The 49764-nt window shown below is 44.9% G+C and carries 57 protein-coding genes and 1 other annotated feature; of the genes, 51 read left to right on the forward strand and 6 right to left on the reverse strand.

Annotation, left to right across the window (positions count from 1 at the left end):
• Positions 1-230: 230 nt before the first annotated feature.
• The 17 genes from H6A32_RS12775 to H6A32_RS16490 all read left to right on the forward strand — a co-directional run bounded on the left by H6A32_RS12775 (position 231) and on the right by H6A32_RS16490 (position 14272).
• Positions 231-1403, forward strand: a complete 1173-nt coding sequence (locus H6A32_RS12775; protein WP_243424927.1) for a 4-hydroxybutyrate dehydrogenase — start codon at positions 231-233, stop codon at positions 1401-1403.
• A gap of 150 nt (positions 1404-1553) precedes the next feature.
• Positions 1554-2192: a hypothetical protein gene (locus tag H6A32_RS12780; protein WP_204864493.1), complete on the forward strand. Its 639-nt coding sequence runs from the start codon at positions 1554-1556 to the stop codon at positions 2190-2192.
• Positions 2193-2481: 289 nt separating this feature from the next.
• A complete protein-coding gene (locus H6A32_RS12785) occupies positions 2482-5427 on the forward strand; it encodes a DUF3427 domain-containing protein (RefSeq protein ID WP_204864494.1) in 2946 nt (981 codons plus the stop codon).
• Between the two features lie 16 nt (positions 5428-5443).
• Positions 5444-5833, forward strand: coding sequence for a (deoxy)nucleoside triphosphate pyrophosphohydrolase (locus H6A32_RS12790; RefSeq protein ID WP_204864495.1), 390 nt, complete (start codon positions 5444-5446; stop codon positions 5831-5833).
• 412 nt (positions 5834-6245) lie between these two features.
• A complete protein-coding gene (locus H6A32_RS16935; RefSeq protein WP_204864496.1) occupies positions 6246-7109 on the forward strand; it encodes an AAA family ATPase in 864 nt (287 codons plus the stop codon).
• A gap of 77 nt (positions 7110-7186) precedes the next feature.
• Positions 7187-7309 carry a hypothetical protein gene (locus H6A32_RS16730; protein WP_275532776.1) on the forward strand — a complete coding sequence of 41 codons (123 nt, stop codon included), beginning with the start codon at positions 7187-7189 and terminating at the stop codon, positions 7307-7309.
• Between the two features lie 49 nt (positions 7310-7358).
• A complete protein-coding gene (locus tag H6A32_RS12800) occupies positions 7359-7985 on the forward strand; it encodes a hypothetical protein (protein WP_204864497.1) in 627 nt (208 codons plus the stop codon).
• A 231-nt stretch (positions 7986-8216) separates the two neighbouring features.
• The gene (locus H6A32_RS12805; protein ID WP_204864498.1) at positions 8217-9329 is read left to right on the forward strand and encodes a helix-turn-helix transcriptional regulator; all 1113 of its coding nucleotides are present in this window, start codon (positions 8217-8219) and stop codon (positions 9327-9329) included.
• Positions 9330-9389: 60 nt separating this feature from the next.
• A complete protein-coding gene (locus tag H6A32_RS12810; RefSeq protein WP_191435137.1) occupies positions 9390-10157 on the forward strand; it encodes a toll/interleukin-1 receptor domain-containing protein in 768 nt (255 codons plus the stop codon).
• Between the two features lie 24 nt (positions 10158-10181).
• Complete coding sequence (locus H6A32_RS12815) at positions 10182-10601, forward strand: hypothetical protein (RefSeq protein ID WP_182466535.1); 420 nt, start codon at positions 10182-10184, stop codon at positions 10599-10601.
• Between the two features lie 113 nt (positions 10602-10714).
• Positions 10715-10963 (forward strand): type II toxin-antitoxin system prevent-host-death family antitoxin, encoded by a 249-nt coding sequence (locus tag H6A32_RS12820; protein WP_087168949.1) that lies wholly within the window; start codon positions 10715-10717, stop codon positions 10961-10963.
• A gap of 1 nt (position 10964) precedes the next feature.
• On the forward strand, positions 10965-11267 hold the full coding sequence (locus tag H6A32_RS12825) for a type II toxin-antitoxin system RelE/ParE family toxin (protein WP_087168950.1): 303 nt from the start codon (positions 10965-10967) through the stop codon (positions 11265-11267).
• Positions 11268-11351: 84 nt separating this feature from the next.
• Positions 11352-11669: a hypothetical protein gene (locus H6A32_RS12830; protein WP_204864499.1), complete on the forward strand. Its 318-nt coding sequence runs from the start codon at positions 11352-11354 to the stop codon at positions 11667-11669.
• 61 nt (positions 11670-11730) lie between these two features.
• A complete protein-coding gene (locus H6A32_RS12835; RefSeq protein WP_118636674.1) occupies positions 11731-12480 on the forward strand; it encodes an 8-oxo-dGTP diphosphatase in 750 nt (249 codons plus the stop codon).
• Between the two features lie 148 nt (positions 12481-12628).
• Complete coding sequence (locus tag H6A32_RS16940) at positions 12629-12787, forward strand: DUF2935 domain-containing protein (protein ID WP_330680252.1); 159 nt, start codon at positions 12629-12631, stop codon at positions 12785-12787.
• 24 nt (positions 12788-12811) lie between these two features.
• Positions 12812-13531, forward strand: a complete 720-nt coding sequence (locus H6A32_RS12840) for a DUF2935 domain-containing protein (RefSeq protein WP_346342284.1) — start codon at positions 12812-12814, stop codon at positions 13529-13531.
• A 3-nt stretch (positions 13532-13534) separates the two neighbouring features.
• Complete coding sequence (locus H6A32_RS16490; protein WP_243424928.1) at positions 13535-14272, forward strand: hypothetical protein; 738 nt, start codon at positions 13535-13537, stop codon at positions 14270-14272.
• 28 nt (positions 14273-14300) lie between these two features.
• Here the strand turns inward: H6A32_RS16490 and H6A32_RS12850 are convergent, their stop codons facing one another.
• From H6A32_RS12850 to thiS, 4 genes are all read right to left on the reverse strand, one after another.
• Positions 14301-14888, reverse strand: coding sequence for a thiamine phosphate synthase (locus H6A32_RS12850; RefSeq protein WP_191427593.1), 588 nt, complete (start codon positions 14886-14888; stop codon positions 14301-14303).
• A gap of 104 nt (positions 14889-14992) precedes the next feature.
• Complete coding sequence (locus tag H6A32_RS12855; protein WP_087252156.1) at positions 14993-15772, reverse strand: thiazole synthase; 780 nt, start codon at positions 15770-15772, stop codon at positions 14993-14995.
• Between the two features lie 41 nt (positions 15773-15813).
• The gene (gene thiF, locus H6A32_RS12860) at positions 15814-16458 is read right to left on the reverse strand and encodes a sulfur carrier protein ThiS adenylyltransferase ThiF (RefSeq protein WP_087168954.1); all 645 of its coding nucleotides are present in this window, start codon (positions 16456-16458) and stop codon (positions 15814-15816) included.
• Position 16459: 1 nt separating this feature from the next.
• Positions 16460-16657: a sulfur carrier protein ThiS gene (thiS, locus tag H6A32_RS12865; RefSeq protein ID WP_118636672.1), complete on the reverse strand. Its 198-nt coding sequence runs from the start codon at positions 16655-16657 to the stop codon at positions 16460-16462.
• 370 nt (positions 16658-17027) lie between these two features.
• On the opposite strand from thiS, the gene H6A32_RS12870 reads away from it, so the two are divergent.
• From H6A32_RS12870 to H6A32_RS12930, 13 genes are all read left to right on the forward strand, one after another.
• Positions 17028-17630 carry an aminoglycoside 6-adenylyltransferase gene (locus H6A32_RS12870; protein ID WP_118636671.1) on the forward strand — a complete coding sequence of 201 codons (603 nt, stop codon included), beginning with the start codon at positions 17028-17030 and terminating at the stop codon, positions 17628-17630.
• A 99-nt stretch (positions 17631-17729) separates the two neighbouring features.
• The gene (locus H6A32_RS12875) at positions 17730-18398 is read left to right on the forward strand and encodes a helix-turn-helix domain-containing protein (RefSeq protein ID WP_207738758.1); all 669 of its coding nucleotides are present in this window, start codon (positions 17730-17732) and stop codon (positions 18396-18398) included.
• A 165-nt stretch (positions 18399-18563) separates the two neighbouring features.
• Positions 18564-18826 (forward strand) — a binding site (T-box leader).
• Positions 18827-18965: 139 nt separating this feature from the next.
• On the forward strand, positions 18966-20672 hold the full coding sequence (locus tag H6A32_RS12880; RefSeq protein WP_138374106.1) for a carbon starvation CstA family protein: 1707 nt from the start codon (positions 18966-18968) through the stop codon (positions 20670-20672).
• Positions 20673-20822: 150 nt separating this feature from the next.
• Entirely contained in the window at positions 20823-22094 is a 1272-nt protein-coding gene (locus H6A32_RS12885; RefSeq protein ID WP_204864500.1) for a beta-galactosidase, read from the forward strand.
• Positions 22095-22158: 64 nt separating this feature from the next.
• The gene (locus H6A32_RS12890) at positions 22159-22452 is read left to right on the forward strand and encodes a hypothetical protein (protein WP_204864501.1); all 294 of its coding nucleotides are present in this window, start codon (positions 22159-22161) and stop codon (positions 22450-22452) included.
• A gap of 114 nt (positions 22453-22566) precedes the next feature.
• Positions 22567-23541 (forward strand): porphobilinogen synthase, encoded by a 975-nt coding sequence (gene hemB / locus H6A32_RS12895; protein WP_087169014.1) that lies wholly within the window; start codon positions 22567-22569, stop codon positions 23539-23541.
• A 148-nt stretch (positions 23542-23689) separates the two neighbouring features.
• Positions 23690-24202, forward strand: a complete 513-nt coding sequence (locus H6A32_RS12900) for a ferritin (protein WP_087168959.1) — start codon at positions 23690-23692, stop codon at positions 24200-24202.
• A gap of 259 nt (positions 24203-24461) precedes the next feature.
• Positions 24462-25529, forward strand: coding sequence for a PD-(D/E)XK nuclease family transposase (locus H6A32_RS12905; protein WP_087168960.1), 1068 nt, complete (start codon positions 24462-24464; stop codon positions 25527-25529).
• 101 nt (positions 25530-25630) lie between these two features.
• Positions 25631-26386, forward strand: a complete 756-nt coding sequence (locus H6A32_RS12910) for an SAM-dependent methyltransferase (protein WP_204864502.1) — start codon at positions 25631-25633, stop codon at positions 26384-26386.
• Positions 26387-26426: 40 nt separating this feature from the next.
• Complete coding sequence (locus H6A32_RS12915; RefSeq protein WP_191427596.1) at positions 26427-27188, forward strand: EFR1 family ferrodoxin; 762 nt, start codon at positions 26427-26429, stop codon at positions 27186-27188.
• Between the two features lie 12 nt (positions 27189-27200).
• Positions 27201-27677 (forward strand): YaiI/YqxD family protein, encoded by a 477-nt coding sequence (locus tag H6A32_RS12920; protein ID WP_138374103.1) that lies wholly within the window; start codon positions 27201-27203, stop codon positions 27675-27677.
• Positions 27678-27690: 13 nt separating this feature from the next.
• Positions 27691-28260 carry a hypothetical protein gene (locus H6A32_RS12925; RefSeq protein ID WP_087168964.1) on the forward strand — a complete coding sequence of 190 codons (570 nt, stop codon included), beginning with the start codon at positions 27691-27693 and terminating at the stop codon, positions 28258-28260.
• Positions 28261-28394: 134 nt separating this feature from the next.
• A complete protein-coding gene (locus tag H6A32_RS12930; RefSeq protein ID WP_087168965.1) occupies positions 28395-28712 on the forward strand; it encodes a DUF6442 family protein in 318 nt (105 codons plus the stop codon).
• A gap of 82 nt (positions 28713-28794) precedes the next feature.
• On the opposite strand, the gene H6A32_RS12935 is transcribed toward H6A32_RS12930, so the two are convergent.
• Positions 28795-29670 (reverse strand): MerR family transcriptional regulator, encoded by an 876-nt coding sequence (locus H6A32_RS12935; protein ID WP_204864503.1) that lies wholly within the window; start codon positions 29668-29670, stop codon positions 28795-28797.
• A 177-nt stretch (positions 29671-29847) separates the two neighbouring features.
• Here H6A32_RS12935 and H6A32_RS12940 point away from each other — a divergent pair, with 177 nt between their 5' ends.
• The 21 genes from H6A32_RS12940 (at position 29848) to H6A32_RS13040 (ending at position 49278) form a co-directional block, all read left to right on the forward strand.
• Entirely contained in the window at positions 29848-30135 is a 288-nt protein-coding gene (locus tag H6A32_RS12940; RefSeq protein WP_204864504.1) for a hypothetical protein, read from the forward strand.
• Between the two features lie 24 nt (positions 30136-30159).
• Positions 30160-30750, forward strand: coding sequence for an SOS response-associated peptidase (locus tag H6A32_RS12945; RefSeq protein WP_204864505.1), 591 nt, complete (start codon positions 30160-30162; stop codon positions 30748-30750).
• A 19-nt stretch (positions 30751-30769) separates the two neighbouring features.
• On the forward strand, positions 30770-31441 hold the full coding sequence (locus H6A32_RS12950) for a PHP domain-containing protein (protein ID WP_204864506.1): 672 nt from the start codon (positions 30770-30772) through the stop codon (positions 31439-31441).
• Positions 31442-31549: 108 nt separating this feature from the next.
• Entirely contained in the window at positions 31550-32311 is a 762-nt protein-coding gene (locus tag H6A32_RS12955; protein ID WP_204864507.1) for a nucleoside phosphorylase, read from the forward strand.
• Between the two features lie 38 nt (positions 32312-32349).
• Positions 32350-33333 carry a J domain-containing protein gene (locus tag H6A32_RS12960; RefSeq protein WP_204864508.1) on the forward strand — a complete coding sequence of 328 codons (984 nt, stop codon included), beginning with the start codon at positions 32350-32352 and terminating at the stop codon, positions 33331-33333.
• A 174-nt stretch (positions 33334-33507) separates the two neighbouring features.
• Positions 33508-34194, forward strand: coding sequence for an APH(3') family aminoglycoside O-phosphotransferase (locus tag H6A32_RS12965; protein ID WP_204864509.1), 687 nt, complete (start codon positions 33508-33510; stop codon positions 34192-34194).
• Positions 34195-34230: 36 nt separating this feature from the next.
• On the forward strand, positions 34231-35022 hold the full coding sequence (locus tag H6A32_RS12970) for a tyrosine-protein phosphatase (RefSeq protein WP_204864510.1): 792 nt from the start codon (positions 34231-34233) through the stop codon (positions 35020-35022).
• A gap of 21 nt (positions 35023-35043) precedes the next feature.
• On the forward strand, positions 35044-36156 hold the full coding sequence (locus H6A32_RS12975) for an alkaline phosphatase family protein (protein WP_204864511.1): 1113 nt from the start codon (positions 35044-35046) through the stop codon (positions 36154-36156).
• A 213-nt stretch (positions 36157-36369) separates the two neighbouring features.
• Positions 36370-36957, forward strand: a complete 588-nt coding sequence (locus tag H6A32_RS12980; RefSeq protein WP_204864512.1) for a type IV toxin-antitoxin system AbiEi family antitoxin domain-containing protein — start codon at positions 36370-36372, stop codon at positions 36955-36957.
• A gap of 138 nt (positions 36958-37095) precedes the next feature.
• Positions 37096-37362, forward strand: a complete 267-nt coding sequence (locus tag H6A32_RS12985) for a class I SAM-dependent methyltransferase (protein ID WP_204864513.1) — start codon at positions 37096-37098, stop codon at positions 37360-37362.
• A complete protein-coding gene (locus tag H6A32_RS12990; protein ID WP_204864514.1) occupies positions 37359-37568 on the forward strand; it encodes a hypothetical protein in 210 nt (69 codons plus the stop codon). The genes H6A32_RS12985 and H6A32_RS12990 overlap by 4 nt, the downstream gene beginning before the upstream one ends.
• Positions 37569-37609: 41 nt before the next feature.
• Positions 37610-38302, forward strand: coding sequence for a Type 1 glutamine amidotransferase-like domain-containing protein (locus tag H6A32_RS12995; protein WP_191427873.1), 693 nt, complete (start codon positions 37610-37612; stop codon positions 38300-38302).
• Positions 38303-38350: 48 nt separating this feature from the next.
• On the forward strand, positions 38351-38797 hold the full coding sequence (locus H6A32_RS13000; RefSeq protein ID WP_204864515.1) for an NUDIX hydrolase: 447 nt from the start codon (positions 38351-38353) through the stop codon (positions 38795-38797).
• A complete protein-coding gene (locus tag H6A32_RS13005; protein WP_138374029.1) occupies positions 38790-39734 on the forward strand; it encodes an AraC family transcriptional regulator in 945 nt (314 codons plus the stop codon). Before H6A32_RS13000 ends, H6A32_RS13005 begins: the two co-directional genes overlap by 8 nt.
• A 2-nt stretch (positions 39735-39736) precedes the next feature.
• Positions 39737-40273: a hypothetical protein gene (locus H6A32_RS13010; RefSeq protein ID WP_204864516.1), complete on the forward strand. Its 537-nt coding sequence runs from the start codon at positions 39737-39739 to the stop codon at positions 40271-40273.
• 277 nt (positions 40274-40550) lie between these two features.
• Positions 40551-41864, forward strand: a complete 1314-nt coding sequence (locus H6A32_RS13015; protein ID WP_118636644.1) for an ABC transporter substrate-binding protein — start codon at positions 40551-40553, stop codon at positions 41862-41864.
• A gap of 88 nt (positions 41865-41952) precedes the next feature.
• Positions 41953-42852 carry a carbohydrate ABC transporter permease gene (locus tag H6A32_RS13020; protein WP_330677512.1) on the forward strand — a complete coding sequence of 300 codons (900 nt, stop codon included), beginning with the start codon at positions 41953-41955 and terminating at the stop codon, positions 42850-42852.
• A 16-nt stretch (positions 42853-42868) separates the two neighbouring features.
• The gene (locus H6A32_RS13025) at positions 42869-43675 is read left to right on the forward strand and encodes a carbohydrate ABC transporter permease (protein WP_118636643.1); all 807 of its coding nucleotides are present in this window, start codon (positions 42869-42871) and stop codon (positions 43673-43675) included.
• Positions 43676-43768: 93 nt separating this feature from the next.
• A complete protein-coding gene (locus H6A32_RS13030; RefSeq protein ID WP_204864517.1) occupies positions 43769-46813 on the forward strand; it encodes a glycoside hydrolase family 2 TIM barrel-domain containing protein in 3045 nt (1014 codons plus the stop codon).
• A 15-nt stretch (positions 46814-46828) separates the two neighbouring features.
• A complete protein-coding gene (locus tag H6A32_RS13035) occupies positions 46829-48841 on the forward strand; it encodes a beta-galactosidase (protein WP_204864518.1) in 2013 nt (670 codons plus the stop codon).
• 80 nt (positions 48842-48921) lie between these two features.
• Positions 48922-49278: a molecular chaperone Hsp90 gene (locus H6A32_RS13040; protein WP_204864519.1), complete on the forward strand. Its 357-nt coding sequence runs from the start codon at positions 48922-48924 to the stop codon at positions 49276-49278.
• Positions 49279-49487: 209 nt separating this feature from the next.
• Here the strand turns inward: H6A32_RS13040 and H6A32_RS13045 are convergent.
• On the reverse strand, positions 49488-49764 hold a 277-nt coding region (locus tag H6A32_RS13045), incomplete at its 5' end, for a transposase (RefSeq protein WP_204864520.1).

Below are 49764 nucleotides of genomic sequence, written 5' to 3' on the forward strand. Positions count from 1 at the left end.
TTTCGTCAATTCCATTATACCAAACGGGACAGGTTTATGCCTTTTTTATTGGCTGAAATATTGAATTTTCAAGGTTCAACACACCGTATTGGTGTGGGAAGTTTTAGTTAATAATTGTATTTTTCTGATAGAGAAAAGGACGGAGAGTATGTTAAAGAAGCTGTCTGTGTAGCTGACCGTGTTTTGTGATAAAATGAGAATATATCAAAAATAGATTAAAAGATGACCAGATGAAACGGGAATCAGGGATTGCCGGACTGGACTATTTGGAAGGAGAGCAGAGGATGAAATTATTTCAGGAAATTACGGAAGTATACAAATATCAAAAAGCGAGTGAATTTATAAAGGAGTTTCAGATTGGAGAAGGAGACTTTGTTTTTACGAGTCAGTCAGTATTTGAGACTTATTTTCAAGAACTTCGATCAAGCGGTGCTGTTGTACATTTTAAAAGCGAATACGGACAGGGCGAACCTACAGATCTGATGGTGGATGCTCTGTTAAAAGATTTCAGAAGAACGGATTGTAAAAGGGTTATTGCGATCGGCGGCGGAGCAGTGATTGATATGGCAAAGATCCTGGTGCTGGATGGAGAGGCAAAAGCTGCGGAATATTATCAAAGGAAGGTGCCGGTCAGAAAGATACGGACCTTGGTTGCTGTGCCGACGACCTGTGGGGCTGGTGCGGAGGTGTCAAATGTATCTATTGCGGAGATGACAGCTCTTCAGACAAAGCTGGGACTGGCCGGTGAGGAGATGTATCCGGATCAGGCGGTGCTTATTCCGGAACTTCTCGGGAAACTGCCATGGCACTTTTTTGTAACGAGTGCGATTGATGCCCTGATCCATGCTATCGAGTCCTATGTATCGCCGAAAAGTACATTGTATACACGGATGTTTGCAAAAGAGGCTATGCAGATTTTTCTCAAGGGCTTCCGTATGTTGGAAGAGAAAGGACCAGACAGCAGAGAGGAATTGTTTGAAGACTTTCTGATAGCCAGTGATCTTGCAGGCATTTCCTTTGCCATTGCCGGAACAGGAACAGTGCATGCTATGTCCTATCCGCTTAGCGGAACTTACCATGTGACACACGGAGAGGCCAATTATCAGTTCCTGACAGCGGTATTCCAGGCATATCAGGAAACAGATCCAGATGGAGGAATCTTGGAGCTGAATACATTTCTGGCGGAAATTTTTTCGTGTGAACCTGATATGGTTTACAAGGAGATTGAAAAATTGCTGGATGGCCTGGTCCGGAGGACACCGCTTCACGAATACGGCATGAAAGAAGAAGAAATCCGAAGTTTTGCCGAGAGTGTGGAGAAATCACAGCAGCGTTTACTGGGACAGAGCTATGTGAAATTCGGGGCTGACGATCTGGAGAAGATTTATCGAAAACTTTATTAGGATGGTAAGAAACAAATAGAAAAAGTATAGGATATGGAGCTTTTAAAAACATTAAGAAATAATTACAGATCTCTTCCTTGAGGGCCGAATCGTGCCATGCTAGTATGAAGTAAATTTGAGGATAATGGCATGAGAAAGGAGAGGTATTCTATGAAAATAAAAAAATTCATGACTCCCGAGATGTATGTGGAACGTGTGGAAGGTTCGGAGGAATGGTATCTGGGAGTTGCCTTTGAGGAAGATGTATGCGATCTGTTTGATGCGGAAATGATGGAGAAAGAAGGGAAAGAATTTCCGGGTAATTGCCCTTATTTTTTTCATTATCCTGACGGGGCAGTGTACCATCCCTTCCCCAAAAAGAAACATGTCTATTATGAAAATCCGGTTTGGGACAAAGATCGTTTTGGAATTCTGGCGGTAGATTTTTCTTTGAGGAAAATTCTAATCTACACTTATATTCCCGGGGCAAAGCCGGAGATCCTGCATTCCATGGATCTGGATGAAGTGGAGGACTGTTATAATCTGAAACTGGAGATGACTCCGTGGATATTGGGAAGGCAGACGCATAACGAATATGAGGCAATCTGGCCGGTAAAAAAGAAGTTTCCGATCGGGGACAACGAAAGCATGATCTGCAGGGACGGCAATGTGCTGTTTCTTTCGCGGTGGGTGGAAGATCCGGTTTATCATGAATATGTAGTGACGATAGATATGGAGACCGGGGAAGAACTTTGCGTAGAAAAGGGAAATCTCTATCTGATGCCGGATGGAAGTTTGTGGAATATATAAAATATGCGGGAAGTCGCATGGAGAGAAAAATGGCAGGTAATCGTAACGGTTATCTGCTGTTTTTACCACGCAACGCTTTCAGCTTTTCCATAAAAATAGACTTGCCTATAGCTGTTTGGTAAAATTAAGCATCACAGATCAATCTATCAAATCATATCTGAATAAAGCTCCAGTTACCTACAGTATACAATTCAGCGATCAATTTGTCATGAGAATTTCCAATTGAATTCGCCGTGTGTTATACTAAAATTATATCACAAAGATCAAAACAGAATTTACGAGGTCACAAATGAAAATCAACCAGACAGAGTTACTTTTACAAGGCTATACGACCGCTTTCCTGGATGCGGGCAATCATTCCAATCTTGCATATCGCCCGGAATTTGTTTCCAATAATCCGAAGCTTGGGAAAAAGGTGCTGGTTTCTATTGAGCGAGAACTGTCAGAATGTGATGAATTTCAGATCAGTGTTGCCTTTGTTACAAAGAGTGGGATCACACCATTGCTTCAAACGCTGGAAGAGCTGGAGAAAAAGGGAATTCCCGGGAAATTTCTCACGACGGACTATCTGATGTTTAGTGAACCGGAAGCCTTGAAAAAGTTGGCGGAACTGAAAAATATAGAATTGAAGATGTTTCGTATTAAATCCCAGAGCAAGGGATTCCACACCAAGGGATACATCTTCAAAAAAGAAGAGATTTACCGGATGATTATCGGTAGTTCCAATATGACGTTGAGCGCGATTACGAGAAGCAAGGAGTGGAATACCAAGATTGTTTCGACAATCAATGGGGAATATACACGAGAAGTACTTGAGGAATTCCAGGATTTGTGGAATGACCCGCAGTCGCAGTCTTATGATGAGTTTATTTCGGATTATACAGAGAAATATATGAAGAATAAACTTATCAGAGAACAAAAACAGCAGGCGTTAAAAGAGCAGATTGTGGAGCTGGATCAATATACATTACAGCCCAACAAGATGCAGGCTGTGTTCGTAGAACATGTCATGGAAATGTGGCATAGAGGAATCAAGAGAGCCTTGCTTTTGAGTGCAACGGGAACCGGAAAGACTTATGCCTCTGCGTTTGCTCTGAGGGAAATGAATCCGCGAAGAGTATTATTTTTGGTACACAGGGAACAGATCGCAAAGCAGACGATCAAAAGCTACAGGAAAGTGTTTGGAAATTCCAGAACATACGGGCTCTTATCAGGTTCGCGAAAGGAACTGGATGCAGAGTTTCTGTTTGCTACCATGCAGATGATGTCAAAAGAGGAGATTTATACCAAATTTGAACCGCAGGAATTTGATGTCATTATTCTGGACGAGTGTCACCATGCCGGGGCAGAAAGCTATCAACGGATTTTGCGATATTTTGAGCCAAAGTTCTGGCTTGGAATGACGGCCAGCCCGGATACAAATCAGTACGATGTGTACTCGATTTTTGATCACAATATTGCATATGAAATTCGTTTGCAGCAGGCTTTGGAAGAAGACTTGTTATGTCCATTCCACTACTTTGGAATTACGGATCTGGAAGTGGATGGAGAAGTATTTGACGACAACACGGGAATCCGTAATTTTGCAAAACTGGTATCGGACGATCGGGTGAATTATGTCATCGAAAAAGCAGAGTACTATGGATATAGCGGCGACCGTGTCAGAGGACTTGTATTTTGTAGCCGAAAGGATGAGGCGAAGGAATTGTCCCGAAAATTCAATCGGCGGGGATATCGGACGGAGGTTTTGACGGGTGAAGACAGTCAGGACAGGCGAGAGCAGGTGATCCACGGACTGACAGATGATGTGGATGAGTCGCAGCAGATTGATTATATTTTTACTGTCGATATTTTTAATGAAGGGGTGGATGTGCCGGAAATTAACCAGGTTATCATGCTGAGACCAACGGAGTCGCCGGTTGTCTTTATTCAGCAATTAGGCAGGGGACTGAGAAAAAGCGAAGGAAAAGAGTATGTGGTGATCCTGGACTTTATCGGAAATTATATGAATAATTTTATGATTCCGATTGCGCTGTCCGGTGACCGAAGCTACAATAAAGACGTAATGCGGCGTTATGTACAGGAAGGAACACGTGTCATCCCGGGAAGTTCTACCATTCATTTTGATGCGATTTCCAGAAAGCGGATTTATGCCTCGATTGATGCCGCCCGGACGAATGACGTGAAGCTTTTAAAGGAATCCTATCAGGCGCTGAAATATAAACTGGGGCGAATTCCGACAATTCGGGAGTTTAAAGAATACGGTTCCATTGACATTACCAAGATATTCGATAAGTTTGGATCTTACTATCAATTTTTGAAGAAATATGAAAAAGACTATCAGGTGGAACTGACAGAAAAAGAGCAGAAGGTCGTGGAATATTTTTCGAGAAAAATAGTTTTGTACAAGCGGGTCCATGAGCTGATCCTTTTGAAAAATCTGATCCGAGAGCAGAACCGGATTCTTAAATATTATGATCGCGTACTTAGAAAAGAATATCAGCTTCCATTATCGGACGAGGTGGAACGATCGGTAGTCCGCAATTTGACCAATCAGTTTCCAAAAGAAGCAGAGCGTGAAAAATATTCAGATTGTGTTTTGATTGAAAAACTGGAAAATGGTGATTATCGGCTTTCGGATTCTTTCAATCAGGATCTGCAAAATCCAGTATTTCGGGAAATGATCCAGGAACTGATTGATTTTGGAATTGACCGATATGAGGAGAATTATGCGCAGCCGTATAAAGATACAAATTTCCAGTTATATCAGAAATATACGTACGAAGATGTGTGCAGACTTTTAAATTGGGAGCGAAATTTGAATGCCCAGAATATTGGTGGATATTATTATGATGCTTCCACAAAGACATTGCCGGTATTCATTAATTACGAAAAAGCGGAAGATGCGATTGCATACGAGGACCGTTTTGTCTCCGAAAATACGTTAATTGCCTTGTCAAAGCATCCAAGAAAGGTGACATCCATGGACGCGGTACATATTTACAAGGTGGGAGAATGCGAGAAGGACAATCGGATTTTTCTGTTCGTAAGAAAGAATAAAGATGACAACGAAGCAAAGGAATTTTACTTTTTGGGTGAAATATTTGCGGAGGGCCAGCCAAAAGCAATTCATATGGATTCTACCAATGACGATGCCTTTGAAATTTTGTATCGTCTTGATGTGCCGGTACGCAGTGATATTTATGACTATATCGTAAATTCAGGTGAACTATAAAGAAAGCAGGATGACAATGAAAACAATAAAAGTAGTAGCTGCCATCATCAAAGATGGTGAAAAGATATTTGCAACTCAGAGAGGATACGGTGAATTTAAAGATGGATGGGAGTTCCCGGGAGGAAAGATCGAGCTGGGCGAAACGCCGCAGGAAGCGTTGAAACGAGAAATCCGGGAAGAACTGGAAACGGAGATTGAAGTCGGGGAATGGATTGATACAGTCGAGTACGATTATCCGGATTTTCATTTGTCAATGGACTGTTTTCTCTGTACCATCAAAAGCGGAGACTTGGTTTTGAAAGAGCATGAAGCCGCAAAATGGCTGTCGAAGGATACGCTTTACAGTGTGGAGTGGCTTCCGGCAGACGTTGAACTGATTGGAAAAATCGAACGGCTTTTGAAATAAAACGGAAAGGCAGAAATCTGTTGCAGGCTGTACCGTTTTCGAACAGTAGGGAGGGAGTGGTAATTCAGTGACTAAATCAGATTTTGAAAAATTCTTCAAAAAGGGGAATCCATTAATACAGAATTCAAATCCTGGGTAAAGGCGTCCGGATTGAAGGTATGATTGTGCTTTGTGGAAAGGGTAGATATGCTAAATATGTAGCAAGTGAAAGGCTTCTCTAGGTAATTTAATGAGTTTTCAATGAGTTTCTAATGCGTTTTAATGCGTTTCACACGCATTAAAACGCATTAAAAATTTGTAGAAAAGTGCGTAAAGGTATATCCATTAGCGCTGGTGCCATATATACTTAAACCAGGAAAATAAATAGTACATTTTATTTCAAAGCAGGTTTAGATAAGGTGGTGTCTGGAATATGAGAAATGTAATACATATTTATGGAGCTTCAGGATCTGGAACAAGTACACTAGGCAGAAAAATCAGTGAAGAATTGGGATATAAATTTATGGATACAGATGATTACTTCTGGGTACCTACCAATCCACAATATAGCACCAAAAGAAGCCGAGAAGAGCGGCTTGCATTGATGAAAAAAGATATTACAGAAAATGAAAATGTAGTCATTTCCGGTTCGTTAGTGGACTGGGGAGATGAATTAATTCCAATGTTTACATTAGTTGTGCGGCTTGTTACGGATACAGAAACAAGGATTGAAAGATTAAAGAATCGAGAAAAGCAAAGGTTTGGAAAGCGTATAATGCCAGGCGGTGATATGTATACACATCATATGGAATTTATTCAATGGGCACAAGAGTATGATACCGGAAGTGTAGATATGAGAAGTAAGGCCAAACACGATGAATGGGAGAAATTATTACTCTGTAAACAGATTGTTTTGGATGGAGGAGCGGACTTGGAAGAAAACTTTAAAGCGGTACAAGCAGAAATTCATTCTGTTATTGGAAGAACAGTGACTGTGACGATTGACAGACCATTGGGAAGCTATCACCCGGAACATAAGGATATGTATTATCCGATAAATTACGGCTATGTAGAAGGTATCATGTCGCCGGATGGAGAAGAACAAGATGCTTATATATTAGGTGTGGATGGAGCTATCGACAAATTTACAGGTAAGATTATCGCAGTTGTTCATAGAAAGGATGATGCGGAAGAAAAATGGGTTGTTGTACCTGAAAATATGGCTTTTACAAAAGAGGAAATCAGGCAGCAAATTTATTTTCAAGAGCAGTATTTTGATAGTGAGATTGTGATGTAAAGATTGGCAATATTAAAAATGGAAAGAGGATAGAAAGATAATAACAGAAATTTCCTATATGCCAGAATTGTTTGTAAATGAAAGGTTTTGAAAGAAGAAACGAAAAGGAGCCAAAAAAAGAGCCGAAAGAAGGTTCAGAAAGTTATAAAAGAGTTGCAGAAAGAAGGCTTGCTTGTGAGAGAAGGAACAAGAAGTTATGAATTTAGATCATAATTAATTTAAAATCTTGCAGACTAATGAGGACAGAAAATGAAGTGGGAATTTGAAGAAGAGTTAAAGAAATATGGATATTCAAAGGAATGTATAGATCAAGTAGATTCTATTTCGGAAGGAATTATTCTTGAAATAGGGAGAACACTGAAACCGGACAAAGAAGCTTGTTTTAATAGACTTGAAAGATACCGGATATGTCTGGAAGCTTTGTATGAATTAAATGCTAAGAAAAAAGAAATAGAAAAAACAGACGAGGTGGTTCCCGAACCATCTGTACTTATCCGATGTTTGAATAAAATAAGAAATATTATAATGGATGAACGAAAATGGGAAAGGAAAATGAATGAGGAAGTAGAACAAATAAAACAAAAACATCCTTTAGTATTTCCTATAATAGTTTCTATTCTGACTTCCATACTTTTAGGATTGCTCACCAATTGTATATGGGAAGGAATTCAACAAAGTGAAACGGAAATCAGTATAAGAAAGATGCAACAGGAACTTGATTCATTGATTTCGGATCAAACAAATATGCATTTGATAATAGATCCGGATGAACCGGACCGTTTTAAAGTTTATATATATGACGAAAATATAGAAAAATTTGTAGGGTATATTGAAAAAGACGACTTAGAAAAACTTTTTGACGATAGTGTTGATTAAAATGAAACAGTTTGGATATTCGAGATGTTTGGGTAAAAGCGATTGGCTAAAGCATACGGTAAATCACTAGCATGGTACTAATGGTTTATCGTATGTTTTTTTGTCTCTTTGATATTGAAAGTGCAGTAGCGCACGCTTGAATAATAAAATCAGAAATGTAAAAACGTAAAAAAAATATTGACATAAACAATGAAAAAGAGAATACTAGAATCATACAAGGAGGAAGAAGACATGTATGATATCGGAGATCTGTTTGACAAACAAAGCACGGTTGGCGCCAGGCTGGAGGCCGTACTTGAGGAAAGAGGATACACAAAAGTAAAATTCTGCAGTACAGCAAAGATCTCTCGTCCGACCCTGGATAAACTATTATCAGGTAGTATCACGAGCCGGACGAATTATGAAAAGCATATGACGAAAGTCCTCGAAACTTTGAACATGACTCCGGACATGCTGATAGGAAGGATCCAAACTCAAAGGATTCAAACTCAAAGAGTTCATAATCAGGTGAGGACTTTGAGAAACCAGATGAGAATGAAGGAAAAGGAGCTGGCAGAATATATTGGGGTGCCGATAGAGCGGATTAGAGAGATTGAGGCAGGAGAAGAGGCAACACTGGCGGAGCTTCGCGATATTGCGGTTGTTCTGGATACCAGTGTCAGAAATATTCTGGGAAAAAATTATTTCCCATTACAAAATACATTCTGGGGCCATGTTGGAATCCGACCGTTGGAATCAGATAGATTCCTCTGGTATCCAATCACAGCTGACACAAGAGAACTCATCTGGAAAGAAATGGAAGAAAAGTATCAGGTCATTCCATGCATGAATAACAAAGTGCTGCTGTTAAATATGGATAAAATCGCAGAAATTGTTTTACTGGACGATGCAAGTGATCAACCTTCATTTGCAAACTGGGATCCGCAAGTGGATTGTGGGGGAACCCCTCTTGTATTTTATGAAGCACTGGATGATTATTTAATGTATCAAGAAATGGGAGAGGAGCCGCCCAAAGATATCATATCCGAAAAACTGCAGATCTGCCTGGAAAACTTTCGGAAGAAATGGGGAGACGATGAAATTTATTATCGTGATGAACTTCAGATCTATTGCCCGAACGGAAAGGTAAAGCAAAGAGATATCTGTTTAGGTGAAAATGAAAATATAAGCACTAATATTTTTCATATTTATGCCTTTGGAGGAGATGTGGTCGATGAAAAATTTTTCTATGGTGAGGACTTAAATGGAGCAGAGTGCTTTTTTAATATTGAAAACATTTCTATGATCGAAGTCCCTCTTGTAAAAATGGAGGAGGCATTGGAGCAATCGATAGAAATGTCATAGTAGACCAAAAAACAGTAAGACCCATAGCAAATAATAAATAATCGGAGGAAGTTACGCGAGATGAAAAAGATATTTATTAGTTACAGTTCCAGAAATCAAAGACTTGTCGAAGCTTTTACAAAGTTCCTTCAACTTGGAATGGGGATGAATAAGAGTGATATTTTCTGCACAGCTTACCCGGATATGCTGGAAACCGGATACAGTTTTATTGAAAAAATCCGGAAAAATCTGCAGGAATGTGAAACAGTTATTTCTATTATTACAGAAGAATATTTAGAAAGTGCATTCTGTCTTGTGGAAATGGGTGCAGCATGGGCAATGAGCAAGCATTACTTTCCTCTGGTAACAGTGCCATATGACCGATTAAATAAAACTCCGCTTATGGGAATGCAGATGCGCAAATTGATCAGCATAGACGATTTAAGTGTGATTTATGATGAGTTGCATCGGTGTGGTGTGCTGGTGGAATATCAGACAGCGGACTTTCATAAGCAGGCGAAAGATTATGTCAAACAGGCGAAAAAGATAGTGGAGGGCGGCTATCAGATAGAGAAAGACGAAGAAGGTTATTACGAAACAGAGATTTCTTGCGTGAGAAAAGTAGCCCAGAAACAGTTTCGATGCTATGGAATCAAAGGACATATTGCGGATCCGCCGGACGGAGAGAATGCAAAAAGCGACTGGCTTTTTTACAGGATAGACCAATTTCCGTCTTTGGAGGCAGGGGATCGGGTCAGATTTAAAACATCAAAATCAAAAATCAATGTTTTTCCTGATTTAGGACGTGCCAGAAATATTTATCCGGATGATTTGACGAAACTGGATTAGCAGACAGTATTGGAGGGAACCTCAATGATATTCAAAGTACAGAAAATAGAGGAAGATATAGAGTTTGGCTGTGAAGAGCGGATGGATGATGAGCCTGTTATGGCGGTCGTGACATTGCTGGATGAAGCGGGAGAAGAAAAGAGAGTCAAGATGCCGGATCAGCTTTTGTATGATCGTGAAATCAATGAGGGAGATCAGGTGATCTTTGATGAAAATGGAAAACTGCAGAAGCGGATTCGAGGTGACTGGACTGAAAGATGCAAGAAAGCGAATGTGAATACAGAGGAATTTGTCTCAAAAATGGAAGCCCTGAAAGCGGGAAAGAAAGTAAATTGGATCTGTCCTTTCTGTGGCGGCAATGTGACTCTGCTGGAACAGAAAAGTTCACACACGGTGATTGGTTGTGACTCCTGTGATATGCGGATTCAGCTGGAGAATCACTGATTACGGGAACAAACAGAAGAAAAAGCTGTAAAATTTTACGTTGAATTTTACGGCTTTTTTCGTATAATAAAGATAACAGAAACAATAGAAATCGAAGGAAGGAGCTGAACGATATGCCAAACATTTTGCCGGTATCTGATTTGAGAAATTATAATGAAGTTCTGAAGAATTGTCGTAAAGGAGAGCCTGTATATCTTACTAAGAATGGCAGGGGGCGCTATGTGGTCATGGATATTGAAGATTTTGAGCGTGATCATGCAGAGAAGAAGCTCTGGATGAAGTTGCAGGAAGCGGAAGAAGCAGTGAAAGATGGAGAAGGATGGCTTGATCTGGATGAACTAAAAGCACATATGGGGGAGTAAGATGTTAAAGTTGCGGATTAATCCGATTGTTGCAAAGGATTTGAAAGATATCCGGGATTATATTGCAGAAGATAATGAAGAGTATGCTGCAAAGACTATAAACGAGATTTATGGTAAATTTGAGAATCTCCAGATGTTTCCGGGAATAGGTACAAATCTTTCTAAACGAGTCAGCTTTCGGACAGATTATAAATATGCGATATGGGAAGATTATGTGATTATCTATAAAGTAAGTAGCGAATATGTAGAGATTTATCGTGTAATTAACCGATATCAGGACATTACAAGTATCTTTGATTCATAAACTAATAGAGTTGTGCGAGATGAGTATGACATCAGTGAGTGAGATTATTGAGCTTCAATCATTGTACTAAAGGAAGGAGTAGAAATGGAAATGTCCAAAAGAGACTGGAAACTTTTTCGAGAAAAATTACCTGGCTGGCAGAAGAATTATATGGCCCGTCTGATCAAGGAATATATTAGATTGCTAAGCGCAGAGGATAAAAATGCGTCCGATAAATTTTGGGAGCTTGAGAAGAAGATTAAGACCGACAGACGTCACCCGGGAGTAATTCTGAATATGGAAAAATCCAAAGCCATATATGATATTATCAGTCTTGTCAGATTTGGAGTGATTTCTTTCGATGATCTGGCAGATTTCAGTGAAGACTTACAGCAGGAAGTAAAGTTGATCCTGAACAGATAGATTATGGAAGAATAGATCGAGGCACAGAAAGAAGTGATAAGATTTTGGTGTGGAGGTACTTATGAAAAATCATAAAGTTGTCGACGGCCATCTCCTTCAAACCAATAAGAAATATTCCCATCTGAAGCTGAAGCAAAAGAACCGGATTGCGGAATGGATGTATCAGGAAACAAAGGCGTATTATGAAAAGAACTACGTGTTTCCGAATGACGCGCATCTGGATGATGTCGTAGAGAAGGTTTACGACAGGATTGAGCAGGCGGAAATCTGGATCCCTTATGAAGAGGTGTGGCATCATTACAAAAAGAAGCGTTCGGATCTGAACAGCCGGGTGCGGAGGGAACTGAATGTTGGTGAAGAAAAGTACAAAGAGAAAGCCTGCTTTATGAATCTGTGCATGATTCAGGATGAGCAGGGAAATGTTCTGGCTCTTGACAAGATGAATGACAGCTATACCGGGACGACGTTTCCGGGCGGGCATGTAGAGCCGGGAGAAACTTTTCGCGAAGCAGTGATCCGGGAAGTCCGGGAGGAAACAGGACTTGTGATCCAAAATCCCGAGCTTTGCGGCATCTATCACTGGAATAAAGCGCACACGCACAATATGATTTTTCTGTATCAGACGAAAGATTTTTCCGGGGAACTGCAGAGTTCTGACGAGGGTCCGGTATATTGGATTTCCATGGAAGAGTTTATGAAGAAAGATCTTGCCAAAGGGATGAAAGAAGTAATGGAGATCATGATGAATCCGAACCTGCAGGAATGTTATATGCGTCTGGAAAAGGGAGTGTATCAGGGAACGTTGTGTTAGAAGAAGTCTGCAACGCAGTCAAGAATATAAACAGTAGTCAGGCGGTATGGCCCGGTATTAAGGGTCATACCGCCATTTCTCTATAATATCCAATTCCCAATCCCATCATATATTATAAAGAATAGGAAATATCAGGATGTGCATGAATATGGAAAACTATGTAAGAGCATCACTGGAAACGCATTTATTTTTCGGAAGAATCATGAAGGAACATTCGTTGTTTCTTCAGGCGGGATTCCCGGCCGGGGAAACGGGATACAGAAGCAAAGCAAGCTGGTACCGGGACGAATTTGAAAAGGTACTGTAGCAGACCGTACGGTTTTCGGACGGCATGGTAGGAAAGGATGTGCTTTGTTCAGGAGAAGTGTTTACGGAATACACGGTTATGGCGGAGCAGCAGACAGGAAGACTTACGAAGATTCCGATCGATGTCCGGATCACACAGGCGGAAGAAAATCTGCAGGCGGGAAGAGAAGCATGCAAGGACGAAAGAATGGCCAGGCGGATCCGTCAGCTGAATCATCATGTTCTGCACCTGCTTGGCGGGCTGATTGAGTTTAAAAAGCAGATATTGCAGGAAGTGACCTGCTGCAGATTGTTCACGGCCAACTATCCGTTGCTGATCGAGCATATCATCCGGGAGGCGGAATTATATCAGAAGATGATTGCTTCCCTGGAGGATGGAACCTGCAAATCGGTGGAACAGATGGCTGAGACAGAGCGGTTCTGGAATCAGATTATGATGGAACATGCGCTGTTTATCCGCGGATTGCTTGATCCGACGGAGGGCGAACTGATCGAAACGGCAGATTCCTTTGCCGGTGATTATCAGAGACTTCTGGAGGAGGCAAGGCAGAAGGATTGCAGAGCCATGAACGGACTGACGAGGAAAACACTGGAAACGACAAAGAAGTACCGCGATTTTAAGGCGGCGGGTACAAAGGGAATTACCGGATGCGAGATTCGCTCCATCATTCTTCCGCTGTTGGCAGACCATGTGCTCCGGGAGGCAAACCACTATCTCCGGCTTTTGAAGCAGAAGGGAGAGTAATCCATGCAGTTGTGTCAGTACCCTTGTCATAACCAGGTCCGCCGATTTACGGTGGAAGCAATCCAGATTCCAATTGTATACAATCCCTACGGTGACTATGATCCGAATGGACTTTTATATGTGCTGGAACAGGATTCGCAGAGAATACAAAATGAGGCGTTTCAGAGATTTCATCAGACGCCGCCTCAGCCTTACGAAGAAGTGCAGCCGTTGGTACTTCGGGTGAATCGTGGAGATACCGTCCAGATCTGTTTTCGCAACCGGCTGAAGCGGGATGGACGGATCTGGAAAGTATTCAGCAGCAAAATTCACGGTGATCCCGCAACACCCATATGGAAAGCATATTCCGGGGACAGGGTCATTTTCCGGACGATGATGCCGGCGGATAAGCCGCGAAATGTATCACTTGCCATTCACGGACATTTGTGGAGGGAACAGCCTGACGATGCCTTATCCAGAGAGATTCCGATTCAGGGAGGAATCAGCATCGGGAACCGGTTTGATATGGAACTGAAAGACGGAGCTTCCTGTCCGGGCGACTATCTGTACCGGTCAGGAAGTTTTGGATGGGATGTGGAATCCGGCATGTGGGGAATCTTCAGGGTAATGAAACGGTCGCTTCGGTGCAAATGCAAAGAAGTAGGCGGAAAGCTGCCATTTCATTTCGGTGGGAATAAAACATCTCTTATGATACAGTCAATAAAAAAGCAGAAAAAGAAAGAAAAGCATAGGGGCAGATAACATGCCCCTATCTTTGTTAACTATTTTTTTACATGCCCATCATCTGAGACATGATACATACTCCTGATGCTCCGTGCTTCAACACAGTTTGTATTTGTTCCGGATCCAGACGGATCCCGCCGATGGCGTATATCGGGATCGGCGAGCGGTCACAGATCTGTTTCAGAAAATCGAGACCTCGCGGTGGAAGTCCTTTTTTGCAGTCGGTAGCAAAAATATGTCCTGCCGTTGCATAGGATGCTCCAAGAGCTGCAGCTTCTTCTGCCTCTTCTGTAGAATGGATCGAAACGCCGATCCGCATCCCCGTAAGACGGCCGGCGCCTTTTTCTTTCAGCTCCTTCAGTTTCCAGAGCGGTAAATGAAGGATATCCGTGTCTGCAGCGTCTGCAGCTTCAGGATAGAAGTGAGGGATCATCGTGACCTGATGCCGGTCACAGATTTTTTTTACAGCCAGGGCAAGATTCAGGTAGTCTTTGACCGGAAGATCTTTTTCTCTGAGAAGAAAAGCACGAGGCTGAAAACTGCAGATTCGTTCTAACTGATCCAGATATGGAAGCCGTGTCAGATGACGGTTAGAGACGGCAATCACTTTTGAAAAATCAATTTCGTTGTACATGATTTTATTTCCTGTTCCTTTTGTATCTGATATCTTGTTTTTCAGCGTAAAACAAAGCTGAAACCACATTTGACCGGGCAGCGGTCATGCCGCATTCAAAGGCTCTATTTTTGACTCACTCCTGTAACCGGAGAGGAGGCGCTGGACCCTTTTTCGATTACCCGTCCCATGCCGGAAAGGTATGCAGTACGTCCTGCTTCGATTGCTTTGCGGAAAGCGCCTGCCATTGCGGGAATGTCTCCTGCTGTAGCGATAGCGGTATTGGACATGACTGCGGCGGCACCCATTTCCATGGCTTCACATGCATGGGAAGGTCGGCCGATACCGGCATCGACGATGATAGGCAGATCGATTTCATCGATGAGAATCTGGATAAATTCTTTTGTGCAGATTCCTTTATTGGATCCAATCGGGGCACCGAGAGGCATAACACATGCGGCGCCGGCATTGACCAGATCTCTGGCGGCATTGAGATCCGGATACATATACGGCATAACGATAAATCCTTCGTTTGCAAGAATCTCGGTTGCCTTGATCGTCTCATAGTTGTCCGGAAGAAGGTATTTGGAATCCGGAATCACTTCAAGTTTGACAAAATCACTATGGCAGATTTCCCGCGACAGCCGGGCGATGCGGACTGCTTCTTCTGCGGTTTTTGATCCGGATGTATTTGGAAGAAGTGTCACACCTTCCGGAATATAGTCAAGTATATTTGCCGAACTGTCCTGATTTGTACGGCGCAGTGCAAGTGTGATAATCTGAGCCCCTGCGTTCTCAACAGCTGCCTTAATCAGTTCAAGGGAATATTTCCCTGATCCAAGTATGAAACGTGACTGGAATTCATGTCCTCCCAGACAAAATGTGTCTTTTGTTAAATCGATCATTGTTTTTCTCCTTTATAAAATAGTGTTTGAAATCTGTTTTCTCATAGACGGTCTCCGGCTGTTCCGTTTATGATCAGATCTGCAGCCAGATTCGCCTGGTGAGCGGCGCAAAGTGCCACCCTGGGGGCCATCAGGCCCGGGCCTTTGCGTGAATCGCTGACCCCGTCCCCGCACAAGTAGAAACGGCTGGTGATTTTCTTTGAAAGAATCGTATTGCTGTTTCCGTATCCGGCCATTCCGGAAGCGCTGATTATGATCAGATCCCGGTAATTTTCCAGAATACCGTTTACAAGCATGGCCTTATTTTCCGGGACATCAAAGGCTTCGCACAGGATGGTGTCTTCTTTAAAAAGTGAAGCGACATTTTCATCAGAGACCCGGACGCAGTCTGTCCGGATATCCAGATAAGGATTGATCTCCAGCAGCTGTTCTTTTAAAGCATCCGTTTTGAACATACCTACATGACGCATCAGGTACTGCTGCCGGTTCAGATTGGTCAGATCTACCCGGTCAAAATCGATCAGATGAAGGTGTCCTGTTCCGATTCTTGCAAGGGAAAAAGCAATATTGGAACCCAGGCCGCCAAGACCTGCTATGGCGACTCTTCCACGGTTCAGCTTTTCCTGTATAGCTGCTGTGTGGCGTTCACAAAGTGCCTCCTGTATCTCTCTTTCGGTAAATCTCATATCAGCCCCCTCCTACAAAACTTACAATCTCGAGTACATCCCCGTTGTGGAGTAAAGTTTCCTTGTAACAGCTTTTGGGAATGATCTCACCGTTTTTTTCAACAGCGATCCGGTTTGTCTGGTAGCCTTCCTGCTCCAGATAAACCAGCAGTGTGGTTGGTTCTTCTAACGGTTTGTCCTCTCCATTTATCCGGACCATCGCTTCCTCCTTCCCGGATGAACAGGATAGAGTGCGCTGCAGAATCTGTATGGATAAAGACACGGAAGGAATCAAATGTCATTCTGCAATAAAAAAGGAGTCCACAAAGAATTACACCCGTGGTGGTGCACCCCTTCATGAACTCCTGTTCACTCTATCGTTATCCGTATTCTTTTTATAATTACACTAAATAGTATACCATGAAAAAATTCTCTGTCAATTATTCAGAGAATTTTTTTATTTACCCTCATTTACAGGATCAAAGCAGCCGGATATAATAAAATCAACAGTCGAAAGAAATGTATTACCGGCTGCAGCCGGCATATGTGAAAAAACTAAATTTATAAATCATAAAAAGGGGAAAACTTATATGCGTTCTGAAAAAGAAATGCTCTCATTGATTGAAGAAATTGCACTGGAGGATGAGAATATCCGGGCAGCTTATTTAGAAGGATCCAGGGTGGATCCAAATGTTACCAAAGATTTATTTCAGGATTACGATGTGGTATACATCGTGGAAACAACCAGGCCATACCGCGAAAACAAGGAATGGATTACCAGATTTGGAGAGATTTTGTATATGAATTACCCGGAAGATAATGTGCATTATCCATCGGATGTGGAAAACTGTTATGGATGGCAGATTCAATGTGGAGACGGAAATCGTCTGGATCTGCATGTCTGCACAAGAGATTATGCGCTGGAAAGACTGGAAATGTACCGGGTGCTTGTGGACAAGGATCACATCATGCCGGCCAAAGAGGATACTTCTGAGGAAAGATACTGGGTGAAAAAACCGACTGAGAGAGAATTCCAGTGTACCTGTATGGATTTCTGGTGGTGCTTTAATAACGTGGCAAAGGAGGTAAGCAGGGAGCTTGGATTCCAGTACGATCAGGAAAATGCGGACAACAGTGCAGCATTTCTACGCCGGGTCAAAGATCTGCCGTTGGATGCGGAACGGATTATGTAGAAATCGTTTTATACAGGAAATCAGGGCATTCAACCGATGGTAGAGTGCAAAAATAGCGGTTTTGTGTTATCCTTTCTTCAGAGAGAGGGGGCAGAAGTTATGGTGAACCTGAATCAAACTGGAAAATTTATAGCAGAATGTAGAAAGAAAAAGCAGCTGACACAGAAGCAGCTGGGAGAGAAACTCCATGTAACGGACCGTGCTGTTTCCAAATGGGAAAACGGAAAGGCGTTTCCGGACGTCCATATTATGGAAGACCTGTGCAGGGAGCTGGATATCAGTGTGAGCGAGCTGCTGGCGGGCAAGCGGATCGAAACGGAGCAGTATCAGAAAGAGACGGAGAAACTGCTGATGACGGCGGTCGGCAGGTCTCAGCTGTATGGATTTCAGATTATCATTTACATTTTAATGTTTTCTTTTATTACAGCCTTCCAGCTACTCCTTGTCCTGAAAGGTGACGGCGAGTGGCTGCCGCCGACGAGGGAGATGATTTTATGCGGGCTGGTCTGTGTGGGTACGTTTGCCTGTGCGGTCTATCTGGACAAGAAGATTCCAGAGAGAATGTTTCGGATGTCCAGTCCGGTTATACAGGGGATTGTGGGAGGCGTTTATTTTCTTTTGTTAACGCTGTTTGATTATCAGAATTACGGGGGATTAGAGGGAATGGAATCAGGGGAACAGATTTTTCTCATTCTCTTTTTCATTGTGGGATTCGTTTTTACAGTGTTTTTTTGGGCCGCAGCTGGATCTGAAAGAAAAGATAAATAAGGATTCTGCACTTTTCTGAGAAAACACTTTAAAGTGATGAAAACATGCACAAATTGCAAGGATGAAGAGAAAATATTTTATTCATGTTTGACGAAAAAACAGAATGCACTCGGTTTTCCTATTGACAATCTGTTTAAAAGAGCTATAATAAAACAAAATTAAAAAGCCAATGCGAAGAACAGGACAGGACTTCCTGTGTACCAATGCTTTCAGAGAGTTTCCGGCTGGTGTGAGGAAACAGCATGACGAGGAAGCCATCCCCTGCAAGCAGTCGGGGTGAAAAGTGAGTGAGTAGCCCGGACCGGAGTTCCACCGTTAGAGGGAAAGCTGTTAATCCGTACGATTAGTTCGGACGACAGTACAGAGTGACCGGACGTTGTCCGGTAAGCAGAAGTGGTAACGCGGAGAAGAGAAGTTTCGTCTTCTGACAGAGCAATCTGTCAGAGGGCGTTTTTTTATTTTAATTAAAACTTTGTTCTTTACCGCTGCGCTTGATTCGCAGGTCGGAACCCTCCAAAAGGGAAGGAACCGGTCGTTTGGCCTGATAGAAAAGGAGAGTGGAAAATTATGAACTCACTGGTAATTGTTTTAGCGGCGGCGGTCTGTCTGATTGCGGCATATGCGCTGTACGGACGCTGGCTTGCCAGGAAATGGGGAATCGACCCGAAGGCGAAGACGCCGGCAGTTCTGCATAATGACGGGCAGGACTATGTTCCGACAGATGGGTGGACCGTCTTTGCCCATCAGTTTTCTTCCATCGCAGGTGCAGGACCTGTAACCGGGGCCATTCAGGCTGCAGCATTTGGGTGGCTTCCGGTACTGCTCTGGATTCTCATCGGAGGAATCTTCTTTGGAGCTGTCACGGACTTTGGTGCACTTTATGCGAGCGTAAAAAATGATGGAAAATCCATGGGGCTGCTGATTGAGAAGTATATTGGAAAGACGGGACGGAAGCTGTTTCTTGGATTCTGCTGGCTGTTCTGTCTGATCGTGATCGCGGCATTTGCGGACATGGTAGCGGATACATTCAATGCCTATGTTGTGACGGACGGAGTGAGGACACTTTCTGAGAATGCCACTGTAAACGGAGCGGCGGGAAGTATTTCTCTGTTTTTCATCCTGTTTGCGGTGATCTTTGGAGTGAGCCAGCATAAGCTGAAACTGACCGGATGGAAAGAAGTGGTCTTTGGACTGGTCTGCACAGTGCTTGCATTTGTATTTGGAATGAATTTCCCGGTAATTCTTGGGAAAGAAATGTGGGTATATATCGCATTCCTTTACATCTTTCTGGCGGCAGTGCTTCCGATGTGGTTTGTCATGCAGCCAAGAGACTACATGTCCACCTTTATGTTTATCGGAATGATCGCCGGAGCGGTGCTGGGTTTGTTGTTTGCTCATCCGTCCATGAATCTTCCGGCATTTACCGGGTTTCAGAATGAGAATCTCGGAACGCTGTTCCCGATTCTGTTTGTAACGGTTGCCTGCGGTGCAGTATCCGGATTTCATAGCCTGGTTTCTTCCGGTACCTCATCCAAGACGGTTTCCAATGAGAAGGATATGCTGAAAGTCGGATACGGGGCAATGGTCCTGGAAAGTCTGCTGGCAGTTATCGCTCTTTGTGTTGCCGGTGCGGCGGCAGGAGCAGACGGGACAGCAGCGGCCGGCACGCCGTTCCAGATTTTTTCCTCAGGAGTGGCCGGATTCCTTGAGATGTTCGGCATTCCGGTCTATGTGGCGCAGAGTTTCATGACTATGTGTGTATCAGCGCTTGCGTTTACAACGCTGGATTCTGTTGCGCGGATCGGACGGATGTCGTTCCAGGAGCTGTTCAGTGTGGATGATATGGAGCATGCGGAGGGATGGAGAAAGGTACTCTGCAATAAATATTTCGCAACGGTGATTACCCTGGTATTTGGCTATATTCTGACTCAGGTCGGCTATTCGAATATCTGGCCATTGTTTGGAAGCGCCAATCAGCTGCTGAGCGCTCTCGTACTGATTACACTGTGTGTATTTCTGAAAGTGACAGGTCGAGAACTCAGGACACTGGTACCTCCATTTGTGATTATGCTGGTTGTCACATTTACCGCCCTTGTGCAGAGATTCATCTCGCTGGTCAAGGCATTTTCTGACGGAAAAGGCGTATTTATGGTCGAGGGACTACAGCTGATCGTTGCGGTTCTCCTGATGATCCTTGGCGTGACCATCGTTGTAACTTCGGGAAAGGAACTGCTCAGAAAGAGAGCATCAAAATCATCGGCCGTATCGGCTTAAATCCAGAAAAAAGGTCGGAATCATCAATGAAAGAGGATTCCGATCTTTTTTCTGGAAAGAAACAGAAAGAACACCGCTTTATTCGCCTGAAATGTGATATACTGGACAGAATGAGGAGTTCATAACATTTTGTGATAAGAGAGGAAGAATATGAAAAGGAAAAAGCTTCCGTTTGGCTATGATGATCCTTCCTGTCCGGAAAGGACTTTGGGGGCGACGGACCGGTACCTGACAAGGAACGGAAGGCCGTGGATTCCTGTAATGGGAGAGTTTCATTTTTCCAGGTTCCGAAGCGAATTCTGGGAAGAAGAAATTGAAAAAATGAAAGCCGGAGAAGTACAGATTCTGGCTACATATGTGTTCTGGATTCACCATGAGGAAAAGGAAGGAGAATGGAATTTTGAAGGGCAAAGGAACCTTCGGGAATTTCTGGAAATCTGCCGGAAGTGTGAAATGCCGGTGTTTCTGCGGATTGGTCCATGGAGTCATGGCGAGTGCAGGAATGGAGGATTCCCGGACTGGCTGATTCAGAAAGAGGGAATCGAAGTGCGGACAGATCAGCCGCTTTACCTGTCTTATGTGAAGCGGTTTTTCGAGAAAATTTACGGGCAGACGGACGGTTTTCTCTGGAAACAGGGAGGGCCGGTGCTTGGTATTCAGGTGGAAAATGAATACGGACACTGTGGAGGTCTGACCGGAGAGGCTGGAGTCCGGCATATGAAGACGATCAAACAGCTGGCAAAAGAAGCCGGGTTCCGTGTGCCGTATTATACGGCTACAGGATGGGGCGGAGCGATTGTCCCGGAAGGGGAGATGCTTCCTGTCCTGGGAGGATACTGCGATGCACCATGGGAACAGCACATACATGAGATGCCGTTGAATGCGAATTATCTGTTTTCTCACAATAAGGATGATGGAAGTATTGGCAGTGACCTGCAAAAGGAGCGGGAACAGGAATTTACTTATGACACGGAGAAATATCCATATTTTACAGCAGAGCTGGGCGGAGGCGTGCAGGTAACGATGCACCGGCGTCCTGTGGTGGACAAAAAAGACACATGTGCAATGGTGATCTGCAAGCTTGGAAGCGGAGCCAGTCTTCTGGGATATTATATGTACCATGGAGGGACAAATCCAAAGGGGAGGTACAGTACGCTTCAGGAGTCAAAAGATACTGGTTATTTAAATGATCTCCCGGTATATTCCTATGATTTCCAGGCAACGGTCGGAGAGTATGGAAGGATTCATGATGTGTTTTATCACCTTCGGCCGTATCATCTGATGCTGAAAGAGTTCGGAAGCATGATGGCGGAAACAGAGTTCATTCTGCCGGGCGGGAGACAAGTACGATCTGCTCACATACAGTCCGGATGGACAGATCTGCTGTCTGCCGTCGGAAGAAAAAATATCGTATCGATGTGAAGAAAAACATTCGGGAGCAGAAATCAGCAGGATAACAGAAGGACAGAACTATACGGAGTATGAAATGAACATTCAATATCCGGATAAAGACTTTCCGGAAAACTACTGGCTTATTATAGGATTTGACGGAGACAGGGCCGAACTCTGGATGGACGGAGAACTGTGCGGTGACTGGTTTTATACAGGGAATGACTGGCAGATCGGACTGAAATATTTTGACTGGCCAAAGCAGATGACGATTCGGATTTATCCGGTGAGAGAGCATGTGTATGTCGAAAAGAAACCGGAGCAAAGATGCGGGATACGAAAGATCCATGTGCAGACCGAGTACCGGATTTCTCTTGGAACTTTGGAATAGAGAAAAAAGTTTATATAATTCCCTGGAGACTGCCGCATCAAACCAGGACCGCGCATTTATGGCGGCAGATGTAAGTAGGAAAATGAACTTGACAGGAAAAAGAAAGGCTAAATGATGGAATTGATAAGAAGACCAAGAAGATTAAGAAGATCTTCGGCTGTCCGTGAACTGGTTCATGAGACAGATGTTAGAGTGACAGATTTGATTTACCCGGTATTTGTTGTGGAAGGAGAAAAGGTGAAGGAGCCGGTTCCATCCATGCCGGGAATTTACCGTTATTCAGTGGATATGCTGAAAATTCATTTGAAAGAAGTGTGGGAAACCGGAATCCGTTCGGTGATCTTTTTCGGCGTGCCGGATCACAAGGATGCGTGCGGCAGCGGCGCATGGGATGAACATGGGGCGGTTCAGAGCGCACTTCGCATGGCAAAGGAATGTTTCCCGGATCTGATCTGTATTGCAGACATTTGCCTGTGCGAGTATACGGATCACGGCCATTGCGGGATTGTGCGGGATGGAAAAATCCTCAATGACGAGACACTTGCATATTTATCAAAAGCGGCAGTATCCTGTGCAGGAGCAGGGGCGGATATCGTAGCGCCGTCTGACATGATGGACGGCCGGATCGGACATATGCGCCGCTCACTGGATGAGGCAGGATATGAGGATACGCTCATCATGGCTTACTCTGTAAAGTATGCGTCGGCTTTTTACGGACCGTTTCGGGAGGCGGCGGATTCTGCGCCGGCATTTGGGGACAGAAAGACATATCAGATGGACTGGAGGAATAAAAAAGAGGTCATTGTGGAGACACAGCTGGATATCGAAGAAGGGGCCGATATCATCATGGTGAAACCGGCGATGGCCTATCTGGATATCGTAAAAACAGTCAGTGACAGATTTGAATTTCCGATATGCACCTACAGTGTCAGCGGAGAGTATTCCATGATAAAGGCGGCGGCCCTGAATGGCTGGGTTGATGAAAAAGCAGTAGTGATGGAAAGCCTGACAGCCATGAAACGTGCCGGTGCGGGAATGTTAATTACCTACTATGCACCTCAGGCGGCGAGATGGATCAGGGAGGGGTAATCCCGATGCTGGCCGGACAAACAGGATCAGGCTGTGGACGTTAGCAGATCGGGGAGAGTGTGCGCTTGACATGGCGGCAGGAAGGTGCTATAACTCGATTTAGGTATATGTTGCCGTACGAAAAAAGGAAAATGCAGGAGGAATGAAGATGTTAGATGCAAAAGTAGCAGAATTGCTGAACACTCAGATTAATAAGGAGTTTTATTCCGCTTATTTATATCTGGATTTTGCAAATTATTATACAGAAGAGGGACTGGACGGCTTTGCCAACTGGTACAATATTCAGGCTCAGGAGGAGCGCGACCATGCGATGCTGATTCTGAAATATTTACAGAATAATGGATGCAAGGTGACTCTGGAGGCCATTGACAAGCCGGATCAGAAATACGAGTCATTTGCAGATCCACTTCGGGCAGGATATGAGCATGAACAGTATGTAACAGGACTGATTCACAATGTTTACGATGCGGCAAATCAGGTAAAAGACTTCCGTACGATGCAGTTCCTTGACTGGTTTGTAAAAGAACAGGGAGAAGAAGAGACCAATGCGGAAAATCTGATCAAGAAGTATGAATTGTTCGGATCCGATCCGAGAGCCCTTTACATGCTGGATGGAGAACTTGGCGCCCGCGTATATGCAGCACCATCTCTCGTCTTATAGAATTTTATCCTGGATGAAAAAAGCCTGCGCAGAATGGTTGTTCTGTGCAGGCTTTTTTTCTTGATTGCGGAAGCTCGTTGTGCTACAGTAAAACTATCTATATTGGCGGCATTCTGACTGCCGTTTCTGTCTTCTTCTATCAGAGAAGAAGATCTCTTTTGCCGAAAGGCATTCTCATTTTCGGAAGCTCCACATCGGAGTCATAAAACCCGCAAATGAACGAAATGACAACTGAAAAAAGAAAAGGAGGAACATGGTTATGGCAACGATTTTAAAGACGTATTTTCCAACCATACGCACGCGCAAAGAAGTATTAGAGGAGATTTCCGAAAGCGAAAAACTCTCTGAGATGTTCCGGCAGTGGAACGAAGGGCAGCAGGAAGAATTTCTGGATGTCTGTACAGGAAACCGGGGGCTTCGGATTCTCTATGATTCCTTTTTTAAAGAGATTCTGAATCCCGAGACAGCCCCGGAGCGGCTGGAGGATTTTCTATCACTTGTGCTGAAAAAGAAAGTAAAGATTTTAAAAGTACTTCCCAATGATACGGTGCGGATTGCTGACGAACATTCTCTTGTGATTATGGATATTGTAGTGGAGCTGGAAGATCAAAGTATCGCAAACGTGGAGGTACAGAAACTCGGCTATCTGTTTTCAGGTCAGAGAAGTGCCTGCTACTCAGCAGATCTGCTCCTCAGGCAGTATAAGAGAGTGAAAGGAGAACGAGGAAAATCTTTCAGTTACAAAAATATGAAAAAGGTGTACACGATCGTTCTCTACGAGAAAAGTCCAAAAGAATTTAAAGAATATCCGGATGATTATATTCATAAATTTTCCCAGAAATCAGATACAGGAATCAAGCTGGAATTATTGCAGGAATATGTATACATTCCGCTTGACGTATTTCAGAATGTTGTGCAAAATAAAGGTATAGGAAACAGACTGGAGGCATGGCTTGAGTTTTTCAGTACAGATGAACCGCGGAGGATTGCAGGACTTTTGAAGGAATATCCGGAGTTCAAACAGATGTATCAGGAGATCTACGAACTGTGCCAGAATGTAGAGAAGGTGATGGAGATGTTCTCAAAAGAATTGTTGCAGCTGGATCGGAACACGGTACAGTATATGATTGATGAGATGCAGGAAGAAATTGACGGACTTAAAGGAGATCTGCAGAAAAAGGAAACTGTGCTACAGGAGAAAGAAACTGTGCTACAGGAAAAAGACAGCAGACTGCGGGAGACAGAAGCATCCTTAAAAGAAAAAGAAGAAGAAAATGCAAGGCTCCAGAATCAGATTCGGGAATTGATGGAGAAGCTGGAGAAATAGAAGTGAGATAGCAGCAACGCTGTCTGGAATACAAAAGCGCCTGTATGGGCGCTTTTGTGTATGCAAAGTAAGAAACGATATTTCAAGGGAGGGAAAAGCTGATGGAGAACTGGAAATCAATCTGGAAGCGGGAAGAAGATCTTGCGCACATTCATGGGTGGGATTTTTCGCATATTGAGGGGCGGTACGAGGAAGAGAAGGATCTTCCCTGGAATTACAGGGAGATTGTAAATCAGTATCTTACCGGGGATGCAGAACTTCTGGATTATGACACCGGCGGGGGAGAATTTCTGCTCTCGCTTGGACATCCGTGGCAGAAGACATCCGCAACGGAGGGATACCCTCCGAATGTGGAACTGTGCCGGGAAACATTGCTGCCTTTGAGAATTCATTTTAAAGAGTGTCAGGATCCGGCGAAAATCCCTTATCCAGATGAGAGCTTTGATTTGATTATCAACCGTCACGGCGACTTTGATGCACCGGAACTTTACCGGCTTTTAAAGAGCGGAGGCGTTTTTATTACAGAACAGGTAGGCGGTGACAATGACCGGGATCTGGTAGAGCAGGTACTTCCGGGGACGCCGAAACCGTTTCCGCATTTGAACCTGAAAGAGCAGAGAAAGGCTTTTGAGGATGCAGGATTCCAGATTCTTCGGGCAGAAGAGGCATACCGTCCGATTGTGTTCTATGACGTAGGCGCGTTTGTATGGTTTGCGCATGTGATAGAATGGGAATTCCCGGGCTTTTCGGTTGAAAAATGCATGGGAAATCTTCTTGAAATGCAGAATAATCTGGAACGGGACGGAAAAATAGAAGGTACCATTCACCGGTATCTGATCGTTGCAGGAAAGTTGTAATCGTGTTGGAAGAAGTAACGAATGGAAGGAGGAAAGAAACGTGATTTTATATTTTTCGGGAACAGGAAACAGTGAGTATGTGGCAAAGAGAATTGGAAAGGCTGTCGGGGATGAAGTACTGGATTTGTTTTCCAGACTGAAAAACAGAGACAGCAGAGAGGTATATTCGGACAGGCCCTGGGTGATTGTATCGCCTACTTATGCGTGGAGAATCCCGCGGATTCTGGAAGCATGGATAAAGAGAACAGAACTTTCAGGAAATAAGAAGATCTATTTTGTTATGACGTGCGGATTAAATGCAGGAAATGCCGGGAAATATCTGCAGGAGCTTTGCGCGGGAAAACAGATGCAGTATTTGGGGTGTATGCAAATCGTGATGCCGGAAAATTATATAGCCTTGTTTCAGACACCGCACAAAGAGGAGGCGGTGAAAATTATCCGCCGTGCGGAGAAAAGGATTGATGAGGTGGTTTCGCGGATTCAGAAAAAGCTTCCGTTTCCTCCGGCTAAAATCACTCCGGTGGACAGACTGAGCAGCGGTCCGGTCAATCAGGTGTTTTATCCACTGTTTGTACATGCTAAAAAGTTTTATGTAACGGGAGACTGCATTTCCTGTGAAAAATGTGCAAAAGTCTGTCCGATGAATAATATCCGGTTCCATCATGGGCGTCCGGTATGGGGAGATCAATGTACGCACTGCATGGCCTGCATCTGCAAATGTCCGGCGGAAGCGATTGAATATGGGAAACACAGCAAGGGACTTCCGCGTTATACGTTCCCGAAAGAACAGTTTCCTTTATAGGAGGATGAATGGATGCGGATTTATGTAGATGCGGATGCCTGCCCTGTAGTCAGGATAGTGGAAGAGACCGCAAAGAAATACAGTGTGTCTGTGACGTTGCTCTGCGATACGAATCATGTATTGAAGTCAGAGTATAGTGAAGTGAAGGTGATTGGTTCCGGAGCGGATGCTGTGGATTTTGCACTGATCGGATTGTGCAAAAAAGGGGATCTGGTGGTGACGCAGGACTATGGAGTGGCGGCAATGGCTCTTGGAAAAGGGGCTTTTTGCATCCATCAGTCCGGCAGGTGGTACACGAATGATAATATTGACCAGATGTTGATGGAACGGCATCTTGCCGGAAAAGCAAGAAGAGCTTCCAAAAAGAATCACCTGAAGGGGCCGAAGAAAAGAACGGCAGAGGATGATGAACGGTTTGTGAAGTCTCTGGAAGAGCTGATACAAAAAGCGTCCGTAGAACATGAGAGAGAAACAGGAAAATTGGAATAAAGGAGAGGAAACGATGAAGAAGATAGCAGTAGTATTTCCAGGAGTCGGATATCATGCGGACAAGCCGCTTTTATATTACAGCAGAAAGATTGTCGGACGGTACGGATATGAGATTGTCTGCGCAGATTACGGGAAACTTCCATCGGGCATCAAGGGAGACGCAAAGAAAATGTATGCCGCCTACGAACAGGCACTTGCAAAGGTAGCAGAACAGCTTTCTGAAATTGACTTTGGTTCTTATGATAAAATACTGTTTTTGTCCAAGAGTATCGGGACCGCTTTGGCGGCGTCCTATGATGCAATGAACCGGATCGGAGCCGGACATGTCTATTATACCCCGGTGGAGGCGTCATTTCAGGCCATCGGGACGGAAGGAATTGTTTTTCACGGAACCGGAGATGACTGGGCGAAGACGGAAGTTATTGTCAGTGAATGTGAGAAAAGAAAGATTCCTCTTTATCTGACGGAGCATGCCAATCATTCCATGGAGACCGGGGAAACGCTACGGGATCTGGAGATTATGAGAGAGATCATGGAAAAGACGGAAGACTATATTCGTGAATTTTCCGCGAGGAACGAATAAACGTTCTTTTTAAAAGTAGAAGTTACATCGATTCTTTCCAGAAAGAAAGTAATTTTAAATCTGTTGACAAGTTTACTTGTCGATGATATGCTGAGGGCTACAAGCAAACCTGGCCTTATTTGGAGGGAATCAGTATGGAAAAAGAAGAAGTTTTATTAAAAAGCAGAAAAGAAAACAAGATTGTGGATGAAAGGGAACGCAATGTTCAGATGTGGGCCGGAAGAATGGCGGCCGGATTTGGTATCTTTATGTGCGCGGTACTTTCTATATTGGCATCATGGGCAGACAAAGGAGAAAATTACAGTGCATGGATTATTTTCTGTACGATTTACGGTTCAATGGAACTGATGATGTTTCTAAAGTTGAGAAACAAGTGGGATTTGATTTTGGCAGTCATAGAGATTGGCGGGGGAATACTGTTTTTTATAGCCTATTTGAAGGAACTGTTCTGATTTTAATTTCAAAAACTACCGGGAGAGGCAGTATGTTTGCGGTCCTCCCGGTTTTTTCTTTCTATTTTTTATTTCCGGTATCTTATCCTCGCTCCCGGAAATGATCCAGATAATACTGAAATGCGCTGACAATATATTCAGCGGACCCGGTTCCGTGTTTTGTGTCTGTGACAGCCTGAATGTAGTCACCGGAGTAAAGTTCGATGATCAGATCGCAGTAAGATGCATGATCGCAGAACAGCTCCGAAGATGCGGTGTCTCTGGCCCGGGAAATTGCATCCCGGACAAGCTGCTGAACAACATCTGAGGAAACGGGTTCTCCTTTATGAGAGGCGAGTTTGACAAACGGATCTTTCGCTTTCAACTCTTCTGGAATCTGGGCCTGCCACTTCTTCATGATTTCTGAAAAATGTTCCAGATTGTATTTCATTGCCTCAGTGTACGCCTCGACACTGCCGAATTCCTGGACGGCGAGGCGGGCAGCCTGTGCCTCGCTTTTACGGATTTGCTGAATAAACAGGTCGAAATTTTCTTCACTTCCCCAGTAGGTAATAACCTCATCTTTGTGACTGGTTTTGAACTCTTCCAGTGCGCGGAAATATTCAGAAAGATCATATTCTTGGAGATTATCAATCGTATCGCGCTCTTCCAAGCGGGTCAGAAGTTCGATCTGCCGGTCAAGATGCCCTCGTTCAATTAAAAATTGATGTTTTTTCCTGCAAAATGCCGCAGCGCGGTCAGATTTTGCCCCACTCAGAAGGTGCTGAATTTCTTTCAGTGAAAAGTCAAGTTCTTTCAACGTCAGGATCTGCTGGAGTTTTCCAAGGGCCTCTTCGTCGTACAGGCGGTATCCGGATTCCGAGAGACTGGACGGTTTCAGCAGTCCGATTTCATCATAATATTGCAGTGTTCGTACACTGATTCCACTCAATTTTGCGATTTGACTTATTGTCTTCATGTGCTCCACTCCTTCTATCCCTATCATACCGTATCACGCAGCGTGAGAGTCAAGAATCGAAGCAAAAAAAGCACAGATTTTTAATTGTTTATTATTCTTATGAAGGAAATACAGAGGCACTTGTAGAAGGAATGAAGGCGGCAATCGACGCCGACGTGCTGAAACTTACCGTGGCGGATGAAAAACCGACGAAAAGCATGTTCCGCTTTGTGTGGGGAGACATGCAGATTTGGCACCTATGCGCCGGCAGTCAACACATTTCTGAGTGAAAATCAAATAAAAGGAAAGAAGATCTATCTTCTGGTGTGCAATGGTGGTAATATGAGAAATACATGGAAGAACTTCCATAAGGCGCTGGAAGGAAATGAGATCGTATCAGAGCTTGATCTTGTGTACCCGATCCGTAACGGAATTCAGGACGCGAAGAACAAGGTGAATCAGTGGATCAAAAAAGCGATGAAATAGTAAGACGCCGGAAAGGGACAAAAGATGTGCAGCCTGTTTTACATCGATGAGACAATCTTAGAGAAACTAAAAGCGTTCGCGACAGAGATGGACAGCGAAGCCAAAAACGTATGCCTGGGGCGTGATATCCGCCCGACAGAACGAGCGCTGATTTTGAAGTGGAATGGAAAAGGAATCTGTCTTTCCGGTATAAAATGGGGCTATCCGGGGATTCAAAAGAGCGGCGTGCTGATCAATGCAAGGGCTGAATCCGTTCTGGAGAAAAAGATTTTCGCGGACGGAATCCGGTATCACCGGGCAGTTATTCCAGCAAGTCATTTTTACGAGTGGAATCAGAGGAAAGAGAAAAATACCTTTAAGAGCAAGGATGGAGAGATCCTTTATCTGGCAGGATTTTTCGATATCATGGAGAATGAAGAACGCTTTGTGATTCTGACGACAGAGGCAAATGCATCGATGAAACCGGTTCATGACCGGATGCCGCTGATTCTAAGACAGGATCAGATCGAGGACTGGTTCCGGGACGAAAAAGCGGCTGAAGCAATGCTGTGCCAGACGCCGGAAGGACTGAAACGACAGGCAGATTATGAGCAGATGACATTGTTTCCGATGTGAGACAGGAAGGAGAAATGTTATGAAAATTGAGATGCACGTCCATACAAGTGAGGGAAGTCCCTGCGCAAAAGCAGATGCAGAGTCAATCATGAAAGCATACGCTGAAGAGGGATATGATGCGCTTGTGATTACGAATCACTTTGACTCCGTTTTGCTGAACGAGTTTGGAAAGACGGACGAGGAGAAAATAGAACGGTATCTTCTGGGATACAGAAAAGCTAAAGCGGCAGAAGAAAAGTATGGAATTCAGGTTATGCTTGGTGTGGAAATCCGACTGGAACCGAACGAGGAAGATTTCCTGATTTACGGGATCGACGAGGACTTTTTATTCCAACATCCGGATCTTTGTTTCCTAAGCCAAGAAGAAATCTATCATCTCTGCCATTCCTGCGGTGCGTTATTTTATCAGGCACATCCGTTCCGGGAACTATGTGTACCTCGTGAGCCGGAATTTTTAGATGGAGTGGAATACAATCAGCGTCCGAACAGCGGGAATCATAATGAAAAGCTGGATGAATGGAGAAAGGCATATCCGGAATTGAAACTGGTTTCCGGCAGCGACTGCCATGATCTGGATCAGGTGGGATTCGGTGGAATCGAGACAGAGAAGGATGTCCATAATATCAAGGAAGTTGTCGCATTGATGAAGGAAGAAAAAATCCGGCTGATTGTCAGCACAGATTCAAATTGATAGAACGAAAAAAGAGGCATTTTTGTCTCTTTTTCTGCTATAATATCAAAAATAGATAAAATTATGAAAAATTAGCAGTACTATTTTAAAGGAATGAGGAGAATGAGTATGGTTCTAAAGGAATTTGATCCATCGCAAAAGGCGGTAATCAATGCTGAAGATTTTGTGGATCCGATTGCAGAGATGCCGGAAACTGCCGTGGCATGTTATTCCAGAATTACAATGGAAAGAATGGTTGAAGAACTGGGAGCGAAAAAGATTGCATCTACCAGTACAGCAAATGGGGAGACCTATGTGTATCGGGCGGCCTATAAAGGAAAAGAAATCGCCCTGTTTATGATTGATGTGGGAGCACCGATGAGTGTGGCGATGCTGGAAGAAGTGTTTGCTATGGGGGTCAGGAATGTTATAGTGTTTGGTACGTGCGGCGTACTGGACAGAGAAATCGAAGATTGTTCCATTTTGATTCCGAATCAGGCGATACGGGATGAGGGAACAAGTTATCATTACGCACCGGCAGAAAATGAAATTGAAGTCAACAGGCATTATCTTGGGATGTTTACAGAACTGTTGGAGGCGATGAACATCTACTATACCGTGGGAAAGGTGTGGACAACAGATGCCTTTTACCGGGAGACTGTGGAAAAGGTAAAACGAAGAAAAGAGCAGGGATGCATTTGTGTGGATATGGAATGTTCCGCCAATGCAGCTGCAGCCAGATTCCGGGGAAGAGAACTGTTTCAGTTTTTCTATGCGGCGGATAATCTGGACGCGGAACAATGGGATATAAGAAGTCTTGGCAATGACGCAAAACTGATGGAAAAAGACCGGATTGCCATGATTGCACTAGAACTGGCTGTCCGGATTTGACGGAAAACAGCAGCAGAGGAAATGAGGTGAGAAGAGGCATGAATCTGGAAGAAGCGATGGAGATACTGGATGTGGTGCAGGGCGAGGATAAAGCGAAGATCAGGAAGAAGTACCGCAGCCTGATGCGGAGGTATCATCCGGACGCTCTGGGATCGGACCGGCCGGAACAGATCAGGCGGGTGCAGCAGATGAATGAAGCCTATCACCTTTTGATGAAACAGGAAGTCCCGATCCTGCGGTCTGCACGAAAAAGGCGGAAATGGGAATGGACGGGCACAGTCAATGCGGATGCCTTCTGCGAACGAAATGTCTACCTGCATTACAGTATGGATGTGGAAGGGGAGCCTTTGTATTATCAAGCGGCCCGGGGGAAGTATCTGTGGGATCCGGAGGAAGAAGAATTCAGTCTGTTTCTTATAAGCCTCCGTCATGCTGCGAAAGAGCTGCTGGAACAGGTGGAGAGAAGGCAGGGGACGTTCCGGGAAGAGGATACCCTGCAAAGCGACCATCGCTTTCAGGTGCAGGCAAAGCTCTTTCATCTTCTCACCCGGCAGTTCATTGATCCGTTGGCGGCGCTGAGAAAAGCGGCAAAGCCGAAGATGATCGATTTGGAGGGAAGGGCGGTTTATCAGTTCCGGGCGTGGGTCGGCGCAGAAGGCTCGGGCGAAGCTTTCCGGGCAACGGGAGAACTGAAAAAAGGAGCTCCCATTTATCCAAAAGCATTTCAGGGACACCGGATTCTCGTAAAGAACCGGGAAGGGAAGGTACTGGGGCATCTGTCCTTTGACGAGGACTACCTGTACTTCTGCCTGATTCCTCTTCTGAAAGAGAAATGCGCCAAGGTCCGGATGCATGTACGGGATGTGAAAGAGAATAGGAGAGGCTGGCCTCACAAGGCGAAAGTGGACGTGGACTTTTATTTCCGGCTGGAACAGGAGCCGCCCAAAGACCAGCACAGAGATCTGAATGAAGAGATCCGGGAGTTACTTCTGGCTTATGAAACAAAACTGATGCAGAGATAGAGAGACTGGACTTCTATCCTGCCATTGAGTAAAATAAGAAGTACGAACCAATGGAAAAGTTTGAGGAAATGGAGTATGGAATTACCACAAAGTATTAGAAATCAAATAGAAGGAAAAGAGTACCAGATCGATTAAACCGGTATGTTCGGCTCCCGGATTTTGCTGTTTTCCGATATGGTGCTGAAAGTGCAAAGGAAAAGCAGGGAAACGGAGCAGGAACTGTGTATGATGGAGTGGCTGCAGGACAGACTTCCGGTTCCAGGGATTCTCGCAAAAGAAGAGGCCGGAGAGGAACAGTTTCTGCTGATGAGCAGGCTGGAAGGGGAGATGATGTGTGAGGAGACTTACATGGGAAATCCTGTTCTTCAGACAAAGGTGCAGGCAGAAGGATTAAAAAGACTGTGGGCAGTGGATCTTTCCGGATGTCCGGCCGACTGCCGGCTCGATCACAAGCTGATGCGGGCGGCAGAGCAGGTGGAACAGGGGCTGGTAGATCTTGACAATGTAGAGCCGGATACATTTGGCCCGGAGGGATTTCGCGGTCCGAAAGAACTTCTGGACTGGCTTTTCGGAAACCGGCCGGAGGAAGAAGCAGTTCTCTCCCACGGCGATTACTGCCTGCCAAATGTATTTGGAAAAGGAGACCGTTTGACAGGCTATCTTGATCTTGGACGGGCAGGGATTGCAGATAAATGGTGCGACATCGCACTTTGTTACCGGAGCCTTTCCCAGAATTACAGCGGAAGATTTCACGGGAAAGCGTATTCCGGTTATGACGATCTTTTGTTGTTCAAGGAACTTGGAATTGCACCGGACTGGGAGAAGATCCAGTATTATATTTTGCTGGATGAATTGTTTTAGTATAGAGAAAAGCGGAATCGAAGGAGGAGGCTGCATATGATTGGAGCAGAATTGGCAAATTTCCGGGATCTGGGAGGACTCCGGACAAAGGATGGAAGAGAAGTTGCACCAAAGCGGCTGCTGCGGTGCGGAGATATGTCTGAACTGACCGGGGAGACGATCCGTAGCTTACAGGAAGAGTATCACGTGGTCAATGTGGTTGATCTTCGGACAGCAGAAGAGCGGGGAAAGGCACCGGACTGCGAAGTACCGGGAGCCAGGGCGTATGTACTTGATTTCTTCCCGGGAGAGAAGCTGATGGGAAGAGGACAGGCGACAGGAAGCAGGGAACAGTTGATGAACATGCAGAACGCACAGCTGCTCCATGACTATATGAAAAAGCTGTATGGGGAATTTATTACGACCCGGACCGCCAGAGACGCGATCCGCAGTTTTGTGCAGATCCTGCTTGAGACAGAAGAAGGAGCGACTGTCTTTCACTGCTTTGCCGGAAAAGACCGGACAGGCATTTCCGCAGCAGTGATTCTGACGATTCTGGGAGTGCCTCGGGATACGATCATGGAAGATTATATGGAAACAAACCATATGCGGGCGGCAGCCAATCAGGTGATTCTGGACGGCCTGAGACAAAAATGTGCATCTGAAGAGATGCTTAAAGCAGTGGAGACAGCGTTGAGTGTGGACCAGGACTATCTTTGCACAAGTTTTGAAACCGCGCATCGGGAATATGGTTCCTTTGAGAATTACATCGAAACCGGACTTGGAATAGGACAGGAAGAACAGAAATGCTTAAAGGAATTGTATTTGGTTAGAACGTGTGCGCTTTAGATCATATGTGAGGGGGAAAAGATGGATCAGAAATTGAAATTTCCAGATTATGAAAACGGACTGGCCAATCTGGCGCAGTCAGTCTTAAAGAATTTTGGAATCCGTGAAAAAGGGCAAAAGACACTTGCGTGTGTGGATACGTTTCTGGAAAAGGAGTACGAAAATATTGTCGTATTTCTTCTGGATGGAATGGGAAGCAGGATCATGGAGAAAAATCTGGAGGAGACCGGATTTTTTAGGAGCCACATGAAATGTTCCTACAGCTCGGTATTTCCGCCGACTACGGTGGCGGCGACCACATCTATCAGAAGTGGACTGAAGCCGTGTGAGCACGGATGGCTTGGCTGGGACTGTTATTATCCGTGGATTGATCAGAATGTTACGGTTTTCACCAACATGAAGACAGGAACCAGTATTCCGGCAGCAGATTATAATGTGGCTGAGAAGTATTGCGGATACGAGACAGTCGTGGAGAGAATTAACCGCCGCGGCGGGGAGGCTTATGAAGTTATGCCGTTTGCAGAGCCGTTTCCAAAGACCATGGAAGAAATCTGCGGACAGGTTGAAATGCTGTGTAGAAAGCCTGGAAAGAAATATATTTATGCGTACTGGAACGAACCGGACAGCACCATGCATGAGACCGGATGCTACAGCAGCCAGACAAAACAGATTATGCGGAAACTGGAACAGCAGGTCCAGGCTTTAAGTGATAAGCTGGAGAAAACGCTTCTGATCGTGACGGCAGACCATGGGCTGGTGGATACACAAAATGTTTCCATTACCGATTATCCGGAGATCATGGACTGTCTGGTGCGGATGCCGTCTATCGAGCCGAGGGCGCTGAACCTGTTTGTGAAAGAAGAGAAAAAAGAACAGTTTGAGAAAGCGTTTCAGGACGCTTTCGGAGAGGAGTTTCTTCTGCTGACAAAGGAACAGGTGCTGGAAAGAAAGCTTTTCGGCACTGGAGCCGAACATCCGGATTTCCGGGAAATGCTGGGAGACTATCTGGCAGTCGGAACCGGGGAGCTGACAATCTTTTCCTCCCGGGAAGAAGCAGACTTTTTTGTCGGAGTCCATGCAGGACTGCGGGAAGAAGAGATGCTGATTCCGCTGATTGTGATGGAAAATGCGTAGTATTTGCAGATAGATGGAAGAGAGAAGAAACAGAAAGGACATCTTTCGGAAAATGGATTCCGGAGATGTCCTTTTTCGTTGGAAAAAAAGAAAAATGAATAAGAGTTTGCATATTGACAAACCAGACTTCCAATGCTATTTTTAAATAAAATTCGGCAAAACAAAAAAATGCCGAAAAAAATAAAATGATTCGGAGCGAAAGAGAGGTGGAACATGGATAAATCAATGAATATTCCTGACGATCAGATGATTGTTTCTCTGGAAGAGCTAAAAGAGCAGGGACTTTCCTATTACAAAATTAATAAGCTGACGTCAGAAGGAAGGCTAAGTAAACTGAATAATAAATTCTATGAAAACATGAACTATCGAGGAACAGAGTCGGATTTTTATTATGCCTACGCTTATGCGCCTTCGGGAGTGATATGTCTCTTGAGTGCGGCAGTCTATTATGGGCTTTCTTCTTTTAGCCCGGATGCGATAAATGTAGCACTCAGAAGAAAGGCAAAAATCAGTGCTTTGCCCGAGTGGCCGGAAATTCATATCAGTTATTTTACTGATGAACGGTTTGAACTTGGAATTCGTACAGTAGAGGAAGGGAAGAACCGTTTTAGGATCTATGATATAGAAAAAACGGTTGTTGATACGGTTTTTTACAGAGAAAAAGTGGGAATTGAAGAGACGAAAGAGATTCTTACAAACTATCTGAGCCGGAGAGAAAGGAACCTGAATCGGCTCGTCAAATATGCGGAAACTTTGAAATGCGGTGAGATTCTTAATAATTATTTGGAGGTACTAGTGTGATAAATTCGGATCAATCTCCAGCTCCGAAAATCATTTCCAATCAAGGCAGGGGATGAACAGATCTGAAAAATCATAGAACCGCGCTGTAAACAGGCCGGGGATTCTGGCATAAGATTTACGGAATATGGAGGGAAAAGAATGGACAGTGCTTATTGGAAGGAACAAGAGAAGTATTTAAAGCTGACAAGGAAGCATATGTGGAATGAAGATTATTTTGCCTTTCTCGTACAGTCGGTATGGAAGCTGAAACCAGATGCAGACATTTTAGATCTGGGGTGTGGATACGGGGATCTTTGTGCAAGGCTTCTGCCTCTGCTCTCGGAGAAAAGCACGTATACAGGAGTGGATTTCTGCCGGGAACTGCTTGAGGAAGGACGGAAAAGATTTTGGTCAGAGTCGGCATGAAGATTCCAGTCTATATGGAGCGGTTGGGACTGCAAAATGTCGGAGTACGGGTTAATGATTATGTTGAATTTATCAGCCTAGGTCAGGACGGTGAGGAGTATACAGAACATCTGGCAGCGTTTGGAGAAACAACGTCAGAAAACGATGGAAAACATTCTGTCGTCTCAGCAAAGTGTCATCTGATTTCCTTCGGAAGAAAAAAATGATATAATCAAAGAACGATTATAGAAGCAAGGAGAAACAGACCATGAGAATATTTTTGTGCGGTGGAGGAGACGGCGTTCAGACAAAAGACGCCTGCCGGCGTCTGAACGATGTGATTGATCATACAAAACCGATATTGTATCTTCCGTTTGCCATGGAAAATGCGGACTATGACAGCTGCCACGAGTGGGTTCTGGGCGAGCTTCGGTGTGTGGATGTGCCGGATATCGAGATGGTTAAAAGCGCGGAGGAACTGGACGGGACAAATGTGGAAAACTACAGCGCGATTTTTATTGGCGGTGGAAACACATATAAATTATTGAACGATTTGAAAGCAAGCGGAAGTTTTGAGAAAATCAAAGCATATATCGAACAGGACGGCATTGTCTTCGGCGGAAGCGCAGGCGCGATTATCTTTGGATATGATATCGAAAGCTGTGCGGCTATGGATCAGAATAAAGTGGGGCTGAAAGATACGAAAGGATTTGATGCCCTGAGCGGATATTCGGTGTTTGCGCATTATACGAATGGAAGTTCAAGACTGACAGAGCAGGAGAACCGGGAGCGGACAGAAAGATATACAGAAAAACTGCTCCGGTATTCGCAGGAACGTGGTCCGGTCATTGCCATGCCGGAAGAAGATACCCTGTTTCTGAATGGAGATCATTTTGAAATGATCGGAAGCAGGCCGTATTATTGTTTTGAAGGGGGAAAAAGAAGGGAAATGATTCCGTAGACAGGATGCGAGACCAGACAAGAAATATAACAGCAGGAGGTAACAGCCATGGTAAAAGTTCGTTTTTATGATGAAGTGGAAGATTCCCTTTTAAAATTTGCTGTGATGATTGCGCGGCATGATGGAAAATGGGTGTTTTGCAAACACCGGAAACGGGAAACATACGAGGTGCCGGGAGGACACCGGGAGCCCGGAGAGAAGATAGACGAAACGACAGGAAGAGAGCTTTATGAGGAGACCGGAGCGTTGGATTTCGATCTTGACCGGGTCTGTGTGTATTCGGTAACCTCAGTGGACGAGGAGGGAAAAGAAGGGGAAGAAACATACGGGATGCTCTACACGGCAGAAATCAGGAAGTTTGAGAAGGAGCTTCACAGCGAGATTGAAAAGATCCTGATTACAAAGGATCTGCCGGAAAAATGGACCTATCCGGAAATTCAGCCGGTTTTGATGAGAGAAGCAAAAATACGGCGGGGAGGGTATCACGATGAGTAGGAAGAGAAAAAAGACAGCCGAATTCAGATACTACCGGATGCCGGAAAAGAGGACAATTATAGCGCTTCTAGGAGAAAAATGGCAGCAGAATTACGGAAGGAATATTGATTATCTGCATTTTCATAATTTCCTGGAGATAGGTTACTGTTACGAAGGCAGAGGATCGATGATACTGGGGACAGAAGAATATCTTTTCAGAGGAGGAGAATTTACTGTGATCCCGAAAAATTATCTGCATACAACGAACAGCGAGCCGGGAAATATCAGTACGTGGGAATATCTGTTTGTCGATGTGGAACAATTGTTGAGAAAGCTGGTTTCGGGAGCGCCGGGATATGTAGACCAGATGATTCAGGCGATTAATCAGAAAGCAGTTTTTGCAAAGGGAAACGAAATGCCTTATCTTGCGGAGCTCTTGAAGCGTATTCTGGATACGATGCGGGAAGGGAAGATGTTCTATCTCGAGGAGGCGGAAGGGATGATGCTGGCATTTCTATCGGAGATTGCCAGAAAAAATATCGCCTTTTTTGATCAGCCGGGCGGAGGAGTCCGTGAGGAAGCAAGGATGAACAATCTCATTTACCGGTCCTTGGATTATATCAGCGATCACTACCATGAGCGGATGAAAGTCAGTGATATTGCAGCGCAGATTCATATCAGCGAAACACATTTCCGCCGTGTGTTTTCCCAGTGTATGGGGATGAGTCCTCTGGAATATATCAATCTGGTCAGAATCCAGTCGGCATGCGAGTACCTGAGAAAGACGGATGAACCGATTGCGACGATTGCGGGAAAATGCGGATATTTCACAAGTTCGACCTTTAACCGGAACTTTCAGAAGATTATGGGGATGGCGCCGGAGGAGTGGAAAAAGAGACCGGAAAATTACGAACAGCAGATTCTGCAGTTTAATGTGCGGTCAGAGGAAGGGTGGTAAAAATGTACAGTACAAAGATTATAAAACAGGTGAAAAGGAAGAAAAAACCGGGCACGGGAGTACTGAAAATATTGATGATCTTGTTTGGAGTTCTGTTTGTTCTGATGGGCATCGTGTTTTCAAGGGGATTTATGCTCCCGGGCTTCCTGCTGATTTGTCTTTACTTTGCCTTTGATATGTTCAGCCAGAAGGAATATGAATATACTATGGAAGGAAATCAGTTTACGATTGATGTGATTATCGGGAAAAAGCACCGGAGAAATGCCCATGAGCTGGATTTGAATCAGCTGGAAGTGGTAGCGCCGAACTGGCATGAAAAGGTGGCGAAATACCGCATTAAGGGAGGAACACAACGTCTGACGAAGTATGACTATACTTCGTATGATGATGAAATCCCGTACTATACGATGATTATCGGTGAAGGAAGAGAGAAGATCAAGATTCTTCTCGATTTGGATGAGGAAATGCTCCGCGCGATGAAAAATATGCTCCCTGACAAGGTCTTTTTTGCAGAAACATGGGTTTGGCAGGATAGATGAGACAAAAAACAGAGGTAAATATACAAAAAAAATCGCGATTTTGGCAGAATGGATAAATAAAATGAAGCTGATGCTGTAAAAAACGGAGAAGCGGGTGTACCGATTGGACAAAAAAGTAACGAAAAAGCAACAAAAACAGGGCGAACGGCACAAAAATGGTCGAAAATGCATAATTTATATACGAATCTGCAAACATTTCACAGGGATGTCTTGATATAATACTTTCAGAAGATGTTCGAAAGACTGGACGAACATGAAAAAGGAGGATGTATCTATTATGAAAAGAAAATTGATTTCAGCATTACTGGTTAGTGTCATGACAATTTCTCTTGCAGCCTGCGGAACAGGCGGAGGATCTTCAGAGGGAGGCGAAGGAGGATCCGGTTCTTCCGAAGGCGGTCATAAACTGACAGTATACGCATGGGACCCGGCATTTAATATTCCGGCGATCGAGGCAGCAGCAGCTGACTATAAGGAAAATGTAGATTCCGAATTTGAACTTGAGATTCTGGAGCAGGCAGCTTCTGAAGACGTAGAGACAGCTATCACAACAGCAGGATCTTCAGGAGACTATTCCAACCTTCCGGATATCGTGCTTTTCCAGGATCACTACATTCAGAGATATGTAGCGGATTATCCGGATGCATGGACACCGCTCGGAGATGTTGATATCAACTGGGATGATTTCGCAGCTGAGAAACTTGACTACTCCACAATCGACGGAGAGCACTACGGAGTACCTGTAGACAACGGTACCGTTGTTGCTGCATACCGTACAGACCTTCTGGAGCAGGCAGGATACACAATCGATGACCTGACAGGATGCACATGGGACAAATTTATCGAAATCGGTAAAGCCGTATACGAAAAAACAGGAAAAGCCCTTCTTTGCATGAACAGCGATGGAAACGACCTTCCATACATCATGATGCAGGCTGAAGGTGTTTCCCAGTTTAAAGACGGAAAACCGTACATCACAGAAAATGAAACACTTGTAACAATTGTTGAAAAACTTGTTGAGATGGCAAAAGAAAACGTGCTTCTTATGCCAAACAGCTGGTCTGACTATACAGACAAAGCAATCCAGGGCGATCAGGTTGCAGGTGTCATGAATGGTAACTGGATCATTCCTACAATCGAAAAAGTAGAAGCAAACAGCGGTAAATGGGCTATTACAAGCATGCCGACACTGGAAGGCGGCGAGGGATATGCAAGTAACGGAGGATCTTCTCTGTACATCACATCCAACTGCCAGAATGTTGACCTTGCAAAAGACTTCCTTGCTTACACATTTGGCGGAAGCACAACAACATATGACAACGCACTGAAAGATGGCGGTGTGATTTCTACATACGCACCGGCAGGCGAGACAGAAGTTTACAATGAAGGTGTAGAATACTTCAACAACCAGCCGATTTACGCTGACATCGTTGAAATGGGAACTCACGTACAGACTGTTGAACAGAGCGATTATCACTATTCCGCACGTAACTACGTTGGATCCGCAATCGTAAATATCATCAACGGTGCAGACACAATGGATGCTCTGCAGGAAGCAGAAGATCAGCTGAACTTCGAGATGGGCAACTAATCTTCTTAATCGAAAGAGAGAATGAACGGTAACGGGGAACGAGTTTTCGTTCCTCGTTATTCGAAATTAGTGTAAGGGAGGGGCTCAAGTGAAACAGAAAAAAAGGATGAGCTTACTTGCCAAGCAGTCAGCGGCCGGCTGGATATTTTTAACTCCGGCGGCTTTGTTGATTGCGGTCATGGCATTCTGGCCGATGATTCAGGCTTTTATTATGTCACTGCAGACCGGTTCCAGTGCAAACATGCAGTGGTCCGAACCGATCTTTAACAACTACACCAGAATGTTTCAGGATAAGCTGTTTCTGAGATCAGTCGGAAATACATTTTTGTACCTGATTATTCAGGTGCCGATCATGCTGATTCTTGCAATCTTGCTGGCGCAGCTTCTGAATAACAAGCATCTGAGATTAAAGGGATTTTTCCGTACATGTATCTTTCTTCCTTGTGCGACATCCCTTGTATCCTACTCTTTGATTTTTAAATCCTTGTTTGCAACAGACGGACTGATCAACTCCGTTCTTGTTCATCTTGGTATTCTGGAGTCCAATTACAATTTCCTTGGAAATGCAGCCAGCGCAAAGGCGGTTATTATCATCGCCCTGATCTGGAGATGGACAGGATACAACATGGTATTCTATCTTGCAGGATTGCAGAATATTGAATATTCCGTTTACGAGGCGGCCAAGATTGACGGTGCAAACGGATGGAAGACATTCTGGGGTATTACGGTTCCGCTTTTGAAACCAACGATTATCATGACATTTATCATGTCCATCAACGGAACGCTTCAGTTGTTCGATGAGTCTGTCAACCTGACAAACGGCGGACCGGCAAATGCGACGATCACCATGTCACATTATATTTACAACAACTCACTTGGACAGGGGGTTGCAAACTTCGGATACGCGACGGCAATGTCATTCTTCGTATTTATTATTGTTGCGATCCTGGCATTTATCAATATGAAAGTAGGTGATACGCGTGACTAAGAAAAGAAATAGAAGTATGATTCAGCGCCGGTTGATTCCTACATACATATTTTTGATTATCGTAGCGTTCCTTTCCGTATTCCCGTTCTACTGGATGATTTCAGCAGCAACAAACACTTCCTTCGAGGTGGCAAACGGAAAGCTGACGCTCGGCGGACATTTTATCGAAAACTTCCAGAATCTTGTAAACGGCAATGAGCTGTGGAGAGCAATGGGCAATTCTTTCCTGTATTCTATTTTGCAGACAGTTCTTGCGATTTTGATCTGTTCTCTTGCAGGATTTGGATTTGAGCTGTATCATGACAAGAAAAAGGATGTTCTGTTTTCCATTATTCTTCTTGCCATGATGATTCCTCAGGTAGCGACGATGATTCCTCTGTTCAGACTGCTTTCATCAGCAAAGCTTTTGAACTCGGCGTTAGGTTTTATCCTCCCGTCTCTTTCGACGCCGTTCCTGATTATGATGTTCCGTCAGAATTCACGTAACTTCCCGGTTGACGTTATGGAAGCAGCGCGTATCGACGGACTGAGCGAAATCGGAATCTTCGTAAGAATGTACATGCCGATGATGAAAGCAACCTATGCAGCAGCAGCGGTTATCACATTTATGAATGCATGGAATTCATACCTGTGGCCGAAGGTAATTATGACCCTTCCGGAGTCACAGACAATGCCGATGTTGATTGCCAACCTTTCAGGTGGATATACAACAGACTATGGTGTATTAATGGTGGGAGTTCTCTTCTGTTCCATTCCTACTATGATCGTCTTCTTCGTACTTCAGAAACAGTTTGCAGAAGGTATTACAGGAGCCGTAAAATAATAGACAGAGAGCCCGCATAAGAGCAGGAGTCTGCCGCAGATGCGGCGGACTCCTTTTTTCATACAAAGATTCAGGGAAAAAGAGGAGGAAACTATGAGAACATTTAATTATGAAAACGTAAAGAATCCGGAGTATTTCTGTGATGGAAGAGCAGAGGCTCACTCCGATCATGCGTACTATGCGTCCGAAGCGGACAGAGAAACAGGATGCAGTCTGTTTCAGGAGAGCCTGAATGGAATCTGGAAATTCCATTATGCGAAAAATTATGACGCGGTTGTTCCGGGATTTGAAAAGGACGAGTACTGCTGTGCTTCCTGGGACGACATCCGGGTGCCGGCCCATATCCAGATGGAGGGCTATGATGCGCCGCAGTACGCGAATACACAGTATCCGTGGGAAGGACGTGAGGACATCCGTCCGGGAGAGATTCCGGAGCACTTCAATCCGGTTGCAAGTTATGTGAAATATTTCCGCGTGCCGGAGAGAATGAAAGGCAAACGTCTTTTTATCTCCTTCCAGGGGGCAGAAAGCGGCATGGCTGTCTGGGTAAACGGTACCTTTGTGGGATACAGCGAGGATACCTTTACACCGTCCGACTTTGAACTTACTGACTATGTAAGAGAAGGCGAAAACAAGCTGGCTGTGCAGGTATTCAAATGGACGTCCGGAAGCTGGTGTGAGGATCAGGACTTCTACCGCTTCTCCGGGCTTTACCGGGATGTCTACCTGTACACGGTGCCGGAAGTCCATATCCGTGATCTCAGAATCCGCGCAGTTCCGGATGAGACGCTGGAAAAGGCGGAGCTGGAAATCTGCACCCGGACATGGGGAAGCGGAAAAGCAAAGTTCGTGCTTTCTTACCACGGAGAAGTTTGCTTCGAGGAAGAGAAGGAACTGAAAGGAGAGAATGCCTTTACCTGGGAGATCGATCATCCGGCGCTCTGGAGTGCGGAAGAGCCGAATCTTTATGACCTGTCGATTACCGTGACAGACGCCTCCGGCACTTTGATGGAAATCATTCCGGAGAAAGTGGGATTCCGCAGATTTGAGATGAAAGACCGCATCATGACACTGAACGGTAAGAGAATTGTCTTCAAAGGGGTTAACCGGCATGAATTCAGCTCTGTGAGCGGAAGACATGTATCGGAAGAGGAGCTTCGAAAAGACCTGACCATCATGAAGCAGAACAACATCAATGCAGTGCGGACATGCCATTATCCGAACTCCTCTTTGATCTACAGACTCTGTGATGAATACGGTCTGTATCTGATTGATGAGGCGAACCTGGAGAGCCACGGAAGCTGGGATACCTATCCTATGGACGGGGATGAAGATTTCATTGTGCCAAATGACAAACCGGAATGGCTTGCGATGATGCTGGACCGTGTGAATTCCATGTACCAGAGGGACAAAAATCATCCGTCCATCCTGATCTGGTCCTGCGGAAATGAGTCTTTCGGAGGAAAAGATATTTATGAAATGTCTCAGTTTTTCCGCAAGGAAGATCCGACGAGACTGGTACATTACGAAGGCGTCTTCCAGGATCGCCGCTACAATGATACCAGCGATATGGAGAGCCAGATGTACACACCGGTGGAAAAGATCAAGGAATTCCTTGCAAAAGACAGAAGCAAACCGTTTATCTGCTGTGAGTATACCCACGCCATGGGAAATTCCTGCGGGGCAATGCACAAGTATACCGATCTGACAGATACAGAACCGCTCTATCAGGGAGGATTTATCTGGGATTACATTGACCAGACGATTTATAAGAAAGACCGTTATGGAAATGAATTCCAGGCATACGGCGGCGATTTTAATGAAAGACCGACCGACTACAATTTCAGCGCCAACGGGATTGTATACGGCGGTGACAGAGAGCCGTCCCCGAAGATGCAGGAGGTAAAATTCAACTACCAGAATATTACAGCCGAAGTGACAAAGGATCAGGTAAAAGTCATCAACAAGAACCTCTTCCTGAACACCGGTGTGTATGAATGCGTGGTAACAGCGGCCCGGAACGGAAAGACAGTCAGAGAACTTGTTCTGGCAACCGATGTGGAACCGCTCTCCGAGAAGGTGTATGATCTGCCGCTTCCAAAAGAGACGATTCCGGGAGAATATACGATCACGGTTTCCTTCCGGCTGAAAGAAAACACGATCTGGGCGAAAGCAGGACATGAAGTGGCATTCGGACAGTATGTCTATGCGATCAGGGAAGAGAAGAAAGCATGCAGACGTCCGGTGAAGGTAATCCGCAGCAAGCATAACATCGGTGTCAGGGGAGAATCTTTTGAAGCGATCTTCTCCGGGCCGGAAGGAGGACTTGTCTCCTACCGTTATGCAGGAAAAGAAATGATCAAGGAAATTCCAAAGCCGAATTTCTGGAGAGCTCCGGTGGACAACGACCAGGGCAACCAGATGCCGAAACGGTACGCACAGTGGAAGATCGCCAGCATGTACGCGTCACACAAGGATTACCGGGGGGACGACCTTTGCAAAGTTCTTCTGCCGGAAGTAGAGGCGGCGGAAGATTCTGTCAAAGTGACATATACCTACCTTCTGCCGACGACTCCGGCCGGCGAGTGTACGATGACGTATGTGGTAACCGGCGACGGCACGGTACAGGTAACGCTTTCCTATGATCCGGTCAAAGAACTGGGCGATATGCCGGAGTTTGGCGTGATGCTCAAGCTGGATGCGGACTACGATCATGTGACATGGTACGGACTCGGACCGGCTGAGACCTATGCGGACCGTAAAAAAGGCGCGAAGCTTGGGATCTACCAGAACCTGGTGAAAGATAATATGGCAAGATACATTGTGCCGCAGGAATGTGGAGCAAAAGAAGAAGTACGCTACGCAAAAGTGACCGACAGAAGCGGAAGAGGAATGCTGTTTGAAATGGATGAAAAGAGCGGACCGATGATGTTCTCCGCGCTTCCTTATACACCGCACGAACTGGAAAATGCAAAGCATCCGTATGAACTTCCGCAGGTTCATTACACGGTTGTACGTGCGGCTCTTGGACAGATGGGAATTGCAGGAGACGACAGCTGGCTGTCTGTTACGCATCCGGAATATCTGTTAAACGCAGACAAAAAGATGGAGTTTACATTCCGTTTCCGCGGAATCTAAACAGGAGGAGTAACAATGTTAGGAGAAAGGATTCTCCATGGAGGAGATTACAATCCGGATCAGTGGCTGGACCACCCGGAGATTTTTGAAGAAGATGTAGCGCTGATGAAAAAAGCGAACGTGAACTGCGTAAGCCTTGGCATTTTTGCCTGGGCTTCGCTGGAACCGGAAGAGGGGGTCTATCAGTTTGACTGGATGGACCGGATCATCACAAGGCTTGAAACGGAAGGGATTCAGGTTATCCTGGCAACCCCTTCCGGGGCAATGCCGCACTGGCTCACTCAGAAATATCCGGAAGTGATGCAGGTGCAGGCGGACGGCAGGAGAAACCTTCCGGGAAAGCGCCACAATTTCTGCTACACCTCGCCGGTAATGCGTGAGAAAATCGCGACCATCGACCGGGAACTGGCAAAACGGTTCGGGAAAAGGAAGAACGTGATTCTCTGGCATATTTCCAATGAGCTGGGAGGAAACTTCGCGGATTCCGTATGTCACTGTGAACACTGTCAGGCGGCATTCCGTATCTGGCTTAAGAAAAAGTACGGTACACTTGAGAATCTGAACCGGGCGTGGTGGAATTACTTCTGGAGCCACACCTATACGGACTGGGAGCAGATTCACAGTCCGGTTCCAAACGGGGAGACAACAAGTACAGCCCTTGTGCTGGACTGGAGACGGTTCTCCACGGAACAGATGAATGCCTTTTACCAGCTGGAAGCACGGACGGTAAAAGAATATTCAGATCTTCCGGCTACAGCGAACTTTATGTACTTCTTTAAAGGGATGGACTACAACCGTTTGAAAGAAGGCGTGGATATTATTTCATGGGACAACTATCCGTACTGGCACAAACAGAAAGATGAGGTTCCGACGGCGGTGAAGGCAGCAGTAAATCACAGTCTGATGCGCTCCCTCCTGAAAGCGCCGTTCCTTCTGATGGAAAGCTCTCCGTCTTCGATCAGCTGGCGCGAGGCGAATCCGCTGAAGCGTCCTGGTATGCACATGCTTTCCAGCATGCAGGCAGTGGCACACGGATCGGATTCTGTACTGTATTTCCAGTGGCGGAAAGGCCGGGGCGGATTTGAGAAATTCCATGGCGCTGTGCTGGATCACAGGAACGGAGCGAACACCAGGGTATTCCGGGAGGTTACCGAACTGGGCGAGAGACTATCAGGTCTTGGCGAGCTCATTGATCATGCAGTAAACAGGCCGAAAGCCGCCATCATTTTTGACTGGGACAACTGGTGGGCAGTGGAAGATACGCAGGGACCGCGTCTTGACTTTAATTATGTGAAAACGATCCTCAAACACTACCGTGTGTTCTGGGAAAACGGCATTGAGGCCGATCTGGTGGATATGAACGATTCTCTGGAAGGATACAACCTTGTGGCGGCGCCGTTGAACTATATGTACAAGGAAGGATATCCGGAGCACGTAAGAAAGTTCGTGGAGAACGGAGGTATTTTCGTTAACACCTGCTTCAGCGGTATGGTGGATGACACAGATCTTTGCTTTACCGGACAGTCCCCGCTGGAAGATGTGCTGGGAATCATTCAGGAAGAGATTGACGCGCCGTCTGAGGAATTTGAGAATCAGTTTACCTATGGCGGATCTGTTTATCCGGCACAGTACCTTTGCGAGATCGTACATGCGAAAGAAAACACAGAAGTGCTTGCAGTTTACGAAAAAGATTTCTACGCCGGCTCTCCGGTTGTGACACGCAACAGCTTCGGAAAAGGAGAGGCATACTATCTGGCGGCAGAATCCAGCCTCGATTTCCTGCGGGCGTTTTATCAGGATCTCTTTCGGGAAGCCGCTCTGGAAAACGCGCTTCAGACAAAGCTGCCGTACGGTGTGACCGTGACAGAACGTGTCGGTGACAATGGAAAACGGGTTGTGTTTGTTATGAACTTCAAAAATGAGCCGGTCTGCGTAGAAGGAATCGGAAAATGGACCGATGCGGAAACAAAGGAAGTGTACGAAGGCACACTGGAAATGAAACCGTTTCAGTGTATGATTCTGATTTAATTAGAAAATAGATGGTCCGATCCGGACCGGATTGTGCTACAATAGTAGGAGAGAAAATTTTCAGAAAGGGTGTGTACAGTATGACTCAGGAAACATTAAATTATGTAGTAGAGAAGACAAAAGAGCTGATGGCAGCTCCGTCATGCAGTCAGGAGGCAAAAGATGCAGCACAGGCATGGCTTGACGCTGTAGGAACCGAGAACGAGGCAGAAGAGACGAAAAAATATATTGCCGAACTCGAAGAAGATATCATGACGCTGGACGGACTGATCGCATTTGCAGAGTCCGAAATGGGTGCTCAGGTATTCGGAGCAGAAAAGACAAAAGAAGTCGCTGCTCATGGAAAAGAATTAAAAGCTGCAGGCAAACAGTACTGTGACTGCCCTGCATGCGTAGCTGTAGAAGCAATCCTCGCGAAGAAGGACGAGCTTTTATAATTTTATAGTGCAACGGAGAGTGTAGAAAAAGGTATGGGATTGTCGGTTAATACCGATTTTTAACCCCTGACCTTAAAAGAAGAGGCAGTCCCAGAGAATTCGGACTTTTTCAAAGTCTGAATTCTCTATGGAACTGCCTCTTCCTTTTTGTAGCTCTTGTTTTAGGGCACAAAAACCCCTTGTTTGGATTTTTAGGGTTTGCTCCTCAGCTAAGCGGTTTTCTGCTCCTTTTTTCCTTCGTATTTTTTTATCTCATCATGTAAAAAACGATGGTATTTCATGATATTTCTACCAATCGCATACAGCATGAATTCTTTATATACTTTTTCTTTTGAACGGTAGTGAAAACGCCGGAAGTCTTCGTTCTCTTTGATATCTCCAAAGTGTCCTTCTGTCTGGATCGACCGGATCTGCCGTTTCAGGATCCCTTCTTCACTCTGGATATTCGCATTGGATTCTTCCTTTAGTTCTTCCCATCGTTCATTA

The organism is Drancourtella massiliensis (genome assembly GCF_016900655.1).
GTDB lineage: Bacteria > Bacillota > Clostridia > Lachnospirales > Lachnospiraceae > Sellimonas > Sellimonas catena.

Bases quoted from the DNA above. Each gene is read 5' to 3' on its own strand.
- H6A32_RS12815 (WP_182466535.1), top strand. From the start codon at position 10,182: ATGATATTCAAAGTACAGAAAATAGAGGAAGATATAGAGTTTGGCTGT.
- H6A32_RS12965 (WP_204864509.1), top strand. From the start codon at position 33,508: ATGGTGCTGAAAGTGCAAAGGAAAAGCAGGGAAACGGAGCAGGAACTG.
- H6A32_RS13000 (WP_204864515.1), top strand. From the start codon at position 38,351: ATGGTAAAAGTTCGTTTTTATGATGAAGTGGAAGATTCCCTTTTAAAA.
- H6A32_RS12900 (WP_087168959.1), top strand. From the start codon at position 23,690: ATGTTAGATGCAAAAGTAGCAGAATTGCTGAACACTCAGATTAATAAG.
- H6A32_RS12890 (WP_204864501.1), top strand. From the start codon at position 22,159: ATGAACATTCAATATCCGGATAAAGACTTTCCGGAAAACTACTGGCTT.
- H6A32_RS13005 (WP_138374029.1), top strand. From the start codon at position 38,790: ATGAGTAGGAAGAGAAAAAAGACAGCCGAATTCAGATACTACCGGATG.
- H6A32_RS12925 (WP_087168964.1), top strand. From the start codon at position 27,691: ATGAAGAAGATAGCAGTAGTATTTCCAGGAGTCGGATATCATGCGGAC.
- thiS (WP_118636672.1), bottom strand. From the start codon at position 16,657: ATGGTCCGGATAAATGGAGAGGACAAACCGTTAGAAGAACCAACCACA.
- H6A32_RS12910 (WP_204864502.1), top strand. From the start codon at position 25,631: ATGGAGAACTGGAAATCAATCTGGAAGCGGGAAGAAGATCTTGCGCAC.
- H6A32_RS12995 (WP_191427873.1), top strand. From the start codon at position 37,610: ATGAGAATATTTTTGTGCGGTGGAGGAGACGGCGTTCAGACAAAAGAC.
- H6A32_RS12950 (WP_204864506.1), top strand. From the start codon at position 30,770: ATGAAAATTGAGATGCACGTCCATACAAGTGAGGGAAGTCCCTGCGCA.
- H6A32_RS12775 (WP_243424927.1), top strand. From the start codon at position 231: ATGAAACGGGAATCAGGGATTGCCGGACTGGACTATTTGGAAGGAGAG.
- H6A32_RS12970 (WP_204864510.1), top strand. From the start codon at position 34,231: ATGATTGGAGCAGAATTGGCAAATTTCCGGGATCTGGGAGGACTCCGG.
- H6A32_RS12885 (WP_204864500.1), top strand. From the start codon at position 20,823: ATGAAAAGGAAAAAGCTTCCGTTTGGCTATGATGATCCTTCCTGTCCG.
- H6A32_RS13025 (WP_118636643.1), top strand. From the start codon at position 42,869: ATGATTCAGCGCCGGTTGATTCCTACATACATATTTTTGATTATCGTA.
- H6A32_RS16940 (WP_330680252.1), top strand. From the start codon at position 12,629: ATGGAAAACTATGTAAGAGCATCACTGGAAACGCATTTATTTTTCGGA.
- H6A32_RS12840 (WP_346342284.1), top strand. From the start codon at position 12,812: ATGGTAGGAAAGGATGTGCTTTGTTCAGGAGAAGTGTTTACGGAATAC.
- H6A32_RS12855 (WP_087252156.1), bottom strand. From the start codon at position 15,772: ATGATCGATTTAACAAAAGACACATTTTGTCTGGGAGGACATGAATTC.
- H6A32_RS12800 (WP_204864497.1), top strand. From the start codon at position 7,359: ATGAAGTGGGAATTTGAAGAAGAGTTAAAGAAATATGGATATTCAAAG.
- H6A32_RS12850 (WP_191427593.1), bottom strand. From the start codon at position 14,888: ATGTACAACGAAATTGATTTTTCAAAAGTGATTGCCGTCTCTAACCGT.
- H6A32_RS16730 (WP_275532776.1), top strand. From the start codon at position 7,187: ATGAAAGGTTTTGAAAGAAGAAACGAAAAGGAGCCAAAAAAAGAGCCG.
- H6A32_RS12945 (WP_204864505.1), top strand. From the start codon at position 30,160: ATGTGCAGCCTGTTTTACATCGATGAGACAATCTTAGAGAAACTAAAA.
- H6A32_RS12785 (WP_204864494.1), top strand. From the start codon at position 2,482: ATGAAAATCAACCAGACAGAGTTACTTTTACAAGGCTATACGACCGCT.
- H6A32_RS12805 (WP_204864498.1), top strand. From the start codon at position 8,217: ATGTATGATATCGGAGATCTGTTTGACAAACAAAGCACGGTTGGCGCC.
- H6A32_RS12960 (WP_204864508.1), top strand. From the start codon at position 32,350: ATGAATCTGGAAGAAGCGATGGAGATACTGGATGTGGTGCAGGGCGAG.
- H6A32_RS13035 (WP_204864518.1), top strand. From the start codon at position 46,829: ATGTTAGGAGAAAGGATTCTCCATGGAGGAGATTACAATCCGGATCAG.
- H6A32_RS12935 (WP_204864503.1), bottom strand. From the start codon at position 29,670: ATGAAGACAATAAGTCAAATCGCAAAATTGAGTGGAATCAGTGTACGA.
- H6A32_RS12875 (WP_207738758.1), top strand. From the start codon at position 17,730: ATGGTGAACCTGAATCAAACTGGAAAATTTATAGCAGAATGTAGAAAG.
- H6A32_RS12835 (WP_118636674.1), top strand. From the start codon at position 11,731: ATGAAAAATCATAAAGTTGTCGACGGCCATCTCCTTCAAACCAATAAG.
- H6A32_RS12975 (WP_204864511.1), top strand. From the start codon at position 35,044: ATGGATCAGAAATTGAAATTTCCAGATTATGAAAACGGACTGGCCAAT.
- H6A32_RS12905 (WP_087168960.1), top strand. From the start codon at position 24,462: ATGGCAACGATTTTAAAGACGTATTTTCCAACCATACGCACGCGCAAA.
- H6A32_RS12780 (WP_204864493.1), top strand. From the start codon at position 1,554: ATGAAAATAAAAAAATTCATGACTCCCGAGATGTATGTGGAACGTGTG.
- H6A32_RS12930 (WP_087168965.1), top strand. From the start codon at position 28,395: ATGGAAAAAGAAGAAGTTTTATTAAAAAGCAGAAAAGAAAACAAGATT.
- H6A32_RS12810 (WP_191435137.1), top strand. From the start codon at position 9,390: ATGAAAAAGATATTTATTAGTTACAGTTCCAGAAATCAAAGACTTGTC.
- H6A32_RS12920 (WP_138374103.1), top strand. From the start codon at position 27,201: ATGCGGATTTATGTAGATGCGGATGCCTGCCCTGTAGTCAGGATAGTG.
- H6A32_RS12820 (WP_087168949.1), top strand. From the start codon at position 10,715: ATGCCAAACATTTTGCCGGTATCTGATTTGAGAAATTATAATGAAGTT.
- H6A32_RS12980 (WP_204864512.1), top strand. From the start codon at position 36,370: ATGGATAAATCAATGAATATTCCTGACGATCAGATGATTGTTTCTCTG.
- hemB (WP_087169014.1), top strand. From the start codon at position 22,567: ATGGAATTGATAAGAAGACCAAGAAGATTAAGAAGATCTTCGGCTGTC.
- H6A32_RS13030 (WP_204864517.1), top strand. From the start codon at position 43,769: ATGAGAACATTTAATTATGAAAACGTAAAGAATCCGGAGTATTTCTGT.
- H6A32_RS13010 (WP_204864516.1), top strand. From the start codon at position 39,737: ATGTACAGTACAAAGATTATAAAACAGGTGAAAAGGAAGAAAAAACCG.
- H6A32_RS16490 (WP_243424928.1), top strand. From the start codon at position 13,535: ATGCAGTTGTGTCAGTACCCTTGTCATAACCAGGTCCGCCGATTTACG.
- H6A32_RS12825 (WP_087168950.1), top strand. From the start codon at position 10,965: ATGTTAAAGTTGCGGATTAATCCGATTGTTGCAAAGGATTTGAAAGAT.
- H6A32_RS12955 (WP_204864507.1), top strand. From the start codon at position 31,550: ATGGTTCTAAAGGAATTTGATCCATCGCAAAAGGCGGTAATCAATGCT.
- H6A32_RS12870 (WP_118636671.1), top strand. From the start codon at position 17,028: ATGCGTTCTGAAAAAGAAATGCTCTCATTGATTGAAGAAATTGCACTG.
- H6A32_RS12790 (WP_204864495.1), top strand. From the start codon at position 5,444: ATGAAAACAATAAAAGTAGTAGCTGCCATCATCAAAGATGGTGAAAAG.
- H6A32_RS12880 (WP_138374106.1), top strand. From the start codon at position 18,966: ATGAACTCACTGGTAATTGTTTTAGCGGCGGCGGTCTGTCTGATTGCG.
- H6A32_RS13015 (WP_118636644.1), top strand. From the start codon at position 40,551: ATGAAAAGAAAATTGATTTCAGCATTACTGGTTAGTGTCATGACAATT.
- H6A32_RS13040 (WP_204864519.1), top strand. From the start codon at position 48,922: ATGACTCAGGAAACATTAAATTATGTAGTAGAGAAGACAAAAGAGCTG.
- H6A32_RS16935 (WP_204864496.1), top strand. From the start codon at position 6,246: ATGAGAAATGTAATACATATTTATGGAGCTTCAGGATCTGGAACAAGT.
- H6A32_RS12830 (WP_204864499.1), top strand. From the start codon at position 11,352: ATGGAAATGTCCAAAAGAGACTGGAAACTTTTTCGAGAAAAATTACCT.
- H6A32_RS12940 (WP_204864504.1), top strand. From the start codon at position 29,848: ATGAAAAACCGACGAAAAGCATGTTCCGCTTTGTGTGGGGAGACATGC.
- H6A32_RS12985 (WP_204864513.1), top strand. From the start codon at position 37,096: ATGGACAGTGCTTATTGGAAGGAACAAGAGAAGTATTTAAAGCTGACA.
- thiF (WP_087168954.1), bottom strand. From the start codon at position 16,458: ATGAGATTTACCGAAAGAGAGATACAGGAGGCACTTTGTGAACGCCAC.
- H6A32_RS12990 (WP_204864514.1), top strand. From the start codon at position 37,359: ATGAAGATTCCAGTCTATATGGAGCGGTTGGGACTGCAAAATGTCGGA.